This window comes from Anaeromyxobacter paludicola (genome assembly GCF_023169965.1).
Lineage (GTDB): Bacteria > Myxococcota > Myxococcia > Myxococcales > Anaeromyxobacteraceae > Anaeromyxobacter_B > Anaeromyxobacter_B paludicola.
In genome coordinates this window covers 57,672-114,313 of sequence record NZ_AP025592.1, presented here as the reverse complement: position 1 = coordinate 114,313, position 56,642 = coordinate 57,672, and the positions used below count along the sequence as shown (strand labels likewise).

The 56,642-nt window shown below is 74.1% G+C and carries 48 protein-coding genes and 1 tRNA gene (2 of these 49 cut by a window edge); 14 read left to right on the top strand and 35 right to left on the bottom strand.

The genetic code is table 11. From position 1 onward, the window contains the following. The 14 genes from AMPC_RS00530 to AMPC_RS00465 all read right to left on the bottom strand — a co-directional run. Positions 1-297, bottom strand: the start of a protein-coding gene (locus tag AMPC_RS00530; protein WP_248343570.1) for a hypothetical protein. It extends 4,995 nt beyond the left edge of the window; 297 of the gene's 5,292 nt are visible here — the first part of the coding sequence; the start codon lies at positions 295-297; its stop codon lies beyond the left edge, outside the window. Positions 298-300: 3 nt separating this feature from the next. Beyond that, entirely contained in the window at positions 301-2,187 is a 1,887-nt protein-coding gene (locus AMPC_RS00525) for a hypothetical protein (protein WP_248343569.1), read from the bottom strand. 121 nt (positions 2,188-2,308) lie between these two features. Then, a complete protein-coding gene (locus tag AMPC_RS00520) occupies positions 2,309-2,917 on the bottom strand; it encodes a hypothetical protein (RefSeq protein WP_248343568.1) in 609 nt (202 codons plus the stop codon). 10 nt (positions 2,918-2,927) lie between these two features. Beyond that, complete coding sequence (locus AMPC_RS00515; protein ID WP_248343567.1) at positions 2,928-3,203, bottom strand: hypothetical protein; 276 nt, start codon at positions 3,201-3,203, stop codon at positions 2,928-2,930. A 61-nt stretch (positions 3,204-3,264) separates the two neighbouring features. Further along, positions 3,265-3,540, bottom strand: coding sequence for a hypothetical protein (locus tag AMPC_RS00510; protein WP_248343566.1), 276 nt, complete (start codon positions 3,538-3,540; stop codon positions 3,265-3,267). A gap of 1 nt (position 3,541) precedes the next feature. Next, a complete protein-coding gene (locus tag AMPC_RS00505; RefSeq protein ID WP_248343565.1) occupies positions 3,542-4,246 on the bottom strand; it encodes a hypothetical protein in 705 nt (234 codons plus the stop codon). Positions 4,247-4,265: 19 nt separating this feature from the next. Further along, positions 4,266-4,739: a helix-turn-helix domain-containing protein gene (locus AMPC_RS00500; protein ID WP_248343564.1), complete on the bottom strand. Its 474-nt coding sequence runs from the start codon at positions 4,737-4,739 to the stop codon at positions 4,266-4,268. Further along, positions 4,697-5,017 carry a hypothetical protein gene (locus AMPC_RS00495; RefSeq protein WP_248343563.1) on the bottom strand — a complete coding sequence of 107 codons (321 nt, stop codon included), beginning with the start codon at positions 5,015-5,017 and terminating at the stop codon, positions 4,697-4,699. The genes AMPC_RS00500 and AMPC_RS00495 overlap by 43 nt, the downstream gene beginning before the upstream one ends. Before the next feature lie 11 nt (positions 5,018-5,028). Continuing rightward, positions 5,029-6,132: a hypothetical protein gene (locus AMPC_RS00490; protein WP_248343562.1), complete on the bottom strand. Its 1,104-nt coding sequence runs from the start codon at positions 6,130-6,132 to the stop codon at positions 5,029-5,031. 440 nt (positions 6,133-6,572) lie between these two features. Continuing rightward, positions 6,573-7,118: a hypothetical protein gene (locus AMPC_RS00485; protein ID WP_248343561.1), complete on the bottom strand. Its 546-nt coding sequence runs from the start codon at positions 7,116-7,118 to the stop codon at positions 6,573-6,575. 69 nt (positions 7,119-7,187) lie between these two features. Further along, entirely contained in the window at positions 7,188-8,942 is a 1,755-nt protein-coding gene (locus AMPC_RS00480; RefSeq protein WP_263009628.1) for a carboxypeptidase regulatory-like domain-containing protein, read from the bottom strand. Positions 8,943-9,010: 68 nt separating this feature from the next. Beyond that, positions 9,011-10,429 (bottom strand): aspartate ammonia-lyase, encoded by a 1,419-nt coding sequence (locus AMPC_RS00475; RefSeq protein WP_248343560.1) that lies wholly within the window; start codon positions 10,427-10,429, stop codon positions 9,011-9,013. A gap of 35 nt (positions 10,430-10,464) precedes the next feature. Continuing rightward, positions 10,465-11,862 carry a dihydrolipoamide acetyltransferase family protein gene (locus tag AMPC_RS00470; RefSeq protein ID WP_248343559.1) on the bottom strand — a complete coding sequence of 466 codons (1,398 nt, stop codon included), beginning with the start codon at positions 11,860-11,862 and terminating at the stop codon, positions 10,465-10,467. Beyond that, on the bottom strand, positions 11,862-12,845 hold the full coding sequence (locus AMPC_RS00465) for a pyruvate dehydrogenase complex E1 component subunit beta (RefSeq protein ID WP_248343558.1): 984 nt from the start codon (positions 12,843-12,845) through the stop codon (positions 11,862-11,864). The genes AMPC_RS00470 and AMPC_RS00465 overlap by 1 nt, the downstream gene beginning before the upstream one ends. 189 nt (positions 12,846-13,034) lie before the next feature. Here AMPC_RS00465 and AMPC_RS00460 point away from each other — a divergent pair, with 189 nt between their 5' ends. Further along, the gene (locus AMPC_RS00460) at positions 13,035-15,464 is read left to right on the top strand and encodes an OmcA/MtrC family decaheme c-type cytochrome (RefSeq protein WP_248343557.1); all 2,430 of its coding nucleotides are present in this window, start codon (positions 13,035-13,037) and stop codon (positions 15,462-15,464) included. A gap of 96 nt (positions 15,465-15,560) precedes the next feature. On the opposite strand, the gene pdhA is transcribed toward AMPC_RS00460, so the two are convergent. Both pdhA and AMPC_RS00450 read right to left on the bottom strand, forming a co-directional pair. After that, entirely contained in the window at positions 15,561-16,577 is a 1,017-nt protein-coding gene (pdhA, locus tag AMPC_RS00455) for a pyruvate dehydrogenase (acetyl-transferring) E1 component subunit alpha (protein WP_248343556.1), read from the bottom strand. A gap of 31 nt (positions 16,578-16,608) precedes the next feature. Next, positions 16,609-17,289: an NUDIX domain-containing protein gene (locus AMPC_RS00450; protein WP_248343555.1), complete on the bottom strand. Its 681-nt coding sequence runs from the start codon at positions 17,287-17,289 to the stop codon at positions 16,609-16,611. A 112-nt stretch (positions 17,290-17,401) separates the two neighbouring features. On the opposite strand from AMPC_RS00450, the gene AMPC_RS00445 reads away from it, so the two are divergent. Next, positions 17,402-17,866 (top strand): ferritin-like domain-containing protein, encoded by a 465-nt coding sequence (locus tag AMPC_RS00445; protein ID WP_248343554.1) that lies wholly within the window; start codon positions 17,402-17,404, stop codon positions 17,864-17,866. A gap of 169 nt (positions 17,867-18,035) precedes the next feature. Here AMPC_RS00445 and acnB read toward each other — a convergent pair whose 3' ends face one another. The 4 genes from acnB to AMPC_RS00425 form a co-directional block, all read right to left on the bottom strand. Continuing rightward, on the bottom strand, positions 18,036-20,585 hold the full coding sequence (acnB, locus tag AMPC_RS00440) for a bifunctional aconitate hydratase 2/2-methylisocitrate dehydratase (protein ID WP_248343553.1): 2,550 nt from the start codon (positions 20,583-20,585) through the stop codon (positions 18,036-18,038). 94 nt (positions 20,586-20,679) lie between these two features. Continuing rightward, a complete protein-coding gene (locus AMPC_RS00435) occupies positions 20,680-22,701 on the bottom strand; it encodes a molybdopterin oxidoreductase family protein (RefSeq protein ID WP_248343552.1) in 2,022 nt (673 codons plus the stop codon). A gap of 12 nt (positions 22,702-22,713) precedes the next feature. Next, entirely contained in the window at positions 22,714-23,373 is a 660-nt protein-coding gene (locus tag AMPC_RS00430) for a LysE family translocator (RefSeq protein WP_248343551.1), read from the bottom strand. An 8-nt stretch (positions 23,374-23,381) separates the two neighbouring features. Beyond that, positions 23,382-23,612, bottom strand: a complete 231-nt coding sequence (locus AMPC_RS00425; protein ID WP_248343550.1) for a DUF2905 domain-containing protein — start codon at positions 23,610-23,612, stop codon at positions 23,382-23,384. A 228-nt stretch (positions 23,613-23,840) separates the two neighbouring features. On the opposite strand from AMPC_RS00425, the gene AMPC_RS00420 reads away from it, so the two are divergent. The 5 genes from AMPC_RS00420 to AMPC_RS00400 all read left to right on the top strand — a co-directional run bounded on the left by AMPC_RS00420 (position 23,841) and on the right by AMPC_RS00400 (position 32,982). Next, complete coding sequence (locus tag AMPC_RS00420; protein WP_248343549.1) at positions 23,841-24,812, top strand: NAD-dependent epimerase/dehydratase family protein; 972 nt, start codon at positions 23,841-23,843, stop codon at positions 24,810-24,812. 105 nt (positions 24,813-24,917) lie between these two features. Continuing rightward, the gene (locus AMPC_RS00415) at positions 24,918-25,595 is read left to right on the top strand and encodes an HAD family hydrolase (RefSeq protein ID WP_248343548.1); all 678 of its coding nucleotides are present in this window, start codon (positions 24,918-24,920) and stop codon (positions 25,593-25,595) included. A gap of 3 nt (positions 25,596-25,598) precedes the next feature. Further along, positions 25,599-27,212, top strand: coding sequence for a lactate racemase domain-containing protein (locus AMPC_RS00410; protein WP_248343547.1), 1,614 nt, complete (start codon positions 25,599-25,601; stop codon positions 27,210-27,212). Then, on the top strand, positions 27,209-31,957 hold the full coding sequence (locus AMPC_RS00405; RefSeq protein ID WP_248343546.1) for an AMP-binding protein: 4,749 nt from the start codon (positions 27,209-27,211) through the stop codon (positions 31,955-31,957). The genes AMPC_RS00410 and AMPC_RS00405 overlap by 4 nt, the downstream gene beginning before the upstream one ends. Beyond that, the gene (locus AMPC_RS00400) at positions 31,954-32,982 is read left to right on the top strand and encodes an NAD-dependent epimerase/dehydratase family protein (protein ID WP_248343545.1); all 1,029 of its coding nucleotides are present in this window, start codon (positions 31,954-31,956) and stop codon (positions 32,980-32,982) included. Before AMPC_RS00405 ends, AMPC_RS00400 begins: the two co-directional genes overlap by 4 nt. Here the strand turns inward: AMPC_RS00400 and AMPC_RS00395 are convergent. The 7 genes from AMPC_RS00395 to AMPC_RS00365 all read right to left on the bottom strand — a co-directional run bounded on the left by AMPC_RS00395 (position 32,954) and on the right by AMPC_RS00365 (position 37,916). After that, entirely contained in the window at positions 32,954-33,268 is a 315-nt protein-coding gene (locus tag AMPC_RS00395; protein ID WP_248343544.1) for a hypothetical protein, read from the bottom strand. The two genes, AMPC_RS00400 and AMPC_RS00395, sit on opposite strands and share 29 nt — an antisense overlap. A gap of 175 nt (positions 33,269-33,443) precedes the next feature. Next, positions 33,444-34,073, bottom strand: coding sequence for a hypothetical protein (locus AMPC_RS00390; RefSeq protein ID WP_248343543.1), 630 nt, complete (start codon positions 34,071-34,073; stop codon positions 33,444-33,446). Positions 34,074-34,240: 167 nt separating this feature from the next. Further along, on the bottom strand, positions 34,241-34,939 hold the full coding sequence (locus AMPC_RS00385) for a hypothetical protein (protein ID WP_248343542.1): 699 nt from the start codon (positions 34,937-34,939) through the stop codon (positions 34,241-34,243). Positions 34,940-35,091: 152 nt separating this feature from the next. Then, positions 35,092-35,370 carry a hypothetical protein gene (locus tag AMPC_RS00380; RefSeq protein ID WP_248343541.1) on the bottom strand — a complete coding sequence of 93 codons (279 nt, stop codon included), beginning with the start codon at positions 35,368-35,370 and terminating at the stop codon, positions 35,092-35,094. Positions 35,371-35,548: 178 nt separating this feature from the next. After that, complete coding sequence (locus tag AMPC_RS20450) at positions 35,549-36,898, bottom strand: hypothetical protein (protein ID WP_263009627.1); 1,350 nt, start codon at positions 36,896-36,898, stop codon at positions 35,549-35,551. A 241-nt stretch (positions 36,899-37,139) separates the two neighbouring features. After that, a tRNA-Cys gene (locus AMPC_RS00370) sits at positions 37,140-37,214 on the bottom strand. A 45-nt stretch (positions 37,215-37,259) separates the two neighbouring features. After that, positions 37,260-37,916 (bottom strand): hypothetical protein, encoded by a 657-nt coding sequence (locus AMPC_RS00365; RefSeq protein WP_248343540.1) that lies wholly within the window; start codon positions 37,914-37,916, stop codon positions 37,260-37,262. A gap of 276 nt (positions 37,917-38,192) precedes the next feature. Here AMPC_RS00365 and AMPC_RS00360 point away from each other — a divergent pair, with 276 nt between their 5' ends. Both AMPC_RS00360 and AMPC_RS00355 read left to right on the top strand, forming a co-directional pair. Continuing rightward, positions 38,193-39,725, top strand: a complete 1,533-nt coding sequence (locus AMPC_RS00360) for an ArnT family glycosyltransferase (RefSeq protein ID WP_248343539.1) — start codon at positions 38,193-38,195, stop codon at positions 39,723-39,725. Between the two features lie 108 nt (positions 39,726-39,833). Next, positions 39,834-41,480 carry a hypothetical protein gene (locus AMPC_RS00355; protein WP_248343538.1) on the top strand — a complete coding sequence of 549 codons (1,647 nt, stop codon included), beginning with the start codon at positions 39,834-39,836 and terminating at the stop codon, positions 41,478-41,480. A gap of 59 nt (positions 41,481-41,539) precedes the next feature. Here the strand turns inward: AMPC_RS00355 and AMPC_RS00350 are convergent, their stop codons facing one another. Together AMPC_RS00350 and AMPC_RS00345 are read right to left on the bottom strand one after the other, a co-directional pair. Continuing rightward, positions 41,540-42,238 (bottom strand): glycine/sarcosine/betaine reductase selenoprotein B family protein, encoded by a 699-nt coding sequence (locus AMPC_RS00350; RefSeq protein ID WP_248343537.1) that lies wholly within the window; start codon positions 42,236-42,238, stop codon positions 41,540-41,542. Between the two features lie 24 nt (positions 42,239-42,262). Next, the gene (locus AMPC_RS00345; RefSeq protein WP_248343536.1) at positions 42,263-42,769 is read right to left on the bottom strand and encodes a peroxiredoxin; all 507 of its coding nucleotides are present in this window, start codon (positions 42,767-42,769) and stop codon (positions 42,263-42,265) included. Between the two features lie 123 nt (positions 42,770-42,892). On the opposite strand from AMPC_RS00345, the gene AMPC_RS00340 reads away from it, so the two are divergent. The 3 genes from AMPC_RS00340 (at position 42,893) to AMPC_RS00330 (ending at position 45,886) form a co-directional block, all read left to right on the top strand. Continuing rightward, on the top strand, positions 42,893-43,102 hold the full coding sequence (locus AMPC_RS00340; RefSeq protein ID WP_248343535.1) for a helix-turn-helix domain-containing protein: 210 nt from the start codon (positions 42,893-42,895) through the stop codon (positions 43,100-43,102). Between the two features lie 156 nt (positions 43,103-43,258). Further along, complete coding sequence (locus AMPC_RS00335) at positions 43,259-44,101, top strand: metallophosphoesterase (protein WP_248343534.1); 843 nt, start codon at positions 43,259-43,261, stop codon at positions 44,099-44,101. An 87-nt stretch (positions 44,102-44,188) separates the two neighbouring features. Further along, on the top strand, positions 44,189-45,886 hold the full coding sequence (locus AMPC_RS00330) for an aldehyde dehydrogenase family protein (protein WP_248343533.1): 1,698 nt from the start codon (positions 44,189-44,191) through the stop codon (positions 45,884-45,886). A 3-nt stretch (positions 45,887-45,889) separates the two neighbouring features. On the opposite strand, the gene AMPC_RS00325 is transcribed toward AMPC_RS00330, so the two are convergent. The 6 genes from AMPC_RS00325 to AMPC_RS00300 form a co-directional block, all read right to left on the bottom strand. Then, complete coding sequence (locus AMPC_RS00325; protein ID WP_248343532.1) at positions 45,890-46,183, bottom strand: hypothetical protein; 294 nt, start codon at positions 46,181-46,183, stop codon at positions 45,890-45,892. Beyond that, positions 46,176-46,622: a carboxymuconolactone decarboxylase family protein gene (locus AMPC_RS00320; protein ID WP_248343531.1), complete on the bottom strand. Its 447-nt coding sequence runs from the start codon at positions 46,620-46,622 to the stop codon at positions 46,176-46,178. The genes AMPC_RS00325 and AMPC_RS00320 overlap by 8 nt, the downstream gene beginning before the upstream one ends. Positions 46,623-46,829: 207 nt before the next feature. Beyond that, the gene (locus AMPC_RS00315) at positions 46,830-47,618 is read right to left on the bottom strand and encodes a HEAT repeat domain-containing protein (protein WP_248343530.1); all 789 of its coding nucleotides are present in this window, start codon (positions 47,616-47,618) and stop codon (positions 46,830-46,832) included. 1 nt (position 47,619) lies between these two features. Then, positions 47,620-51,360 carry an Ig-like domain-containing protein gene (locus tag AMPC_RS00310; RefSeq protein ID WP_248343529.1) on the bottom strand — a complete coding sequence of 1,247 codons (3,741 nt, stop codon included), beginning with the start codon at positions 51,358-51,360 and terminating at the stop codon, positions 47,620-47,622. 391 nt (positions 51,361-51,751) lie between these two features. Beyond that, the gene (locus AMPC_RS00305; RefSeq protein WP_248343528.1) at positions 51,752-53,809 is read right to left on the bottom strand and encodes a M13 family metallopeptidase; all 2,058 of its coding nucleotides are present in this window, start codon (positions 53,807-53,809) and stop codon (positions 51,752-51,754) included. Positions 53,810-53,864: 55 nt separating this feature from the next. Further along, positions 53,865-54,386, bottom strand: coding sequence for an acyl-CoA thioesterase (locus tag AMPC_RS00300; RefSeq protein WP_248343527.1), 522 nt, complete (start codon positions 54,384-54,386; stop codon positions 53,865-53,867). 103 nt (positions 54,387-54,489) lie between these two features. Here AMPC_RS00300 and thyX point away from each other — a divergent pair, with 103 nt between their 5' ends. Together thyX and sppA are read left to right on the top strand one after the other, a co-directional pair. Next, positions 54,490-55,308 carry an FAD-dependent thymidylate synthase gene (gene thyX / locus AMPC_RS00295; RefSeq protein WP_248343526.1) on the top strand — a complete coding sequence of 273 codons (819 nt, stop codon included), beginning with the start codon at positions 54,490-54,492 and terminating at the stop codon, positions 55,306-55,308. Positions 55,309-55,420: 112 nt separating this feature from the next. Further along, on the top strand, positions 55,421-56,642 hold the 5' portion of the coding sequence (gene sppA / locus AMPC_RS00290) for a signal peptide peptidase SppA (protein WP_248343525.1). 1,292 nt of this gene lie beyond the right edge of the window; 1,222 of the gene's 2,514 nt are visible here — the first part of the coding sequence; the start codon lies at positions 55,421-55,423; its stop codon lies beyond the right edge, outside the window.

Here is a 56,642-nt window from a genome sequence, read left to right as displayed (position 1 = left end):
CGCCACGTAGCTGATGGGATGCCCTGTGGCCGCGGCGAGCCGGAGCGCTTCCGCCCCTTGTTCCGGGCTTAGGTTGGTGTGCTGCGCCTGCCATCGCAGGAAGGAGGCCGCGCGCCCCTGGTCTTCGCGCTGATCGCGCGGAGTGTGCGACGGGAGCATCTGGAGGGGCGGCTGGCCGCCCGGCGCGCCGTCGGGGGCGCTGGCTCCGTCGTCGGGGATGAGGCCAGCGGGAAGGTCGCCCGAGCTCGGGTCCGGGCGCGGGGCGTCGGCGGGGATAAGGCCAGCTGGAAGTGCCATCGGCTATTCCTCTCTCCACCCAGTTGGCATCGCTGTGCCCGGCGGCAGCCAGGCGTGCTGCTTCCCGTCCGTGACGCGTTTCGCCCCAGGAACAGGCGGAGAGGGCGTGCCGCCACGGGCCGGGGCCGGCGTGCGCTGCGCCGTGCCGGCCTCAAGAGGTGACCCCGGCCCGTACTCGATGCCGAGGATGCGCTTGCGATCGAGCCTCTGGAGGATGCCGCCCTTGCCCGACAGGTGCTCCCGGATGTCCGCGTCCGTGGGCTTCCGGCCTTTCGCGATCTCGCTGTTCACCCACCGGCTCACCTCGTCGGTGGTCTGCCGCAGCGCCTCGCTCTGGGGCGCGGTCCAGCGCTTTGACGGTATCCTCTTTAGTCCGAAGGCGTCCTCGAACTCCTGCTGCGCGACGGTCTTCGGGTCGATGATCTGCTCGGGGGGCGGGGGCTTGGCGTTGCTGCCGAGCTCGTTCCGGATCTCGGGGAAGTCGCGCGACGAGATCGCCACCGCCGGGGCCCCTTCCTCGCCCGGGATCGCCACCGTCCCCATCGTCAGGCCGATGAGGTCCGCGGTGCTCATCGACCGAATCTTCGCCGCGTCCTCGGGACGGGCCAGGGCGCGGCGAAGTGCCAGCGCTCTCGCGTCCTGATCGGGCGTCGGCATCTGCGCCATCCGACGACTCCGCTCCGAGTTCTCGTTGTCCCACTTCACGAGCTGCTCCCAGACCTTCGCGGCCTCTTCCCCGTGGGCGGGGTCGGTGAGCCACGCTCTGGTGTCGCTGTCCACCGCCGCGAGCGAGAGCCGGGGCTTGCCGCCCGGGCCGGGTGCCATGAACTGCTGCATGGCCTTCGCGGCATAGTTGCCTACGACCTGCTTCGCTGACTCGTTCAGGTCTTTGATCCGCTCCTGCAGCTGCGCGCGCGTGAGCTTCCAGCGCTCCGGTGGGATGTTCCCCGCCTCGAAGTCTGCATCGAGAGCGGCGAAGGCCTTCGCGTCGTCGATCTGGAGGGGAGCGCCGTTGACGTCCCGGGCGGTGACGGCGTCGTTAGCGTACCGGAAGGCCGCGATCGCGCTGGCCTGGTCGTCCTGGATCGTGCGGAGGTTGTGGTCGTACTGCGCCGCCTCCGGGCCCAGCCACGGACGCGTCACGGCGAGCAGCGCCTGAGCTGAGCGAAGGGCCGCGGGGGTTTTGCTCGCGATGAGTGCGTTGAGCGTGGCCGAGGCCACCGCGGCCTTCCCCGCTCGCACCTGCTCGTCCTCCGCCTGGGTGCCGAGCCCGCGGTGCTGCGCATCGAGGCGCGTGGGGAGATCGAGGCTATCGATGTCCTTCAGCGCCGAGGCCACGGCCCCGGTCGGATCCGCGATGGCTCGCGCTGCGGCCCCCGCGACCGTCGCGCTCTCGAGCGACTTGAAGTCGTTAGCCTGCGCCACCTGGATCTGCTTCCCGGAGTGGAGCTCGATCTGCTGCTGCGCCTCCCGGACCAGGCCATCCGCGTGCTGTTGGAACAGCCGCCGCTGCTCGTCGTTCACGAGCCCAGCCGCTGCGTCGGCAATCGCCGACTGGATGCCCCTGTACGCGTCTTCGTGGCCCTCCAGCGCCCGATGTCCTTCCTTCCAGACGAACCCCACGGGCTGGCCAGATGCATCGGGGGCGGTCGAGTAGAGGACCTTGGAGACCCCCGCCCGCGCCTCTCCGAGCCTTGCCATCGTGTTCGAGATGTCGGCTTTCGCCTTCGCCTCGTGCGCGGCCTCGGCGAGTTGCTGAACTCCGCCCGCCACCTGCTGCAGGCCTGTGCCGACGGCCTCACCGAAGGCGCCGCGGGAGTCCACGTTGATCTGCGGGGCGCCCATCGGTCGGGTGCCGACCTCGGGCAGGGTCTGGCTCGGGATGGGCATGATACCCGTCCTTTCCTGGAGCTTCGTGGAGTCGTCCTGACCTCCGTTTGGTGAGGTTTTGTGAGGTTCCCCTGCTCGCGTGGTGGGGGCCGCTCAAAGTCAGGTTTTGTAAGGTTCTCCGCTACCCCTTGCCGTCGCGCAGGGCGCGGCCGACGCGCGCGAGAAGTCGAACGATTTCGGGGTTGCTCCCGTACATCGGCTGGTCGAGCACCTTCTGCAGCTCAGGCGTTCCGAATCGCTTGGTCACCTCGAGCGCGGCTGCGATCGACTCCTTCATCCGCTCGCCGCCGATCTCCTTGTCCGCCTGGATCTGCTGCGTCCAGCGTCCGACCTGGTCATCCCAGGCTTGCTGGTTAGCCGCGAGCGCACGCTGGTGGAGCTCCACCAGCCGCCCCGCCTTGTCCTTGTCGAGACCCAGCTCGCCGGCGACCTGGCGGAAGTCCGTGAACACCGGATCGTCCGCGCTGATGCCCTTGGGGGCGTCGAGCTCGAGGGGGTCCGCGGCGGCCGCCGTCTCCGCCTGCTCACCTCCTCCCGCCGCGGCCGCGCTGGTCGGCTCGGCGTCGGCAGGCTTGGCCATCCCCGGCGTGTTCGGGAACATTTCCGCTACGAGGACCTGGTCCGTCGCCGCCGGCGCGGAAGCGGCTCCGGCCGGCGCCCCAGGCGCCGGTTCCGCCATCATGCCCGGGGTGCGGTTGAACATCTCGGCGATGAATGCACGGTCGTCCATGGCGGCCGCCTCAGACCACGGAGCCGGTCGCGTCGACCCAGCCGCCCGCGAGGCTGCGCCAGATCGGCTTCCCGAGCGTTGTGTCGAAGATCATCATGCCGGGCGAGAGCTCCTTCGTCGGCCGGTTCGCGGTCGGGACGGCGAGGACCTCATCGAGCAGCGGGACGTGCCCCTGGGCCATGAGGCCTCCGGCGCCCGCAACCGGCGTTTCGATGGTGCTGTCAGCATTCGCGCCAGGCCGATTGAGCGCGCCGGAATTCGTGGGTACGGGGGTGCGGAACTTCATGTTGGGCTGCCTTTCTCCGTCGACTAGACGGCTTCGTTCAGATCGTTGAGACGGGGACGCGCTATCCCACTCGACCGGCCCACTCTCGGGCGCGCTCCCCGAGGGACACGGCGCTGCTGACGCTGTGAGAGCCGGAAATCAACCCGGCCTTCCAGAGCGCGACCTCGATGTCCTTCTCGGTCGGGAACGCGCCGTCCCACCTGCGGTCTCCGTCTCTCATCAGCTCGGCGCGAACTCCGCGCAGCCTGGAGACGGCCGCGCCGGCCGCCGAGATCGCCGCCTCGAGCTCCTCGGCGGCAGCGGTGTGCTCCTGTACCTTCGCCTCGTTCGTGTCCATGTCACTCCTCCGTCTGGGCGTGCCCGCCCTCTCGCGGCCCCAACGCTTCGACCGGCAACCGGCCGACCCCAACCACGAACCCGGCGTGGCCTGGGAGGGGCACCAGCTCGCCATCGCTGGGCCGCAACTCGGGAAGAGCCGGGGGCCACGCCACCGCCGGCGGTGCCTGCGGTAGCCGCTCGAAGGTCCTCCGGTTCCGGTTCTTCAGGATTGCGCCGAGCTGGCTCCAGAGATCGTCCAGGTCGACGCGGGCGAAGGGGCTCCCGCGCCGGCGGGCACCGTTGCTCTCCGCGGGGTCCAGCCTGTTCGCCTCGGCGATCATCTCCGTGTGAGCCTTCAGGCGCGCGATGAGTCGGGGCGCTACCGCCTCCTCGAGGATCTGCAGGAGGTCCGTGACGTCGGCGCTGATCCGCTCCTGGAGGTCCGCAACCCGCGCGCGCCTCAGCGCCTCGGAGGAGAGCCGCACATCCTCCTGGGCCGTCGAGAGGGAGGCGCGGGCTTCACCGAGCTGCTGCTCCAGCTTCCGCAGTCGCCGCCGCAGGTTCGCGTCCAGCAGCTGGTCCTTTGCCGTCACCTCCTCCAGGGAATCGAGCTTCGAGAGCTCATCCCGGGCCGTGACTGCCTCCCCCTCCAGCGATTCCGCCTCGCGCAGGCGCAGCGCGACGCGCTCACGCGCCGCATCCAGGTCCTTCTCCGCTTCCGCCATCCCCATTGTCGTCTCCGGTTCAGGCCGCCCCGGGCGGCCGCTCGCTGCCGAGGAGGCTCACCTGCGTACGACCCCGCGCGCTCGGCACCGGCGGGGGAGTGGCCATCAAGCTCTCGAGGCGGGCCAGGCGCTGCTCGAGGTCCGAACTTCCAGGGAGTCGCGAGAAAGCCGAGAAGATCGCCGAGGCGGCTTGAACTCTGACGGCGTCAGCGGACTTGCCGGACGCGTTCCCGGCCAGGTGCACCAGGGTGACCGCTGCCGTGAGCAGGCCGCGGCGCAGCTCGCCGACCGCCCGATCGACGATCTCCCCGCGCGCCCGCTCGAGTTCCACCCCGTACTTCGCCATCCAGCGCCGAACGCTTCGCGGGCTCACCTTCACCCGTGCTGCCGCCTCCTCCTGCGTGGCTCCGCCAACGAGCTCGGCCAGGAGCGCAGCGTGATACCGCGGCTTCAGGACATCTTCGGGCGGCTGCTCTCCAGCAAGCTTCGGCATTCAGCTTCCTCCTTCTGGCCATTCACCGGCCAAACGTGGACAACCGTGCTGGCGCCCCCCGAACGCATGCGGGCAAAACCAAAGGTTTCCACAGGTTCCCCGAGCGCTAGCCGTGGACGAGCTTCTGGTTCCGCTACCTGCGACAGCGGCTTCCATCCCATCGCCAGCGCCCAGTCACCGATCACCTGCTCGCCTTCCTGCAAAGCCGCCTCGTACTCCTCGTCGCTCTCGGCCTCGGCCCAACGACACGCCACGGCCATGAGCCGCTTGAAGAGCACACCGCTCTCGCTCAGGAGAGACCCGCTGCCGCCAGCGGCGGCGCCGTCACGTCCACCCGGACCGCTCGGCCCAGCGCCTCGGACGCCACGGCCGCGATCCCGGCCCGGTAGTTGTCGGCGACGAAGCTCGCGTGGTGCGCGTCTGGCGCGAGCACCACCAGGACGTCGCTGACGAGCGAACCCTGCAGCGGCAAGAGCCAGCGCTCGAAGGCGCCGATCCGCTCGGGATGCTCGAGCGCGAGCCGCAGCAACGCCTCGAGCACCCGCCGCCACTCAGGGCCCTGCGCGGCCGCGACGCGCTCGGACAGCGTCGGACCTGCAGGCGCGCCGGCGGCCGGGCGCCCCGGCTGCGCGTACCGGTCTCGCTGCCGCACGAAGAGCGCGAGGTCACCTCGTTCGAGGAACCACTGGTCCGCGAGGGCCCGGTCCATCCGCGCCATGAGCTCGTCGGCACCGAGCTGGCGCACCAGCCGCTTCAGGTTCGCCCCGTCCTCCTGGCGCAGTGGGCTGTGCTTCCCCCGGCCGGCGCGCTCCCACGCTGCGAACCAGTGCCGCACGACTTCCTGAAAGCCATCGGCCGAGCTGGGCTGCTTCTCGAGCTCGCTCCGCGCCAGCTTCAGCGCTGGCGCGACCGGCGCAGCCGCGGCGCCCACCGAGCGAAGCGAGGGATCTTCTTCTCCTCTCCTCTCTATCTCCTCTGTCCCGCGACCGTCGCGCGACCCTCGTTCGACCGTCGCGCGACTCGTCCCCCGTGTTTCCGCACGCTTCGCGCGCATCCGTTCACGGTCGCGCTCCAGCTTCCGCGTGTGTCCTTCCTGCCAGTCGCCCCATGCGTGCACGACGATCCGCTTCCGCTTCCTCTCGAGGAGCCCCACTGCCAGGAGGGCGTCGACCAGGGCACCACCCGCGCCGCCCCAGAGCGCCGCCCGCTCGAGCGCGCGGATCGCGTCCTCGGAGTCGGGCATCGAACCGTCCGCGTAGTGCCGAGCGAAGTGCCCCCAGACCGCAGGCAGGTGCAGCGGCGCCCTCGGGTCGTCGAGCCGATGTGCGAGCGCCAAGGCCTTCGGATCGTCCGTGAAGTCGGTTGCGACCTTCACCCAGGGGAGGCCGGCCATCACGCCACCCCGCCCACGAGAAGGCGCCCGGCCTGCTCGGCGGCGCGCCGGAGGATGCTCTCCACCTCGCCGCGGCCGGCCCGCTGGCGGGCGGCGCGCTCGGCGACGATGGCGCCCGCGGTTATGAAGAGGTCCGCGGTGGGCCGAGGGAGACCCGCAGCGTCGAGCCGCCTCGCGACGTCACCGGACGCATCCGGCGGCTGCGATGAGCCGCGTGAAGCGCTGTCGCTGTCCTCTTGAGCACCTCTGCGGGGCGATCCGAAGGCGGATTCAAATCCCGTAGGGGTCACTTCAGTGCCCCGCCGCTTGTGAGAGAGCGGCGGGGCTTTTTCTTTCCGGCGCCCCCTCCCCGGCCCTCCCCCGCTGCGCGGGAGAGGGAGGAGCCTCGAGGCAGGCGCGTCGAAGTCCCGCCGGGCGGGGGGACAGCGCTCGAGGTCGCCTCAGCGCCAGACGCCGTAGGTCTCGCCCCGGTGCCCCGGCTCCCGGAGCACGAGCCCCTCGCTCTTCCAGGCCGCCGCCGCCTTCGGTCCCACCCAGAAGCCCTTGGGGTCGCTCCGCCGGCAGGTCTTCCGGAGCCAGGCGTGCACCTCGTCGTGGATGCGCCGCAGCCCGAGCGGCTTGGAGCGGTTCTCCTTCGGGTCGCGGGTCATGTCGAGCTCCGCCCAGAGCCGGCCGCCCACGAGCTCACCCGCCTCGTTCCGGACGCACCGCTCGTAGTGGAACACCGGCGAGGGCACCTCCTCGATCTCGAGCATCCCCTTGTCCGGGCCGCGCTTCAGCGGGTGGGCGATGACGTCGCCGAACCGCTCGGCGGCGAGGTAGCAGGCGTCGCCCTCGAAGGCCTCGATGACCTTCTCGTCCACCTTCGGCGGCTGGTAGCCGGGCGGCACCAGCTCCGGGTAGAGGGTGAGGTCGTGGCGCGCGAGCAGGCGGAAGAGCGCGCGCTCGTCCTCCGGGAGCATGAAGAAGTCGAGCTTGGCGGCCATCTGTTCCTCGGAGGGTGGGCGCCGGGGCGGCGCGGGGGGAAGGGGCCGGCGGCGCCGGCGGGGAGGCGGCTAGAGCCCGCCGGGCTCGATGGGAGCGGCCGCGCCGGACGGGGGCACGGGCTCGAGCGGCTCGGGCAGCGGGCGCGGCGCGAGCGGCTCGGGGAGCCGCCGCGGCACCGGGAGCGGCAAGGCCCCCAGGTCCACCGTCGCGCCCGCGGAGACCGAGACCCGCCGCTCGACCGGCTGCGGCTCGATGAAGCCGGAGGGGGTGGCGCCGGGGCGGCGCACCGAGAGCAGGTAGTGGCCCGGCGGCAGCCGGACCTCGAAGCTCCCGTCCGGCTGGACCGGGACGGCGCGCCGGGGCCGGCTCACGCTCACGAGGGCGCCCGGCGACGGGTGGCCGCCGTCGGTGACGCGCCCGCGCACCAGCCCCTCGCCGGCCACGGCCTGCCGCGGCGGCGCCGCCAGGACCCAGCGCACGAAACGCACCTCGCTGGCGTCGGACTGCATCTGCACCACCGTGCCGTCCGGAGCCAGGCCGAACTCGCGGAACTCGAAGCGCCGGTCGCCGGGGGGCACCGCGCCCACGCCCGCGAGCTGCCCCTGCGCGGTGAGCGCGAGGAGCAGCACCTCCGCGGCGGGGGCGTTCTCGTCGGTCCCCTCGGCCCGGTCCACCGCGACCACCAGGAGGCCCCGGCGGTCCACCCCGACCAGCCGGATGCCGGTGAGCGGGACGCGGGAGTGGAGCTGGATGCTGCGGCGCACCCGGCCGTCCTGGCTCGTGAGCTTCACCGCGGCGAGCCAGCGGCTCACCCGGTCGGCCCGGGCGTAGAGCTCGTTACCGAGCGGGAGCCCCGGGAGCGGCCCCTCGGCCCGCATCCCGCCCCAGCCCAGCTCGACCCGCACCGCCTGCCCGTTCTGCATGAGGAAGAGCGGCCGCTGCCGCCCGCACAGGAGCTGATCCACGCCGCGGAAGGAGGCGTGCAGCGCGCCGGAGACCAGCACCCGGCCCCCGGCGTCGTACTGGGCGAGGGCGGGCGGCTCGCCCTCGTGGAACACGAAGACGTGCCCGTCGTCGGAGACCGACAGGTCCGCCTCCACCGCGTGCTCGGTGCCCTGGCTGCGCAGCGGGAACCCGCCGGCGGGGTGGCCGCGCGGGTCGTAGCGGGCGATCCGGCCGTTGAGCGCGTCGAGCACGTAGAGGAAGCCGGCCGGCCCGACGGCGAAGCTGGCCGGGCCGAGGGCGTCCTCGTCCTGGCGCGCCGGGTTGCCCTGCATCCCGAACTGGCCGGGGCCGCCGCCGGGGCCGCCCCGCACCCAGAGGTGCTCGGAGGCGGGCGGCGCGCGCCCGACGGCGCCGCCGGGCAGGTCGAGCGACGGCACCTCCGGCGCGACCGCCACCACCGGCTCCTCGGCCGGCGCCTGCCCTTCCGGCGAGCCGCAGGTCTGGGGCCGCTCCTCCGGCCAGACGCCCACCACGCCGAGCTCGCGGGTCTGGCCGGGCGCCACGTCCACGTCGTCCACCCGCTGGTCGGAGACGAGGTTCGGGCCGCTGAAGAGGAGCGAGTACCGGCCCGGCGCGACCGAGATCGAGAAGCGCCCCAGCGAGTCGGTGGTGGCGGTGGCGTCGCGGCCGATCACCGCCACGGTGGCCCCGGCGGCGACCGACTGGCAGCCCTTGTGGCGCAGCGTGCCGGTGACCGTCCCGGGCGTGCGCGGGCCGGGGCGGCCGGGCACGGGCCGCGCGGGCGCGGCGGCCGGCGCCCGGACGGGCGCAGCCAGGCCGAGCGCGGCGGCGAGGAGGAGGACGGCGGGGCGCAGCACGGCGCGCATCATAGCCGAAGGGGCCCTCGCGGCGCCGCCCCGCGCGGCGCGAGCCGCACGGGCCGAGGTCAGGCCCGACCCGGGACGGTGAGGCGGGCCGGGTCGAGCAGCCGGCGCGCCTCGGACGGCGCGAGGCCGCCCTTCTCCACCGCGACGTCGACGATCGACCGGCCGCTCCGGACCGACTCCTTCACGATCTCGGCCGCGGCGGCGTAGCCGAGCCGCGGGGCGAGGGCGGTGGCGAGGCTCACCGTCCGGTCGGCGTAGTGGCGCAGCCGCTCGGGGTCGGCCTCGAGCCCGCGGGCGCAGCGCCGGTCGAAGGCGGCCACGGCGTTCGCGAGGATGGTGAGCAGGTGGCAGAGATCGAAGGCCACGAGCGGCATCATCACGTTGAGCTCGAGCTGGCCGCCGGAGGTGGCGGCGGCGATGGCCGCGTCGAGGCCGATGGCCTGGTAGGAGACCATGGCCAGCATCTCCGCCATCGAGGGGTTCACCTTGCCCGGCATGATGGACGAGCCCGGCTGCACCGGCGGCAGCCGCAGCTCGCCGAGGCCGGTGTTGGGGCCGCTCCCGAGCAGCCGCACGTCGCCGCCGATCCGCAGCAGCTCGAGCGCCAGCACGCGCAGCGCGCCGGAGAGGGCCGCGAACGGCGCCAGCGACTGCATGGCGTAGAAGGTGTTCCCGGCGGGGACGAAGGGGACGCCGGTGAGCCGGTCGAGCTCCTTGCAGATGAGGGCGCGGTAGCGCCGGTCGGCGTTGAGGCCGGTGCCCACCGCCGTGCCGCCGATCCCGAGCGCGGCCAGCTCCGGGAGCGCGTCGGCCACGCGCCGGCCGGCGTGCCGCAGCGCCGCCGCCCAGCCCGAGACCTCCTGGCCGAGCCGCACCGGCGTGGCGTCCATGAGGTGGGTGCGGCCCGACTTCACGAGCCCGTCCCACTCCCCCGCCTTGCGCTCGAAGGTCGCGGCGAGATCCGACACCGCCTCCAGCACCCCCGGCGCGAGCTCCAGCGCCGCGAGCCGGATGGCGGTCGGGATCACGTCGTTCGTGGACTGGGCCATGTTGACGTGGTCGTTCGGATCCACGAGGGCCCGGTCGCCCCGGCGCCCGCCGAGGAGCTCGCAGGCGCGGTTCGCGAGCACCTCGTTCACGTTCATGTGGTGCGAGGTGCCGGCGCCGGCCTGGTACACGTCCACCACGAACTGGTCGCGCCACTGCCCGGCGAGCACCTCGCGCGCGGCCGCCTCGATCGCCCGCGCCTTGTCGCGCGGCAGGAGCCCGAGCTTCGCGTTGACGCGCGCCGCGGCGAGCTTCACCCGGACGGTCGCGTCCACGAAGGCGGGGTGGGGCCGCAGGCCGGAGATGGGAAAGTTCTCCACCGCCCGGGCGGTCTGGGCGCCGTAGAGCGCGGCGGCGGGGACCTCCATCGTCCCCATGGTGTCCTGCTCGATGCGGGTCCCGCCGCGGCGGGGCCTCGGGGTGCGTGCCATGGTCTGCCCTCCGGGCGCCTACCCTACCCCAGGCGTCACGGTGCGGCGACGAGCCGCAAGGGCGACTCGACCACCGCCTTGAAGGTCTGCAGGAAGCGCGCGCCGACCGCGCCGTCGATCACGCGGTGGTCGCCGGAGAGGCCGAAGCGGCAGCGCTCCATCGCCACGATCTCGCCGGTGGCCTCGTCCACCCAGGGGACCTTCTGGGCGGCGCCGACCGAGAGGATGGCGGCCTCGGGCGGGTTGATGATGGCGTAGAAGGCGTCGATCCCGAACATGCCCAGGTTGGACACGGTGAAGGACGCCCCCTGGTACTCCTCGGGCTTGAGCCGCCGGTCGCGGGCCCGCTTCGCGAGGTCGCGCGAGAGCCGGGCGATCTCGAGCACCGACTTCCTGTCGGCGTCGCGCAGCACCGGCGTGATGAGCCCCTCCTCCACCGCCACCGCCATGCCGACGTGCACCGCGCCGCGGCGGAGGATGGCGTCGCCGCCCCAGGCGGCGTTCACCTCGGGGTGGCGGGTGAGGGTCTCCGCGGCCGCCTTGAGCACGAGGTCGTTGAGCGACACCGGCCCCTCGCCCAGCTCCTCGAGCTGCTCCCGGAGCGAGACCAGGCGGCGCAGGTCGGCCGAGATCTCGAGGTAAAAGTGCGGGGCCCCCGGCTTGGCGACGCCCAGGTTGCGCGCGATCGCCTTGCGCATCGGGGAGAGCGGCAGGGACTCGTCGTGGAGGGCGCGCCGGGGCGGGAGCTCGCGGCGCTTCTTCGCGGGGGCGCCGGCCGCGGCCGCGGGGGCGGCGCGGGGGACCTGCTCGAGGTCGGCGAGGACCACGCGGCCGCCCGGGCCGGAGCCCTTGAGCCGCGAGAGGTCGAGGCCGCGCTCGCGGGCCGCCTTGCGGGCGGCGGGCGAGGCGGGGACGCGGCCGGTGAAGGTGCCGGGAGCGGGCTTCTCGGCGGCGGCCCCTCCCCGCCCCTCCGCACCCTGCGGGGAGGGAGCGCCCGTGGCGCGGCCGGCGCCGGCGGGAGCGGGAGCGCTCGGCGGCGGACGCGGGGGCGCGGGGACGGTCGCGGCCGGCGGCGTGGCCTGCGCCGGCGCCACGGGCTGGGTGCTCTCCTTCGAGATCTCGCCCCCGGCCTTGGCCTCCTTGGCCGCGTCGGGCTGCGGCGCAGGCGCGGCGGGCTGGTCCGGCACCTGCTCGCCGGCCTTGCCGATCCAGGCGATGGGCCGACCCACCGGCGCGGTCTCGCCGGCCTGCACCACCACCGCGAGCAGGACGCCGCCCTCGAAGGCCTCCACGTCGAGGGTGGCCTTCTCGGTCTCGACCTGGGCCACCACCTCGCCCGCCTTCACCTCGTCGCCCTGCTTCTTGAGCCACTCGGCGATCTTGCCCTCGGTCATCTCGTCCGAGAGCTTCGGCATGTTGATCGGCTTCGGCATCAGGGGCTCCGGTACAGCACGCGGCGGCACGCCTCGACCACCCGCTCCGGCGTGGGGAGCACCTCGTGCTCGAGCGGCTTGGCGTACGGCATGGGGACGTCGAGGCCGGTCACCCGCAGCACCGGCGCGTCGAGCTCGTCGAAGGCGTGGCGCTGGATCGAGTCGGCGATCTGGGCGCCGGAGCCCATCCACGGCCAGCCCTCCTCGACGATGACGCAGCGGTGCGTGCGGGCGACCGAGGCGAGCACCGCGTCGAGGTCGAAGGGACGCAGGGTGCGCGGATCGAGGACGCAGGCCTCGATCCCGTCCTGGGCGAGGAGCTCCGCCGCCTTCTGGGCCACGAACCGCATCTTCTGCCAGGCCACGATCGTCACGTCGCCGCCGTCGCGCACGAGGTCGGCCTTGCCGAAGGGGATGAGGAGCTCGCCCTCCTCCACCTCGCCCTTGGTGCCGTACAGCACCTCCGACTCCATGAAGATGACCGGGTCGTCGTCGCGGATGGCGGTCTTGAGGAGCCCCTTGGCGTCGCGCGGGGTGGCGGGGACGCAGACCTTGAGGCCGGGGACGTAGGCGTAGGTGTTCTCGAACACCTGCGAGTGCTGCGAGGCGAGCTGGTGGGCCGCCCCTTGCGGGCCGCGGAAGACGACGGGGCAGTGCAGCTGGCCCCCCGACATCGACCGGAGCTTGGCCGCGTTGTTCACGATCTGATCGTAGGCGAGGAGGGCGAAGTTCCAGGTCATGACCTCGACGATCGGTCGAAGCCCCCCCATGGCGGCGCCGACGCCGAGGCCGCAGAACCCGAGCTCGGCGATGGGGCTGTCCACCACCCGCCAAGGCCCGAATTCCTTCAGCAGCCCCTGGGAGATCTTGTAGGCGCCGTTGTACTGGCCCACCTCCTCGCCGAGGAGGAAGACCCGCTCGTCGCGCGCCATCTCCTCGCGCATCGCCTGGTTGAGCGCCTCGCGGTAGGAGAGGGTCGGCATGGGGGAGCCTTTTGGCCGAGGCTCGTGCCGGGCGCAAGCAAAACCGGAACCGGGCCCGGTCCTCGTCCCGCCGCCCGCCCGCCCGCCCCCCCCATCAAGTGCCAGCGGATCCTCACGTGGGGCATGGTCAGAGGGCCGGATTTCCGGCATCTAGGACCGCGCGTCACGACACCACGCCGGAGGAACCACGTGAAGCCATCCGCTCGTCTGGGAAGCACGGCCCTGCTGGTCGCCGCGATCGTTTTCACTGGTTGTTCAGGGAGCCGCGGCTCGGCCGGGCCGCAGGGCCCCGCCGGAACGCCCGGCCCCGCCGGTCCGGCGGGCGGGACCACCGGCGTCTCCACCGGCCTCAACATCAACATCACGAACGCGGCGATCACCGCCGACCGCCACCCGTACGCGATCTTCACGATCCTCGACAACAACAAGAATCCCCAGGCCGCGGCCGGCATCTCCTTCAACTGGACCATCGCCTACCTCGGCACCGACGCGACGAGCGGCATCGGCGCCTACCAGAGCTACATCCTGCAGACCGTCACCGGGAACGCGCCGGGCGGCGCCGCCGGCACCACCCAGCAGCCCACCTCGGAGTCGGGGACCGCCGGCACGCTCACCGACCTGGGCGGCGGGCAGTTCCAGTACACCTTCAAGCTGACCCTGCCGGCGACCTACAGCGCCACGGCGACCCACCGCATCGGCATGTGGGCCAGCCGGCCGCTCCCCGGGACCGGCACCGGCGCGAGCAACCCCACGCAGAACGACATCGCCAACGCGGTGCTCGACTTCGTCCCGGCCGGCGGCACGCCCCAGACGCGCGACCTCACGGCCTCGACCAACTGCAACGCCTGCCACGGCATCCTGCAGGTGCACGGCGGGTTCCGGCGCGACTACCGGCTCTGCATGACCTGCCACACCACGCAGCTCGCCGATCCGGACACGAACGACACCGGCAACCCGGCCAACCTGAACCCGCTCGACCTCGGCACGCTGGTGCACCGCATCCACCGCGGCAAGGCCCTGCCCACGCTCACCCGCGCGCTGGCGGCCGCCAACGCCGGCGACGCCACCGGGCAGGCTTGGGAGTACCACGTCATCGGGTTCCGCAACGGCGACAACGTCTACGGCAGCGTGATCGCGAACCCCAACACCGCCTCCACGACCAAGTTCGTCGCGACCGGCGTGCAGTACCCGCGCTTCAACGACCTGCGGAACTGCGCCGCCTGCCACGCCCAGGTGAAGGACCAGAGCGGCAAGGTGATCGCCGCCGCCCAGGCCGACCAGTGGCAGACCACGGTCAGCCGCCGGACCTGCGGCAGCTGCCACGACGACGTCTGGTTCGGCGACCCCTCGCAGCTCCCGAAGTTCCACAAGATGCACGGCAGCTCGACCGACCCGACCCAGGGGCTCCCGCAGGCCAACGACGCCGGGTGCGCCACCTGCCACCCGCGCACGCAGGGCTCCGGCAGCTACAGCCTCGCGGTGGCCGACGCGCACCAGCACCCCGAGGTGGCGATCGGCGTCGCGAACCCGTTCACCGTCAGCATCGTGAGCGCCAGCGGGACCCCGGGCGCCCCGGCGACCGTCACCTTCAAGATCCTCGACAAGAGCGGCAACCCGATCCCGCCCGATCCGACGCTGGGCCTGCAGTACAACGCGAGCTCCTTCCCCAACGGGCTCACCGGCCTCAACGTGGTCATGAACGGGCCGACCTCGCCCGACTACAGCTTCAACGGGACCAACGCCGCGACCCCGGTCACCTCGCCCTTCCGCAGCACCGAGGCGCTCAGCACCTGGACCGGCAAGTACAACGCCGCGACCGGCGCGTACACCTACACGTTCCCCGGCACCCAGGTGATCCCGGCCAACGCGACCGGCACCTGGGCGATCGCCATCGAGGGGCGCCGGGGCCGGACCGTGACCCACCCGACCTCGCACGGGGTCGAGAACTTCACCGAGGGGTTCGTGAACCCGGTCGCCTACTTCAGCGTGGACGGGAGCACCGTGACGCCGCGCCGGACCGTGGCCCCCATCCAGCAGTGCAACGCGTGCCACTTCCGCTTCGCCTTCCACGGCGGTCAGCGCCGCAACGTGGAGGAGTGCGTGATGTGCCACGCGCCGGACGCGAGCGACAAGCCGGCGCACAGCACGACCGCGGTGGACAACCTGCCGTACCGGACCATCGACCTCAAGCCGATGCTCCACAAGATCCACACCGGCGAGAACCTGGATCTGTCCCAGCCGTACTTCGTCTCGGGCACGTACTTCGGCGACAAGGCCTTCCCGGGCACCCGCGCCAACTGCGCCATCTGCCACCAGGCGAACACCTTCACGCTCGACGCCATGCCGTCGAACGCCAGCCCCACCCTGTACCAGCAGATCGCGGCGCCCGCGGCCGGCGTGTCCGGAGGGGACGCCAGCGCGCTCGGGATCGTGGGCCCCATGGGCTCCGCCTGCCTCGGCTGCCACGACCACTCCGACTCGGTGGCCCACGTGCAGGCGATGACCAACGGCTGGAACACCGCGAGCCCGGTCGAGAGCTGCACCGTCTGCCACCAGGAGAGCTCGCAGTTCTCGGTGACGTCGCTCCACGCGCCGTTCGCGAACGGCTTCCGCGAGTAGCGGCGCCGCCCGCCTGACGCACGTCGGCCCGGTCCGGGAGCCTCCCGGGCCGGGCCGAGCCTTCTCCGGAGGGCCGCCGGCCGGCCGCCCCGCGCCTCAGATCTCGCGGTGGATCGCCGGGTCGGACGGGGAGGCGTAGATGTCGGTCCAGATGACGCCCGGGTCCGGGCTCTTGCCCTGCTCCGCCGCCTGCAGCGCCGCCTGGACCACCTTGCCCACCTCGGCGTCGAGCGCCTCGAGCTCCGCCGGCGGCACCTCCAGCCCGGCGGCGCGCGCGTGCTCGGCGAGGACGTTGAGCGGGTCGCGCTTCTTCTGCTGCTCCACCTCGTCGCGGGTCCGGTAGGTGGCCGGGTCGGCCATGGAGTGGCCGCGGAAGCGGTAGGTGCGGGCCTCGATGAGCACCGGGCGCCCCTCGCGCGGCCGGCACTCGGCGGCGGCGCGGGAGATGGCGTCGCGCACGGCGAGCACGTCCATGCCGTCCACCAGCTCGCCCCGGACCGCGTTGGCCGAGCCGCGCTGCCAGACCTCGGTCACCGCCGAGCTCCGCTCGATGGAGGTGCCCATCCCGTAGCGGTTGTTCTCGCAGACGAAGATGCAGGGCAGCTTCCAGAGCGCCGCCATGTTGAGCGACTCGTGGAAGGCGCCGTTGTTCACCGCCGCCTCGCCGAACAGGCAGACCACCACGCCGTCCGACTGCCGGTAGCGCTCGGCGAAGGCGAGCCCCAGCGCGAGCGGGATCTGGCCGCCCACGATCCCGTAGCCGCCGAAGTTGTGGCGCGGGGCGTCGAACATGTGCATCGAGCCGCCCTTGCCCTTGGTGATCCCCTCCGCCTTGCCGTACAGCTCCGCCATGACGCGCTCGGGGGGCGAGCCCCAGGCGAGGGCGTGGCCGTGGTCGCGGTAACCGTTGATGAGGTAGTCGCGGGCCGGGTCGAGCGCGGCGTGGACGCCCACCGCCACCGCCTCCTGGCCGATGTACAGGTGGCAGAACCCGCCGATCTTCCCCTCGGTGTAGACGCGCCCGGCGGCCTCCTCGAAGCGGCGGAGGAGCAGCATCTGGCGGTAGAGGGCGAGCACCTCGGACCGGTCGAGCCCCGGCTTGTTCTCTGGCATGGGCTGCTTCTTACGGGCTCCGGGCCCGATGTCAACGCCGCGCCGCGAGCCGATCGCGCAGCCGCCGCAGCGCGAGCTCGGTCTTGGCGTCCTCGATCTCGCCCGCCTCGCAGGCGGCGACGGCCGCCTCGAGCGGGCGCCAGCGGAGCCGGGCCCCCTCCTCGAGCGGCGAGCCGTCGCCGTCGCCGGGCGCGTCCTGCTCCGCCGCCGCCTCCCCGCGCGGCACCTCGGCGCAGAGCAGGTGGATCTTCTCGGAGGCGATGCCCGGGAGCATGAAGAAGCCGGCCCCGAGCGGCTCGAAGGCCGCCGGCGGGAGCGAGAGCCCCGCCTCCTCCCGGACCTCGTCGGCGGCGCGCCGCCGGAGGGCGTCGAGCCCGACCTCCCCCGGCTCGATCACGCCGGCGATGAGCTCCTCGAGCAGGAGGTACTCGCCCTCCGGCAGGCAGGTGGCGCGCCCCCGCCGGAAGAGCGCCGCCGGCCGCAGCCCGGCGCGGGTCAGGACCTCCCAGCCGGCGGGGCCGCGGGCGTAGAGGCAGACCGCCACCGCGTCGAAGCTGGGCCGGTCGATGACGTCGATCGGGTACTCGGGCGAGGCGCTGCCGTCGGCGCGCCGGTTGCGGGCCCGGTACCGCTTCAGCCGGAGGAAGCCCTCGTCGCACCGGCTCCGCGCCGTGCGGTCCTCCACGATCTCGATGTCGGTCACGGTCGGCATGCAGCCAAGTAGGCCCGCCCGGGCCCGGCGCGCAAGCCCGGAGCGCGGGGGTGGTGCCGCGCTGCGGCGGGACCCAGCTTTGAGCGGACTTCGTCTCGAGGGGGGAACGGCGATGCAGGCACGCGAGATCACCGAGCAGCTCCGGGAGCTCATCCAGCTCGACGTGGACGCGGTCCACGCCTACGACCAGGCGCTCCGGGCGCTCGAGCCCACGCCCGCCGTCCAGGGGACTCTGGCGGAGTTCCGGCTCGACCACCAGCGCCACGTCCTGGAGCTCTCGCAGGCGCTCCTCCGCATGGGCGAGAACCCGCCGGCCTTCTCCTCCGACATGAAGGGGTTCGTCCTCGAGGGGGTCACCGCCCTGCGCGGCCTCACCGGCCCGGAGGGGGCGCTGAAGGCGATGCGCGGGAACGAGCAGCTCACCAACGCCGTCTACGCGACGGTGCTCGCGAAGCCGCTGCCCGCCGAGATCCTCGCCATCGTGCGCCGGGCCTACGCCGACGAGCAGCGGCACCTCGCCTACATCGAGAGCGCGCTCGACGGCCGGGTCTGGGAGGGCGGGGAGGCGCGGACGTAGCCGCGCGGCGCCGCAGCCCCCTCCCTCGTCCTCCCCCGCTCACGCGGGAGAGGGGATCCTCGAGGGCGCCCCGAGGAGCTCCCTCCGCTCCGGCCGAGGCGAAGGGATCCTCGAGGGCGCCAGGGGGAAGCTCCCTCCCCGCCGGGGCGGGGAGGGATGGCCAGGAGGACTACGCGACGATCCGCAGCCCCTTGTACTCGGGCAGCTCGTCGAACTGCAGGTACCGGTAGACCGACGCCTTCTTGGGCTCGATCTTCTCCTGGTACGCCGCGAGGTACTCGGCGACGGTCGGCAGGCGGCCCAGGTTGGCGGCGAGCGCGCCCAGCTCGGCGGAGCCGAGGAACACCTTCGCGCCCTTGCCCATGCGGTCGTCGAAGTTGCGGGTGCTGGTCGAGAAGACCGTGGCGCCGTCCGGCACGCGGGCCTGGTTGCCCATGCAGAGCGAGCAGCCGGCGGTCTCGATGCGGGCCCCGATGGCGCTGAAGATCGAGAAGAAGCTCTCGTCCTTGAGCTGCTGCTGGTCCATGCGGGTGGGCGGGCAGATCCAGGTGCGAACCGCGCCGTTGAACCCCTTGCCCTTCCAGATCTCGCCGGCCGCGCGGAAGTGGCCGATGTTGGTCATGCAGGAGCCGAGGAACACGTCGTGGATCGGGGTGTTCTGCACCTCCGACAGGACCTTCACGTCGTCCGGGTCGTTCGGGCAGGCGAGGATGGGCTCCGCGACCTGGGCGAGGTCGATCTCGATCACCGCCGCGTACTCCGCGTTCTCGTCGGCGCGGAGCAGCTCGGGCTTCGCGAGCCACGCCTCCACCGCCTCGATGCGGGCCGCCAGCGTCTTCGCGTCCTGGTAGCCGTCGGCGATCATCTTCCGCATGAGCGCCACGTTCGAGCGCAGGTAGGTCGCCACGCTGTCCACCGAGAGGTCGATGCAGGCGGCGGCGGCGCTGCGCTCCGCGGCGGCGTCGGTGAGCTCGAAGGCCTGCTCGACGGAGAGGTTCGGGAGCCCCTCCATCTCGAGGATCCGGCCGTTGAAGACGTTCTTCTTGTTCTTCTTCGGGACGGTGAGGAGCCCCTGCTTGATCGCCTCGAGCGGGATGGCGTTCACCACGTCGCGCAGGGTGATGCCGGGGCGGAGCTCGCCCTTGAAGCGGACCAGCACGCTCTCCGGCATGTCGAGCGGCATGAAGCCCGCGGCGCCGGCGAAGGCGACGAGGCCGGAGCCGGCCGGGAAGCTGATGCCGATGGGGAAGCGGGTGTGGCTGTCGCCGCCGGTGCCGACGGTGTCGGGGAGCAGGAGCCGGTTGAGCCAGCTGTGGATGACGCCGTCGCCCGGCTTGAGCGACACGCCGCCGCGGGCCACCACGAAGTCGGGCAGCGTCTTGTGCATCTTCACGTCGGCCGCCTTGGGGTAGGCGGCGGTGTGGCAGAAGCTCTGCATGAAGAGCGGCGCCTGGAACTTGAGGCAGGCGAGCTCCTTCAGCTCGTCGGCGGTCATGGGGCCGGTGGTGTCCTGGCTCCCGACCGTGGTCATCTTCGGCTCGCAGGCGGTGCCGGGGAGGATGCCCGCCACGCCGCAGGCGCGGCCGACCATCTTCTGCGCCAGCGAGTAGCCCTGGCCCGGCTTCGCCGCCGGGTTCACCGGCTTCACGAAGAGGTCGGTCGCGGGCAGGCCGAGCGCGGCGCGGGCCCTCTCGGTGAGCGAGCGGCCGATGAAGAGCGGGATGCGGCCGCCGGCCTTGAACTCGTCGCGCAGGGTGTTGGGGGCGAGCTCGAACTTCGAGAGCACCTCGCCGGCCTCGGTGCGGACCTCGCCCTTCGCGGTGTCGATCACCACCACGTCGCCGGTCTTGAGCTTCGTGACGTCGGTGCGGATGGGGAGCGCGCCCGAGTCCTGGGCGGTGTTGAAGAAGATGGGGGCGATGACGCCGCCGATGATGACGCCGCCGCGCCGCTTGTTCGGCACGAAGGGGATGTCGTCGCCGATGTGCCAGAGCACGCTGTTGCAGGCGCTCTTGCGCGAGGAGCCGGTGCCGACCACGTCGCCCACGAAGGCGACCTGGAAGCCCTCCTTGCGGAACTGGGCGATGGTGGCGAGGCCGGCCGGGAACTTGCTCTTGCCCATGGCGAGGGCGTGGAGCGGGATGTCGGGGCGGGTGGAGGCGTCGCCGGCGGGCGAGAAGTCGTCGGTGTTGATCTCGCCGTCCACCTTGAAGACCTTCACCTTCACCGTCGCGGGCACGCCCTCGCGGCGGGTGAACCACTCGGCGGCGGCCCAGCTCTCGAGCACCTTCTTCGCGGCGGCGACGGTCTTCGCGAGCTTCGCCACGTCGTCGAAGGCGTCGTAGACCTGCGTGGTGCCGGCGAGGGCCCTGGCCGCCTCGTCGGCGAGCGCGGGATCCTGCAGCGCGGAGACGAGCGGCTGGACGTTGTAGCCGCCGAGCATGGTCCCGAGGAGCCGGACCGCGTCCACGCGGGAGATCACCGGCGAGGACTTCCGGCCGGCGGCCACCTCGGCGAGGAACGCCGCCTTCACCTCGGCCGCGGGATCGACGCCGGGGGAGACGCGGTCGCGGAGCAGGCCGAGCAGGAAGGCCTCCTCGCCCTTCGGCGGGCTCTCCAGCAGGCGGCAGAGCTCCCGGGTCTGCTCGGGGTCGAGGGGCTTCGCGGGGATGCCCTGGGCGCTGCGCTCCGCTTCGTGCTTCCGGTACGCGTCGATCAAAGGAGTCCTCCTTGGGGGTGGGCCGCGGTCTTATACAACGAGTGCGGCCGCCCTGTCAGGGGGGCTTTCCCACTGCGCGTGCGGGCAATCGGGGCTAGCTCGGCGCGGCCTCGGCCCGCCGCACGTCCACGCGGTTGTCGTAGAACGTGGAGCCGCCGCCCTGGTCCGAGAGCCGCTGGGAGGTCAGGGCGTTGACCGTCCGGTCGCCCGGCGCGTGGGCGATCCACCAGACCCCCTCGGCGACCGCCAACCCATCCGGGATCTTCGCGCTGACGTGCAGCGTGAACCGGACCTCGCCGAGCCCGTTCCAGGCCACCACGGCGTCGCCCTCCGAGAGCCCGCGCGCCCGGGCCTCGGCGGGAGAGAGCTGCAGCCGCATGCCGCCGGCCTTGGCCCGCAGGTCCTCGCGATCCATGAAGGTCGAGTTGAGCGTGTACGGGTTGACGCCGGTCTGCAGCCGGAGCGGCAGGGCGCCGCCGTCCTCGTGCGTCGGGAGGTGATCGAGGAGCGGCCGCGCCTCCCGCGGGTTGAGGAGCTCCATCTTCCCGGACGGCGTGCGGAAGCGGCGGGCGTCGGCCGGGAGCCGCAGCGGCACCGCCCGCCCCGCCTCGAGCGCGGCGCGGTCGAGCCCCTCGCGCATCGGCGACGGGCGCGCCAGGAGCGCGTCGATGAGGTCGTCGGCGCTCCGCCGGAACACCTCGTCCTCGAACCCCATGGCCCGCGCGAGCAGCTGGAACAGCTCCCAGTTCGGCTTCGACTCCCCGACCGGCGGGATGGCGGGGCGCGCCCGCTGGACGGCGTAGTGGCCGTAGGAGCGGTAGAGGTCCGGGTGCTCGAGGGAGCTGGTCGCCGGGAGCACCAGGTCGGCGTAGCGCGCGGTGTCGGTGAGGAACCGCTCGTGGACCACGGTGAAGAGGTCCTCGCGCGCGAGGCCGGCGAGCACGGCGTTCTGGTCGGGCGCCACCGCCGCCGGGTTGGAGTGGTAGACGAAGAGCGCCTTGACCGGGTTCGGGAAGGAGGGCGCGAGCGCCTCGCCGAGCCGGTTCATGTTGACGATGCGCGGGGCCGGCGAGGGCATGAGGTCGGGGCGCGTCACCACGGACACGTCGAACGCCTCGCTCCCCGACGAGCCGGCGTAGCAGCCCCCGCCGTCGCGCCCGAACGAGCCGGCGAGCGCGGAGAGGCCGAGGATGCAGCGGACGTTCATCGCGCCGTTTCCGTAGCGCGAGAGGCCGTTGCCGAGCCGGATGAAGGGGGCCCTCGCGGCGGCGAAGGCGCGCGCGAGCGCCTCGATCCGCTCCGGCGCGAGCCCGGTCACCTCGGCCACGCGGGCCGGCGGGAAGCGCGGCAGGACCTCCGCGCGCAGCGCCTCGTGGCCCTGGACGTGCGCCTCCACGAAGGCCCGGTCGGTGAGCCCGTCGCGATCGAGGACGTGCATGAGCCCGAGCGCCAGGGCGCCGTCCGAGCCGGGCCGGACCAACACCTGCTCGTCGGCGAGCGCCGCGGTCGGCGTCTCGTAGGTGTCGATGGCCCAGACCCGGGCGCCGCGGGCGCGCGCCTGCTTCACGCGCTGCACGAAGTGGAGGTTGGTGGCGACGGCGTTGAGCCCCCACATGACGATGAGGTCGCTCTTCGCCGCCTCGTCGGGATCGAGCCCGAGGGTGGCGCCCATCACCGACTTCCAGCCGGCCTCCTTGCCGGAGGCGCAGATGGTCCGGTCGAGGCGGGAGGCGCCGAGCCTGTGGAAGAAGGCGTGCCCGGCGTTGCGCTGCACGAGCCCCATGGTGCCGGCGTACGAGTAGGGCAGGATGGCCTCCGCCCCGTGTCGCGCGGCCACCTCGCGGAGCCGCTCGGCGATGCGGGCGACGGCCGCCTCCCAGGAGATGGGCCGGAAGGCGCCCTCCCCCTTCGCGCCCACCCGCTCGAGCGGGGTGGTCAGGCGCTGCGGCGAGTGCACCTGCCGCTGGTAGTCGTTCATCTTGGGGCAGAGGGTGCCCCTGGAGTACGGGTGCTCCGGATCGCCCTTCACCGCGACGGCGCGGCCGGCCTCGACCTCCACCAGCAGGCCGCAGCAGTCGGGGCAGTCGTAGGGGCAGGCGGAGCGGGCGAGGGTCATGGGGGACGCATCCTAGCGGAGGCGGGCGGTGGGGCGAACCCCCTCGGCGCGCGCTCCGGCGAGGAGCGTCCCCAGGCCGAGCGCGACGTAGACGCCGCCCGAGAGCAGGCGGGCGCCGCGCCGGGCCGCGGGGCTGCGGCCGATCCGATCGCCGACCGCGCCGGCGAGGAGCGCGTAGGTGCAGTCGCTCGCGACGGCGAGGGCCACGAACCACGCGCCGAGCAGGAGGAGCTGCAGCGGCACGCGGCCGCGCGACGGGTCGGCGAACTGCGGCAGGAAGGCCAGGAAGAAGATGGCGGTCTTGGGGTTGAGGAGGTTCACGAGGAAGCCTTGCGCGAAGAGGCGGCGCGCCGGCGCGGGAACGGGCTCCCCCTCCGCCGCGGCCGGCCGCGAGAGCCAGACCCGCAGCCCGAGGTAGACGAGGTACGCCGCCCCGCCCCAGCGCACGAGCCCGAACGCGACCGCCGAGGAGGCGAGCAGCGCCGACAGCCCGAGCACCGCCGCGGCCACGTGGACCAGCCCCCCGCTCGCGATCCCCATGGCGGAGATGAGCCCCGCCCGCCGCCCCTGCTGCAGGCTGCGCGCGACGATGAAGGTGACGGCCGGGCCGGGCACCACGATGAGGGCGCCGGCGGCGAGCGTGAAGAGGAGGAAGGCGGAGGAGGAGAGCATGGGGAGGGTCAGCGACGCCCGCAGAGCCAGAGGAGCGCGGAGAGCGCCAGGCTCAGGAGCAGCGAGGTGGCGAGCGGGAAGTAGAAGCGGAAGTTGCCCCGCTCCACGGAGAGGTCGCCGGGGAGCCGGCCGATCCGGAGGCCCGGGAAGCGCTCCGCCGCGAGGAGCAGCAGGCCGAGCGCCACCAGCAGCGCGCCCGCGCCGAGGAGGAGCCGCCCGAGGGAGCCGAGTCCGGTCACGACGGGAACTGTAGCAGCGCCGGCGCCGGATGGCCCGCGCCGCCCGGCCGGACGGAGCGTGGCGAGCCGCTCACGGGTCCACGCTGACGGCGTCGGCGCGCAGCCGCACCGGCGCGGCCGCCCCTCGCCGTCCACCTTCAGCTCGACGAGCGCGCTCCCCTCCAAGCGGCGCGGGGGAGCCCCGCGCTCACCGTTGACCCCGCCGGGTGGCCGTGCTTCTCCTCTCGCATGCGCGCCCTCGTCACCGGCGCCGGGGGCTTCCTCGGCCAGCACCTCGCGCGAGCGCTGGTCGCGAGCGGGCACGAGGTCCGGGCCATGGTGCGGCCCGGCGGGAGCCGGGGCGAGCTGGGCGGCGGCGTGGAGGTGGTGGCGGGAGACGCCACCCGGCCCGACGACCTCGCCCGCGCGGTGCGCGGCTGCCCGCTCGTCTTCCACCTCGCGGGAGTGCGGCGCGCGGCGGTCCGGGAGGAGTTCCTCCGGGTGAACGCCGAGGGAACCCGGCTCGCGCTCGAGGCCTGCCTCGCCGAGGGGGCGGCGGCGCAGCGGTTCGTGCTCGCGGGCTCGCTCGCCGCGGCGGGGCCGTCGCGCGAGGGGAAGCGCGAGGAGGACCCGCTCCAGCCGGCGGAGTGGTACGGCGAGTCGAAGGCGGAGGCGGAGCGGATCGCCCTCTCCTACGCCGGGCGGCTGCCGGTGGCGGTGGCGCGCCCGCCGCGGATCATCGGCCCGGGGGACCGCGAGAACCTCCTCTTCTTCCGGATCGTGGCGCGGGGGCTCCTCCTCGAGCTCTCCGGCCCGCCCCGCCCCCTCTCCTGGATCGACGTGCGCGACTGCGCGCGCGGGTTCCTGGCGCTGGCGGAGCGGCCCGAGGCCCCGGGCCGGGCGTTCTTCCTCGCCTCGGCGGAGCGGACCGACCTCTCCGGGCTGCAGCAGGCGGTCGCGGAGGCGCTCGGGATCCGGCCCCGCCGGGTGCGGCTCCCGGCCGGCGCCCTCCGCGCCGCCGCCCTCGTCGCCGACCTCCTCACGCGCGCCACCGGCCGGCGGCTCCCGCTCAACCGGAAGCTGGCGCGTCAGCTCCTGGCGCCCGGGTGGACCTGCGAGGTCTCGCGCGCCCGCGACCTGCTCGGGTTCGAGGCGCGCATCCCGCTCGCCGACTCGGTCCGGGACTCCTGCGAGGCCTACCGCGCCGCCGGCTGGGTGTGAGCGTCGCCGCGCGCGCGGGCCGGGCGCGCCGCACGCCGGTCCGCGTCACCCCCGCCCTCCTTACGCCTTTACAAGGGCCCGCCTGCTCGGTAACAGACCGGGAACATGGCGGATTCGCGCAAGGCTGCCTTCTTCGACGTGGACGGGACGCTGGTCGCGACCAACATCGTCCACGCCTTCGCCTTCTACGCCATGAACCAGGGCACGATCTTCGGCACCGCCTGGCGGACCGCCAGGACGGCGCTGTCGGTCCCGGCGCTCTGGCTCCTCGACAAGGCCAACCGGAAGGTCTTCAACGAGGTCTTCTACCGGTTCTACGAGGGGCAGACCGAGGACCGGCTGCGCGAGCTCTCCCGCGAGCTCTTCCGCGAGGTGCTCCGGCCCGCCATCCACAAGGGCACGCCGCACCTGCTCGACGAGGCGCGCCGCGCCGGCTGCCGCATCGTGCTCGTCACCGGCGCGCTCGACTTCACGGTGGAGGAGCTGGCGCGCCACCTCGGCGCCGACGATCTCATCGCCAACCGGATGCACTTCGTCGAGGGGGTCGCGACGGGGCGGGTGGTCCCGCCGATCGTCGAGGGCGCCCACAAGGCGGTGGTCATCCGCGACTACTGCGTCCGGCAGGGGATCGCCCTCGACCGGAGCCACGCCTACTCCGACAGCTTCTCCGACTACCCCATGCTGGCGGTGGTCGGCCACCCGGCGGCGGTGAACCCGGACCTCCGCCTGCGCAACGTCGCCCGCGCCTACGAGTGGCCCATCCTCGAGACCGTCGAGGCCTGACCCATGCGAACCCCGAGCAAGCTCGCCCGGCTCTACGAGGCGACCGAGTCGATCGTCACCATCGAGAAGGACTCGGCGCCGCGCCTCCTCTTCTCCGGCGAGGACCTGCTCCTCGAGGACCTGCCGGTGGGGACCAAGGTCATCTACCCGCGGCCGCCCATCGAGGGGCTCACCAACGTGAAGGCCGCCATCCGCTGGGCGCTCAACCACCCGGAGGGCACCGACCCGCTCCACGCGAAGCTGCGGCCGGGCATGAAGGTGACGATCGCGCTCGACGACATCTCGCTGCCGCTCCCGCCCATGCGCACCCCCGACGTGCGCCAGCAGGTGCTCGAGGTGATCCTGCCGCTCCTCGCCGACTCGGGCGTGGACGACGTGCACCTCGTCATCGCCATCTGCCTGCACCGGCGGATGACCGAGGCCGAGATGCGGCGCATGGTGGGCGACGCGATCTTCGAGGAGTTCTACCCGGACCGCTACTACCACCACGACGCCGAGGATCCGGACGGGCTCGTCACCCTCGGCGAGACGCGCCACGGCGAGAAGGTGGTGATCAACCGGCGCGCCGCCGAGTCCGACCTCCTCATCTACGTGAACCTGAACCTCGTCCCCATGGACGGCGGCCACAAGTCGGTCGGCACCGGGCTCACGAGCTACGAGGGCGTGAAGGCGCACCACGATCCCGGCACCATCAAGAAGTGCCACTCGTACATGGACCCGGCCCGCTCCGAGATGCACCGCAGCGTGGACCGGATCGGCCGCGTGATCGACGAGCACCTCGACGTGTTCCACGTCGAGACCACCATCAACAACCGGATGTTCGACGGTCCGATGGAGTTCCTCCAGAAGCGCGAGGACGACTTCACCGACCTCGACCGGCTCAAGCTCGCCGGGCTCCGCGCCACCCTGAAGCGGCTGCCGCGCGTGGCGAAGCGCAAGCTCTTCCAGGCCATCCCGGCGGCCTACGACGTCATCGCCGTGCACGCCGGGAAGACCGAGCCCACCCACGCGAAGATCCTCGAGAAGAGCTTCGAGCAGTACCTCGTGGACGTGGACTTCCAGGCCGACATCGCGGTGATGGGGATCCCGTTCATCTCGCCGTACAACGTGAACTCGATCCTGAACCCGCTGCTCGTGCAGGTGATGGCCTGCGGGTACTTCTTCAACTTCTACCGGGGGCGGCCGCTCGTGAAGAAGGGCGGGACGCTCATCGTCACCCACCCCTGCTCCGACGAGTTCGACCCCGAGCACCACCCGTCGTACATCGAGTTCTTCCACCGGCTCCTGCCGGAGACGCGCGACTCGGACGTGCTCCAGGCGAAGTACGAGGAGGAGTTCGCGCGGAACCCGAGCTACGTCCACATGTACCGGACCGGCCACGCCTACCACGGCGCCCACCCGTTCTTCATGTGGTACTGGGGCGAGAACGGGCGGCAGCACCTCGGCCGGATCATCGCCGTCGGCGCCGACAACGAGCACGTGCCGCGGCTGCTCGGCTGGGACAGCGCCGCCACGCTCTCGGAGGCGATCGACATGGCCCGCTCGGAGCACGGGCGCGGCGCGCAGATCGCGATGCTCCACCACCCGCCCATCGTGATGACCCAGAACCTGGGATGAGCGACCACCGCCACCTTCACGGGCAGGGCCTCCGCCCCCCCTCCCCGGCCCTCCCCCGCTCCGAGGGAGAGGGTGGGACGGCCCGCCATCCCCTCTCCCCCCGCGGGGGAGACGGACGGGAAGCGGGGGCTGCTCCCCTCGACGTCGGCGCGGCCCTGCGCGGCCGCTCGCTGCTCCTCACCGGCGCCACCGGCTTCGTCGGCAAGGTGACGCTGTCGATGCTCCTGCACCGCTACCCGGAGGTGGGGCGGATCTTCGTGCTGGTGCGCCCCGGCACCGGCGGCAGCGCCGAGACGCGCTTCTTCGGCAAGGTGGCGCCGAGCCGCCCCTTCGACCCGCTGCGCGAGGCGCACGGCGCCGGGTTCGAGCGGCTCCTGCGCGACAAGTGCGTGCCGCTCGCCGGCGACGTGACCGCGCCGCTCCTCGGCCTCTCCGAGGCCGACCTCGCCCGGCTCGAGGGGCTCGGCGCCGTGATCCACTGCGCCGGGCTGGTGGACTTCAACCCCTCGCTCGACCTCGCGCTCAAGGTGAACGTCCGCGGGGCGGGCCACGCGGCCGAGCTCTGCCGCCGGACCGGCGCGGCGCTCCTGCACGTCTCGACCTGCTACGTCGCCGGGAACCGCGACGGCGTGGTGTTCGAGGACGAGCCGGTGCAGGGCTACTTCCCGCGCCGCGAGGGCGTGGCCGCCCGGCCCAAGGCGCCGCCGCTCGCGGCGGCCGACTTCGAGCTCCAGGCGGAGCTCGCCGACTGCGAGCGGCGCATCGCCCGCGTGCGCGACGAGGCGGAGGATCGGGTGAACCTCTCGGCCTTCCGCGCCGCCGCCGCCGAGCGGCTCCGGGCGGAGGGGCGCGACCCGGCCGACGAGAAGGCGCTCCGGCTCGCGGTGGGGCGCGAGAAGCGGCTCTGGATCTCGCAGCGGCTCGTGGACCTCGGCATGGACCGGGCGCGCCACTGGGGCTGGCCGAACACCTACACCTTCACGAAGTCGCTCGGCGAGCAAGAGGTCGCGGCGGCCGGCGTCCGCGCCGCCATCGTCCGCCCGTCGATCGTGGAGAGCGCGCTCCGCTACCCGTTCCCCGGCTGGAACGAGGGGTTCACCACCAGCGCGCCGCTCGCCTTCGTGGGGCTCGAGGGGCACCGCACCTTCCCGGCGGCGGAGAAGCTCATCCTCGACGTGGTGCCGGTGGACCTGGTCGCCGCCGGGATCATCGCCGTCGCCGCGGACCTCCTCGCCGCGGCGCCTCACGCCAGCTCCCCCGCGTGCCTCCTCCCCTCTCCCGCGCCGGCGGGGGAGGTTCAGGGAGGGGGCTCACCCCCGCTCCAGGTCTTCCACCTCGCCACCGGCGACGTGAACCCGCTCTGGATGCGCCGGTGCGTGGACCTGACCGGCCTCTACCGGCGCCGCTTCTACAAGGAGCGCGAGGAGGGCCACCGGGCCTGGAACGAGCTCCTCTCCCGCTTCGAGCCCTACCCGGCGAGCCGCGGCCACTACGAGGCCTTCAGCGCGCCGGCGCTGCGGCGGCTCGCGCGGAAGGCGAGCGCGCTCGTCCGCGAGGGCGCGCCGCGCTGGGGCGCCCCGCGGCTCTCGGCGCTCGCGGGCCGGGTCGCCGACGGCCTCGACGAGGTCGAGGCGCAGCTGGCGCGGACCGAGGCGCTCTGGGAGCTCTACCTGCCCTTCGTCTGGGAGAACCGGTACGTCTTCCGCTGCGCCGGCATCCGCGCGCTCCGGGCCCGGCTCCCGGAGGCCGACCGGGCGCGCCTCCCGTGGGACCCGGAGCAGCTCGACTGGCGGACCTACTGGCTCGACGTCCACATGAAGGGGCTCGAGGAGTGGGTCTTCCCCGGGCTCGAGGAGGAGTCGCGGAAGAAGGTCCACGCGGTGAAGCAGCCGCGCGACCTGCTCGAGCTGCTCGACGCCGCCTGCGACGCCTGGCCCCGGCGCGTGGCGCTGCGCATGTCCGGCGCCGAGAAGGAGCGCTTCACCTTCGGGGAGCTGCGCGCCTTCGCCGAGCAAACCGCCCGCCACCTCGCCGCGCAGGGGGTGGCGAAGGGCGACCGGGTGCTCCTCGCCTGCGAGAACCGGCCGGAGTGGGCCGCCGCCTGGTTCGGGATCGTCCGCGCCGGCGCGGTGGCGGTGCCGGTGGACGCGGCGCTCACCCGGGCCGAGCTCGAGACCCTGGCCCAGGCCGCCTCGGCCCGGCTGGCGCTCCTCTCGGAGGAGGTCTCGGCCCGGCTCGACGCCCCGGCGGCCCTGGGCCCGGCCCGCGCCGTCCCGCTCGCCGCCGCGCTCGGCGGCGCCGACCACCCGCTCCCGCCCCGCGCCGTCTCCCCCGACGACGCCGCCTCGCTCATCTTCACGAGCGGCACCACCGGCGCGCCCAAGGGCGTCCTCCTCAGCCACCGGAACTTCACCGCCCTCGTGACCCGGCTCGCCGGGATCTTCGACGTGGGCCCCGGCGACGGCCTGCTCTCGGTGCTGCCGCTCCACCACACCTTCGAGTTCGCCTGCGGGCTCCTCACCCCGCTCTCGCGCGGCGCCGAGGTGGAGTACCTCGACGAGCTCACCGCCGACACGCTCGGCGACGCGCTCGCGAGCGGCCGCGTGACGGCGATGATCGGCGTCCCGGCGCTCTGGTCGATGCTGCACCGGCGCATCACCCAGGAGCTCACGGCCCGGCCCGGGCTGGCGGCGGAGGCGGCGCGCGGGCTCATGAAGGCCAACGCGGCGCTCCGCGACGAGCTCGGCGTGAACCTCGGCAAGCTCCTCTTCTGGCCGGTGCACCACCGGCTGGGCGGGCGGCTGCGGATCCTGGTCTCCGGCGGCTCGGCGCTGCAGCCCGAGGTGCAGCGGGCCTTCCACGAGCTCGGGTTCGACCTCTACGAGGGCTACGGGCTGACCGAGGCGGCGCCGGTGCTGGCGGTCTCGCGGCCGGAGGACGGCGCCCGGGCCGGCAGCGTGGGCCGCCCGCTCCCCGGAGTGGAGCTCCGCATCGACGCGCCCGACGCGGACGGCGTGGGCGAGGTGCTGGCGCGCGGGCCGAACGTGATGCTCGGCTACTTCCGGCGCGGCGCCGACGAGCCCGAGGTGGACCGGGCGCTCACCGCCGAGGTGCTCGAGGACGGCTGGCTGCGGACCGGCGACCTGGGCCGGCTCGAGCCGGACGGTCGGCTCACGCTGGTCGGCCGCAAGAAGGACGTCATCATCGACGCCGACGGGAAGAACGTCCACCCGGACGAGGTGGAGGAGCTGTACCGCGCCGACGGGCTGCTCAAGGAGCTCTCGGTGGTGGGGCTGCCCGACGGCGGGGGCGAGAAGGTGGCCCTGCTCGCCGTGCCCGAGTACGAGGGGCGCGACCGCGACGAGGTCCGCCGGCGGGTGGAGGCGCACCTGCGGCAGGTCTCGGCCCGGCTGCCCTTCCCGAAGCGGGTGAAGGTGTGGCACCTCGTGGACGAGCCGCTCCCGCGCACCTCCACCCGCAAGGTGAAGCGCCGCGAGGTGCAGGCCATCCTGCGGCGGCTCGAGGCGGCGGCGCAGAAGGGCCGGCGGGTCCGCGAGCAGCCGGGGCGCGGCGACGGCTGGCTCCTCGAGCTCTTGGCCGAGGTGTCGCGGCGGCCCCGCGGCGAGGTCACGCCGGCGGCGCGGCTCGCCGGCGACCTGGGCTTCGACTCGCTCATGCACACCGAGCTCGCGGCCGCGCTCGAGGAGGCCGGGGTGCCGGCCGGGATCGCCGAGCAGGCCGCGCAGGCCGAGACCGTCGGCGACCTCTCGCGGCTCGTCGCCGGCGCGGCGGCCGGCCGGCGGGAGGCGCGGGGCGACGAGCCCGCGCCGGAGCGGGAGGGCGCGCCGGCGGAGCTCCCGGTGCCCCCGCTCGTCGCGGCGCTCGGGCGCAAGCTCCTCGCCGTGGGGCAGCAGGCGCTCTACCGCGACGCCTACCGTCTGAAGGTCACCGGCGCGGCCTACGTGCCCTGCGACCGGAACTTCATCGTGGTGGCGAACCACGCGAGCCACCTCGACATGGGGCTCGTGAAGGTGGCCCTGGGCGACGCGGGCGCCAAGCTCGCCGCCCTGGCGGCGAAGGACTACTTCTTCGACACCCGCTGGAAGCGGGCCTACTTCGAGAACTTCACCCACCTCATCCCGATGGAGCGGGCCGGCTCGGTGCGCCGCAGCCTGCGCGCCGCCGAGGAGGCGCTGCGCCGCGGGCTCCACCTGCTCGTCTTCCCCGAGGGGACGCGCTCCCGCGACGGCCGGATGGCGCCGTTCAAGGCCACGGCGGGATGGCTCGCGCTCACCTGCGGGGTGGACGTGCTGCCGCTCTACATCCACGGCACGCACGAGGCGCTCCCGCCCGGGAGCGTCCTGCCGCGGCGCGCCCAGCTCGAGGTGCGCATCGGGCAGCCGATCCCGGTGGCGGAGCTGCGCCGGCGGACCGCCGCGCTGCCGAAGGGCGACGCCTACAAGGCGGCGACGCAGGTGCTGGAGGAGGCGGTGCGGCGGCTGGGAGGGCTCCCGCCCGCTGAGGCCTCCGAGGTCCGCCCCCTCCCCGCCCCTCCCCCGCCCGCGGGGGAGGGAGAAGCCTCGGGTCCCCTCTTCTCAGACCAGGCCAGCTCCAAGCGGTCTCCCCTCTCCGCAGCCAAGGCCGAGCCCCAGCTGTCTCCCCTCTCCCCCCGCGGGGGAGAGGGCCAGGGAGAGGGGGCCCGCCCCGCCGCGCCGCTCTCCGCCGCCCCGGAGGACCTGCCGTGAAGCTGCTCGTGACCGGCGCCACCGGTTTCCTGGGCTCGCACCTGCTGCCCTTGCTCGCCGAGGCGGGGCACGCGCTCCGGATCCTCGCTCGCGGCCCGGCGCCGGGGCCGGCCGCGCTCGGCGCGGAGGTGGCGACCGCGGGGCTCACGGATCGCGACGCGCTCCGGCGCGCGCTCGAGGGCGTGGACGCGGTGTACCACCTCGCCGGCCAGGTGGAGTTCGACCCCGACGACCCCGCCGCGCTCTACGACCTGCACGTCCAGGGCACGCGGGTCCTGCTCGAGGAGGCCGCCGCGGCCGGCGTGGGCCGGGTGATCCTCGCCTCGTCCTCGGGGACCATCGGCCTCTCGCGCGAGGCGCGGGTGGCGACCGAGGACGACGACTACCCGCTCGCCGTCGCAGCGCCCTGGCCCTACTACCTCTCCAAGATCTTCCAGGAGAAGGCGGCGCTCCGGATCCACCGCGACACCGGGCTGCCGCTCGTGGTGCTGAACCCCTCGCTCCTGCTCGGCCCCGGCGACGAGCGGCTCGGCTCGACGGTCGTGGTCTGGAAGTTCCTCCAGCGGCGCGTGCCGGCCATCCCCGGCGGCGGCCTCTCCCTCGTGGACGTCCGCGACGCGGCCCGGGCCTTCGCCGCCGCGCTCGAGCGCGGCCGCCCCGGCGAGCGTTACCTGCTCGGCGGGCACAACCTCACCTTCGCCGACCTCTTCGGCCGGCTCGAGCGGCTCTCCGGCGTCTCCTCGCCGCGGCTGCGGCTCCCGCCCGGCGTGAACGTGGCCGGCGCCCGCCTCGCGGAGCGGTTCCACGCCTGGCGCGGCAGCGAGTCCGCGCTCGACGCGCCCTCCGTCGAGATGGGCGAGCGCTTCTTCTACGTGGACTCGGCGAAGGCCGCGCGCGAGCTCGGCTTCGCCCCCCGCGACCTCCAGGAGACGCTCTTCGACACGGTCCGCTTCCTCGAGGCGCGCTTCGGGCGTCCCGCCGGGCCGTCCTGGGCGGCTACATCACCCCGCCCGCCACGTCCCTGAGCTTGCGCACCCGCGCCACCCCGCACTGCGCCCCGCAGGCGGCGCAGATCTCGTAGGTCATCTCCTTCACCACCAGCACGTCCGGATGCTTCTCGGCGGGCGCCAGCTCCGCCCCGCAGTCCGGGCAGGAGAGTGCGGCCACCCGCTCCGCCCGGCGCAGCACCTGCGAGCGGCGGCGCTCCGGCGGGCAGCGCCGGCACTCCACGCCGTAGAGGTAGCCGGTCTCCTCGCGCGGGGGGACCGCGTCGAGATCGGCGCCGCAGTACTGGCAGAGCTCGGTGGCCACTCGCCACTCCTAGCGCGTCGGCGGAGGCCGCGCCCGACCGGCGGGCGCGCGGCGAACGCGGCCGCGGGCAGGAGCCCCTGCTGCCCAGAACGAGCGAGCCCGGAGCCGGCCGCGGCTCCGGGCCCGACCTCGGGCCAGCGCCCCGAGGGCGCTGGCCGCGAGGGAGCTGCGCGGGCTAGTGGCCCCAGTTCTGCCCGTGGCAGCTGGAGCAGGCGGTCTGCGTGCCGGCGACGCCGCGATCCACCACGCTCTTCACGCCGGGATCGCTGCTCAGGTGGCAGAAGAAGCAGACGGCCGAGTTCATGGTGGAGCCCCCGTTCCAGCCGGCGACCACCTTCCAGTGGATCGCGGCGACCGGGTCGTGGTGGCACTGGCCGCAGCTGTCGTACGTGATCTTGTGGGTGTCCGTCTGGTGCGCCGAGGCCGCCGCGGCTCCGGTGGCCGAGTGGCACACGGTGCAGTCCGAGATCAGGAAGCGGCCCCCGGACTTGTGGCAGGAGGAGCACGAGAAGCCCGCGATCGCATGGTGCACGGCCGCCGCGCCGGTCGCCGTCGCCATGCTCGTGTGGCACTGCAGGCAGTCGGCCAGGGTGAGGGGGACGACTCCGGTCTGGGTGGTGCCGCCGGTCCCGCCCCAGCTGCCGCCGGAGGAGCCACCCCAGGTGCTGGTCGAGCCCGAGGAGCCCCAGCTGCTGGTCGAGCCCGAAGAGCCCCAGGCATGGGCGAGGACCGGGATCATGACGATCAGCGCGGCCAGGGTGAGCTGCGAGAAACGGAACTTGGAGTTCGTGCGGAAGCTCGACATGGGCCCCTCTGTCAGGTGAAAGCGGGGCTGACATGCGGCGCCACTGTGCGCCTTTGCCCACCCCGACCGACAAGATGCCACGAGGCGCTGCGAGCTTGGGGGAAAAAGTCACGGGCCTGGTAACGTGAGGTGAACGTCGGCGGCGGGTTTTTCGCGCCGCCCAGGGCTCATCCACTCGTCGACAGGAGCGCGAGACCTGCCGCGGCCGCGGCGAAGAGGCTCCCGACGATCCGGCCGAGGCGCGACCAGCGCGACGGCTCGCGGGTTACGATCCGCGCGCACGGCGCCATTCGCGCCCGTGGATCCCAAGGGGCCGACCCCGAGCCCTCCTCCGCCCCCGCGCCCTCGGCGGACGCGGTGGGCGCGGCCGGGTCGCGCGCGTCGGAAGGCGCATCCGGCGCCTCTGGGAGCGGCGGCGCGAGGCGCTGCACGAGGGCCGGCGCGACGCGCTGCAGGACGGGCGGAGCGCTCGGCCGCGGCGGCGGCTCGCGCCGCGCCTCCCGCTCGGCCAGGAGCGACTCGCCCGCGTCCACCACCGGCGTGGCGTCGTCGCCGTCCCAGGTGACGAGGAGGTCGGCCCCGGCGGCCTCGACCGCCGGCGCCTCGTCGCGGAGCGGGTCCGGGATCGCTGCCACGATCCGCAGCCCGGCCGCGCGGGCCTCCTGGAGCTCCTCGAGGAGGGCGCGCCACGGCTCGCCACCGTGCTCGAACACGAAGAGGCCGCCGCTCGCGTTGGCGAGGATGAAGGCGCGCTCGGTCTCCCCCGCGATCCCGACCACCACCCGGTGCCGCTGCCGGAACGCCGTGGCCACCGCACGCACGAACGGCCGCGATCCGGCCACCACGATGCCCCCCGTGTACGCCACGGTACGGGAAGGTATCCGAAGGCGCGGTCGGCCGGCAGCCCTTGAAGACGGGAAACCCCTTCAAGTACCCACGCTTGGGTGCACATTCATCCGGTCACCCTCACGGCCCACCGCCTTCGGGCGACCGGGCTCACCCGCTCGGGCGAACGCGTTCAGGCCACGCGGCTCACCCGCGATCCAGCGCCCCGCCAGCAGAAGCCGCAGCGGGGCGCGCCGTCAGCGGGCTCCTGACCGCCGCCGGCCCGGAACGCCGCCGCGTCCGCCTCGAGGGTCCGGATGAGCTCGCGCGCCATCTGGAGGATGAGCTGGGCGTTGGCCCGCTCCACCTCGTCCTCGGCCGCGGCCGCGACCTGCTCCAGCTCGGGGAGGGCCTGCCGCAGGGACGCGCCGAGCAGCTGCTCCACGCAGGCCATCGCCGCCGCGGGGGACATGGGACGGGCCTCCCTGGCCGGCCTGTCCTCCCCACCGCGACTCGACGATCCCATCCCGACCTCCCGGCCGCCCATCTCTGGAGCCGCCTCGAGAAGGCTACTCCTTCGGGGAGCGGCGTGGGAGCCCGGAACCGGGTGGGACGGCCCTCCAGGGGGCCGTCCCACCGGCGGCGCCGCCTCAGAACTTGGTCAGGGTGCTCGCCCCGGAGTTGACGACCCACATGCTGGCTCCGTCGAAGGCGACCGCCTCCGGCTGGCAGCCCGCCGGGCCGACCGCGTACTTCCCCGCGATGGCGCCGTCGAGCGTCAGGCGGAAGGCCTTGGCGCAGGGGCGGCAGCTCGCCCACATGGCCGTGCCGTCGAAAGCGATCCCGAACGGAGAGATCCCCATCGTGAAGCTCTTCACGAGCGAACCGTCGGCCGCCTTCAGGATGCTGATGGTACCGGTGCCGTCAGGCGTCCCGCCGATGGCCGTGTCGCTCCCCTGGTTCGTGACCCACATGTTCGTCCCGTCGAAGGCGAGCCGCTCCGGACGCTGGCCCACCGGGTAGGTCGCGACCAGCGTCCGGTCGCGCGCGATCTTGCTGACGCTGCCGGCGCCGTAGCTCGCCACCCAGACGTACGTGCCGTCGAAGGCGAGGCCGTGCGGGTTGGCCGGCACGTCCACCTGGCCGAGCACCGTCCCGTCCACCTTGAGCTGCCAGACGCGCGCGCAGCCGTTGCAGGAGACCCAGATGTACGCGCCGTCGAACAGGACGTCGTACGGGTCGATGCCGCAGCCGAACCGGCCCAGCTCCAGGCCGTCGGCCGCGCGCACCTTCGAGACGGCGCCCTGCTGGCCCGCGATCCAGACGTTCAGGCCGTCGAAGGTGATCCCGCGCGGCTGGGGGACCACCGCGAAGGTGCCGAGGAGCGCGCCGTCGCTCGCGCGGTACTTGGAGACGGAGTCGGTGGCGTTGCTCGTGACCCAGAGGTTGGCGCCGTCGAACGCGATGCCGGCCGGCCGGGTGCCGGTGGAGAAGGTGTTCGCGGCGGTCTCGTTCACCGCGTACCAGCGCAGCGCGGCCACGCGCGCCGGGTCGAGGCCGGTGCCCGGCGGCCCCTGCGGCCCCGGATCGCCCTTCGGCCCCTGCGCGCCGGTCGCGCCCGTCGCTCCCTGGGGACCGACGGGGCCCGCGAGCCCCTGCGGTCCCTGTGGCCCCGGCAGTCCCTGCGGGCCGGCCGGGCCTGGGGCGCCCGTGTCGCCCTTCGGCCCGGGATCGCCCGGGACCCCCGGCGTTCCGGCGGCGCCCGCCGGCCCTGCGGCGCCCGCCGGCCCGGCCGCGCCGGCCTGCCCCGGCGCGCCGTTGCAGGCGTACACGAGGCCCGTGGTGAGCGTGATCTCGGTGCCGCCCGACGGGCAGTGCGGATCCCCCGGCGCGAGGACCGTCGTCCCCACCACCTCCTGCGCCACCACGCCCTGCGCCGGACTCGACTTGCTGCACGCCGCGACGAGCAGCAGCGCCGCGCCGCATGCCATCCGCTTCATGGTCTTCCCCCTCCCCGGCGGGCGCCCTGGAGGCGCGCCGGTCACCACAGGCGCACGCCGCGACCCCGTCCCCCGTGGACGGGCCCACGGCCGTTGCTCGCTGGAGGCTGCCCCGAGCCGCTCGACGACGCGCGCGCCGCCACACGTTACGTGAACGGTTCCGTCAGCTGGCTCGGGATGGCGGGGTCGGGCTTTCGGACTCACCCGGGCGGTCGCACAGGGCGACCGCGGGGAGGAAAGTTGGAGGCACCGGGCGGATTCGAACCGCCGAATACGGATTTTGCAGACCCGGGCCTTACCACTTGGCGACGGTGCCCCATTCCTGACGGAGGAGGGTTCTATCGGCAGTGGCCGGGGGCTGTCAACGCGCGAGCGCGCCCCCGGGCCCGGTGGCCGGCGCGCGCGTGCTGGAGGCCGAGCCTGCGGGAGCGGCCGGCCCGGACGGGAGCGGCGCTCCGGGACAGCCCGGCTGGACCTCCGCCCGCGCCACCCGCACGCCCCGCTCCGTCAGGGCGCGCAGCATCGAGGGGAGCTCGGCGCGCGCGGCGGTCGCGCGCGACGGCGCGGCGCGGACCGCCACCTCCACGCCGGCCGGCGAGTGCGCGAGCCTCACCTCGAGCGCGCCTCCGAGCGACAGGCTCAGCTCGGGCGACTCCCGCTCGCGCCGGTGCAGCGCCAGGACGAGCCGCTCGGCCGCGAGCGTGGAGCCCGCGGAGCGCGCCGCCGGCGGCGACGAGGAAGGCGCCGCCGCCGACACCATCGCGCCTCCGGGTCCGGCTCCGGCCGACGGCGCGGGCGCGCCGGCGAGCCGACCGGGGTCCTCGCCGGGCGGCGCCGGCGACGGCTCGGCCACGCGGCCGGGCTCCCCGCGCCCCCGCTCCGCCTCGGCCCCGAGGTCCATGGCGCTCCGCCGGTCGCGCAGCACGTCCGCGCCGCGCTCGGCCCCCTCCCGCCGCTCGGTCGCGAGCCGCGCCGCGCCGCGGGCGGGCCCCGGCCCGACGCCAGCGCGCCCGCCCACGGCCGCGCCCTTCGCCGCCCGCGACAGCCAGAGAGAGAAGGGGCGCGCCGGGACCTCACGGGCCGTTGCCAGACGAGCTCCGCGCTGCGTCGCGCCGGCGACCCCTTCCCTCTCCGTCATGCGGGGCCGGGAGTGCAGCCGGCGTGCCGGGCCGGGAAGACGTGCGGCGCAGCACCCGTGGCGCGCGCACGGCCCGGCGCTCCGGCCGCGGCGCGGCCCCGGGGTCCGCGTCCCAGCCGCCCCAAGGGCGCGGCGATGCACTAGACTCCGGGCCCCTTGCGCCGCCTCGCCATCCTCATCTTCCTCGGGCTCCTGTACCTCCCCGCGCTCGGCGCGTCCGAGTCCGGCACCCACCCCGACGAGTCCTACTACCTCGCGATCAGCGCCGAGATGGACCGCGAGGGCGCGTGGCTCACGCCCACCATGGACGGCGCGCCGTTCTGGTACAAGCCGCCGCTCCTCTACTGGGCGGAGCGGCTCACCTACGGCGCCTTCGGCCGCGACTTCTTCGCGGCGCGGCTGCCGGCGGCGCTCTGCGCGGTGGCGCTCGCCCTGGCGACCGGGGCGCTGGCGCGGCGGCTCTACGGCGAGCGGGCGGCGCTCCCCGCCACGCTCCTCACCGCGACCACCTTCGGCTTCCTCAAGTTCGGCCGCATGGCCATGATGGACGCGCCCATGGCGCTGGCGCTCGCCGTCGCGGCCCTCGGCGCCTGGCGGGCCTCGGAGGAGGAGCGGCCGCGCCAGCTCCTCCTCTGCGGGCTCGGGGCGGCGATGGCGACCCTGCTCAAGGGGCCGGTGGGCGCGGTCCTGGTGCTGCTCGTGGCCGGCGGGTTCCTCGCCCTGCGGCGCCCGCGCCTCCTCGCCTCGCGCCACACGCTGCTCGCCTTTCTGCTCGGCGCGGCGGTGGCGCTGCCCTGGTACGTCCTCTCCCTCCTGCGCCACGGCCACCGCTTCTGGCAGTTCTTCGTGGTCGAGCAGAACGTCGATCGGTTCCGCCACGCCTGGACCTGGAGCGGCGAGGCGACCCTCCTCGTCGGCTTCCTCGTCTACCTCCTGCCCTGGACCTTCCTCTTCCTCGGCGCGCTGCCGGCCCCGCGGCGGCTGCGGGAGCCGGCGGTGCTGCTCCCGGCGCTCTGGGTGGCGGCCGTGCTGCTCCTCTTCACGGTGCCGTCGCTCAAGTGGCCGCACTACGGGCTCGCCTGCTCCCCCGCCGCGATCCTGCTCGCCTGCCGCGCGCCGCCGCCGCGCTGGGCGCGGGTCGCCACCGGGATCGTCCTCGCCGGAATGGGCGTGGTGCTGCTCCTCGCGCTCCGCTTCCCGCTCCCGGCGGCGGGCCGCCTCGGCGCGGTGCTCGCGGCGGCGGGGCTCCTCGCCGGCGCGGCCGCGGCGCTCCGCGGGAGCGTCTCCCTCGGCGCCGCGCTCGGCGGGCTCGGGCTCGCCGCGGTGGCCGGGCTGGTGGTGCCGGCGGTGAACCCGCCCGCGCTTCCCCCGGGCGCGCGCGACGCCCTCGACGGACGGGAGGTCTGGTTCTACGGCCCGCCGCCGCCGGGCGTCTTTACCCTCGCGCTCGGCCGGCCGGTGCACAAGGCGTGGGGCGCGCAGGCCGCGGCCGACGTCCTCTCGGCGGGCGGGGTGGTGATCGCGACGGAGCCGCACCTCCGCGAGATCCCGTTCCGCGGCGAGGCGCGCGAGCTCCTGCGCTGGCGACACCTCCCGGGCTACCTGCCGGCGGGCGCCGTCCTGGCCGCCTGGCGAGCGGGCGATCCCACGCCGCTCTTCGAGCCCATGGTGGCCGTGACCCGCCGCTAGCTCGACCCAAGCCCGGGCTTTCCGCCCGCTGTCCGTGCCCGCAGCTTTCCACTCGCCGGCCGGGCGCCCGTCCCCAGCGAGGGTCGCCCCGCCGCGGCGGAGGCGACGATGGCGGGACGGCGGGGAGCTCTCGTGGCGGTGCTGGCGGCGCTCTCCCTCGCCTGCGGCAAGAGCGCGTCCGGGACGCCGGCGGGCGGCGGCGTTCAGGAGAACCAGGACGACGGCGGCACCTCGCCCGCGGCGGACGGCGGCGCGACCGGGGACGGTGGCGGAGACGGCGGCGCGGATGCCGGCGCGCCCGACGGCGGCGCCCCCGACGCCGGCCCGGCGGACGGCGGCGGCGCGGACGGCGGCGGCGCGGACGGCGGGACCGACGGCGGGACCGACGGCGGCGTCACGCTCACGCCCGCCCCCAGCCAGGGCGGCTGGACGGTCTACGGCGCGGCGCAGGGGCTCTCGAGCGACGTCCACGACGCGTCCGCCGACGAGGGGGGGAACGTCTACGTGGCGGGCTACGACGCGCTCTACGTGAAGCGGCCCGGCGAGCCCTACTTCCACCGCGTCGATCCCGACGCCGCCGGGCTCACCAAGAGCTGCTCGACCACCCTCGACCCGACGAACCCGCTCGACTGCCCGAACGCGATCCCGACCTCGCAGCCCGACGCGCTCTGCCCGGTGATCTCGGTGGCCGGCGCGGCGGCGGGACAGGCGGCGGTCGGCTACCAGGGGCGCGGCACCGACGGGGACGCCGACCTCACCTGGTGCCTCGACTCCGGCGGCGTGGACCTCGTCGCCTTCGACGGCGCGAGCGTCACGCGCACGCGCCACGTGCTCATCGCCTCGCCGCCGGGCACGGTCTGCGAGACGCGCGGCTACGGCCCGGGCACGCCCAACCCCTGCCCGACCTGGGACTTCACCTGGACCGAGGGGCGGCGGAAGCTGCGGCAGGTCTACCGGGTGGTGGTGAACCACCTCAAGGGCACGCCGCAGTACGGCGACGTCTGGATGGGCGGGACCCACGCCACCTTCTCCGTGCTCCTCGCCAACGCGGCCTTGCGCGGCTGGCGCGATCCGGCGAACCAGTGGCCCGACTCGATGGGCGTCTGGGAGCACGACCACCCGGCCATCGCCTCCAACTCCGGGCTCTTCCTCACCGGCGAGGCGTGGGCCATCGCCATCGACCCGACCACCGGCGATCCCTGGGCCTCGAACGGCTACCGCACCGCCTCCAAGGCCGGGTACGGCGCCATGCCGAACGGCGGCTGGTGGCAGCCGATGTGGCCCGCCTACAACGGGACCAACCAGCAGCTCTCGTACTGGGACGTCTGGCCGGACGGGACCCTCGACGCCATCGACCCGGCCGCCATGGACGCGACGAGCGCGATGTGCTTCTTCGCCGACGGCACCCTCTGGCAGGGCTCCTCGATCCACGGCCTCGTGCGGCGGGCGCCGGACGGGACGGCGACCTACCTCGACCTGCCGGGCGGGCTCGGGAACAGCGTGGGCGGGCTCGGCTGCGACGACTCCGACGGCTCGCTCTGGGTGGGGTTCGCCTGGGGCGGCATCGGCCGCCTGAAGAACGGCGCCTGGACCGGCACGCCGGCGGGGCTCTCGCCCATCCTGGCGCAGCCGGTGCGCAGCGTGCAGATCGACCGCTGGTCGAAGCCGCGCGTGGTCTGGTTCAGCCACCTCGCGACGAAGGACAAGACCGGCAAGGTCACGCCGGGCGGGCTCACGAGCTACGGCGGGCCGTGAGCGGCGCGCCGCGGGGCTCCCCCTCCCTCGCCCTCCCCCGCGCGCGGGGAGGGAACGCTTCACGGCGCCCCGTAGTCCTTCTCGATGACCTCTCCCGGCCTGGGCTCGGCGGTGAGGAGCGCCAGCGCGTCGGAGAGGATCCACTGCTGCAGGGCCGGGTCGTTCGGCTTGCCGAGCGAGTGGCCGGGCACGAAGCCCTTCGGGTAGAGCGCCCGCGGCGGGCGCGCCTGCCGGCTCTCCTCCGGCTCGACGGTGATGAGCACCGTCGGGATGCCGATCATCTCGATCACGCGCTGCACGGTGACCACCGTGCGGTGGCAGAGGCGTCAGCCGCCGGTGAGGAGCACGGCGTCGGGCCGGGCCCGGTCCACCTCGCGGACGAGCCGGGGGATGGTGGTCTCGCGCAGCTCGCGCAGGGCGGTGGAGAAGCCGAGCGAGAAGTGGCGGTCGGTGAGCCCGCCGATCCGCTTCTCGGCGCAGAGCGCCCGCAGCCGGTCGATGGGGAAGATGCAGTTGAGGTCCTGGTCGGCGCAGGCGTGGTCGTAGTGCGCGTCGTCGTAGGCGAGGTCGGCGGCGCTGGCCTGCCCGTCGATCACCCGGTAGGTCGCGTCGCCCTCGACGTCGAACGGCGGGTCGGACCGCATCCGCACGCCGGCCGTGGAGACGATGCAGACGCTCGCCTCCTCGAGCCGGGTGCGGAGCGGCGTATAGGGGACGCAGTAGCGCGACAGCTCCAGCGGCTTGTCCTCGTTCGGCATGTCCCCTCCGGCGCCGGTGCGGCGCTACTTCAGCTTGTCGAGCGCCGCCATGATCTTGTCGGTGGGCGGCTGCTCGGAGATGTCGTGGATGTCGATGTAGGCGATCTTCCCCTTCTTATCGACGACGAAGATGGCCCGCTCGCAGAGCCCGCTGTCCCCCCGGAGCACGCCGTACTTCATGCTGACCGCGCCGTGCGGCCAGTGATCCGAGAGCATGGGATAGGAGAAGCTGCCGAGCGATTTCGCCCACGCCTCGCTGCTGTGGACCTGATCCGTGCTGATGCCCAGGACCTGGGCGTCACGCCGCTCGAACTCGGAGAGATCCTCCTCGTACGAGGGCATCTGCACGCTTCAGACGGGCGTGAACGCGGCCGGGATGAACGCCAGGACCACGTTCTTCTTGCCGCGGTAGTCCGAGAGCCGGACCGGCTTCTTGGCCCCTCCTTTACCGGCGGTGTCGCCGGTGGCTGGGAGCTCGAAGTCGGGCGCCTCGTCGCCGACCTCCAGCTTGTAGACGGGCTTGTTGGCCATGTTGCTCCTTTCGACACCGGGGAGTCCGGGGTGTGCTCCGTCACTTAGGGTCACCGTTCACCCACCGCCAGCCCCTAAAAGGACGCGGCGCGCGGCGGGGCGGCGGCTAGATGGCTCGACTGCATGGACCTGCTCACGCGTTTCGCCGGTAACGTTCGCCGCCTGCGCGCCAAGAAGAAGTTTTCGCAGAAGGCCCTCGCCGACAAGATCGGGATCTCGGTCTCGTACGTCTCGATGCTGGAGCGCGGCCAGCGCTCGCCGCCGCTCGAGACCATCGAGAAGATGGCCAAGGCGCTCGGCGTCACGGCGGCCTCGCTGCTCGGCGGCCGCTAGCGAAGGCGCCCGCCGGCGGCCCCGGCGCGCCGGAGCCCTCCTTGGCAGGACCCGGCTCCTCTGCGACACTGGCGGTCCCCCCTCCGCACCACCCCGGATGCCGGGCGGGCGAGGGCCGGAATCCTTCCCGCGCGCCGCAGGTTCTCACTCGTCCAGATGGCTCTCGATCGCCGCGCATTCCTGAAGGGGCTCGCCGCCACCGTCGCGGCGGGCGCCGCCCTGCCCGGGCTGGCGGAGGCCGCCACCCGCGCCGGCGAGGACCCGCCGCTCCAGGGCGAGCGGCGCACCTTCACCGTGGCCGGCCTCCACCCGGCGCACGACGGGCTGCGGGTGGCGCAGCTCTCCGACCTCCACGTCGGCCCGCGCACGCCGCCCGAGCGCATCCGCGCCGCCATCGAGGCCGCCAACGCCTTCCGGCCCGACCTCGTGGTCCTGACCGGCGACTACGTCTGCAACCAGCGGCGCGAGGCCGGCGAGGTGCGCGAGGCGCTCGCCGGGCTCGAGGCGCCCACCGTCGCCGTGCTCGGGAACCACGACTACTGGACCGATCCGCGCGCGGTGGCGCGCTCGCTGGTGCGGCTCGGCTACGACGTCCTCGAGAACGAGAACACCACCCTCACCCTCCGCGGCGAGCCGTTCACGGTGGTCGGCGTCGGCGACCTCTTCACCGGGAACGCCCGCCCCTTCGCCGCCCTGCGCGGAGCGCGCCGGGGCGGCTCGCGGATCGTGCTGGCGCACGGCCCGAAGACGGCCGACCTGCTCAAGCTCTCCGGGGAGCCGCTGCTCTGCCTCTCGGGTCACACGCACGGCGGGCAGATCAACATCCCCGGCGTGACCCGGGTGCTCCTGAGCGCGCTCGCGCACGAGCCCTACGACCGCGGCCTGTTCCACGTCGGCCCGGTGCAGCTCTACGTGAACCGCGGCGTGGGCAACGCCGCGGTCCGGGTGCGGGTGAACGCCGCCCCCGAGGTGACGCTCGCCACCCTCCGGGCGGCGTAGGTCCGCCGCGCGGGCGGGCGGGGGACTCCAGACTGACTCCGGGCAGCGTGGCGGCCGGGGGGCCGCCGTGTTAGCGCATGGTGCACGATGACCGCCGCGCCCGACCCCGCCGCCCCGTCCACCGCCGCCCTCGAGGCGGCGCTCGCGCGCGTCCGCGCCGGCGCCCCCGCGCTCGCCCGACTCCCGCTGGCCGACAAGGCGAGGCTCGCCCGGCGGCTGCGCGAGGGGATGGCGCGCGTGGCCGGCCCGAGCGCCCTCGCCGCGAGCCGCGCCAAGGGCACCCCTCCCGGCTCGCCGCTCGAGGGGGAGGAGTGGATCTCCGGCCCCTTCGTCACCCTGCGGCTGCTGCGCCAGGTGGAGGAGTCGCTCGAGGCGCTCGCCCGCGGCGGCTCGACCCCGCTCGGCCCGGGCCGCCGCCTCGAGGACGGACGCTGGGAGGTGGACGTCTTCCCGGAGACCTGGCGCGACCGGCTGCTCTTCCCCGGCCTGCGCGCCGCGGTCCGGCTGCTGCCGGGCGCCACGCCGGAGCAGCGGGCGCGCTTCCACCGGGCGCCGGATCACGGGGGGAAGGTCTGCCTCATCCTCGGCGCCGGGAACATCAACTCCATCCCGACCACCGACGTGGTCACGAAGATGTTCAACGAGGGCAAGGCCTGCCTCCTCAAGCTCTCCCCGGTGAACGCCTACCTCGAGCCGTTCATCCAGGAGGGCTTCGCCGAGGCGATCCGGGCCGGCTTCCTCGCGGTGGTGCAGGGCGGCGCGGCGGAGGGCTCGTTCCTGGCGCACCACCCCGAGGTGGACGAGCTGCACGTCACCGGCTCCGACCGCACCCACGACCTGCTCGTCTGGGGGCCGCCCGGGCCGGACCGGATCGATCGGCTGGCGCGCGGGGAGCCGCTCCTCCGCAAGGAGATCACGAGCGAGCTCGGCAACGTCTCGCCGGTGATCGTGGTGCCGGGGCCGTACAGCGATCGCGAGCTCGCGTGGCAGGCCGAGAGCATCGCCGGGATGGTGACGCACAACGCCTCCTTCAACTGCAACGCGGCCAAGCTGCTCGTCACCCCGCGCGGCTGGAGCCGGCGCGACGAGCTCCTCGATCGCGTGTACGGGTTCCTCGAGGCCACGCCGGCGCGGGCGGCCTGGTACCCGGGCGCGGAGCAGCGGTACGAGCACCTCGCGGCCGGCCGCGCCCGGGCGCGCCGCACCCCCGGAGCCCCGGGCGCGCTCCCGTGGACGCTGATCCCCGGGCTCGACGCCGAGGACCGCGGCGAGCGCGCCTTCCGCACCGAGCCCTTCTGCGCCATCCTCTCGGAGACGCCGCTCGGCTCGGACGACCCGATCCGCTTCCTCGAGGCCGCCACCCGCTTCTGCAACGAGCGGCTCTGGGGCACGCTCAACGCCGGGCTGGTGGTCCACCCCGCGGTCGAGGCGGATCCCGAGGCCTCGCGGGCCCTCGAGGCGGCCATCGACCGGCTCCGCTACGGCACCGTGACCGTGAACGTCTGGCCGGGGTTCTCCTTCGCGCTCGGCTCGACGCCCTGGGGGGCCTACCCGGGCGCGCCGCTCGACGACATCCAGAGCGGCCGCGGGTTCGTGCACGACAGCCGCATGCTCGAAGGCGTCGAGAAGTGCGTGGTGCGCGCGCCGCTGCGCGGGCTCGTGAAGCCGCCCTACTTCCCGAGCCACCGCACCCTGGGCCGGCTCGGGCCGCGCCTCGCGGCGCTCGAGGCCGCCCGCGGCTGGGCGGCCCTGCCCGGCGTGGTCGCGGCGGGCGTGCGCGGCTGAGGGTCAGCCCGGCGCGGCGCCGGGGTCGCCGAAGGCCGCCCCGAGCTCCCCGCGCTCCAGCGGGAGGAGCGCCTCCGCCCGCCGGGCCAGCTCCGCGTCCGGGAGGTCGCCCTCGAGCTCGGCGAGCCCGAGGGCGATGGGGAGCCGGAGGTCGTTCCAGGGCGCGCCCTGCAGCTGCAGCCGGAGCGCGGCGCGGGCCATCGCCGCCTGCCAGCGCCGGGTGGTGCGCAGCCGCCCCTCGCGGCGCTCCAGGATCCCCTCCGCCTCGAGCGCCGCGAGGGCCGCCGCGTCAGGCATGCCCCGCGACCTGGGTCGCCTGGGTCGCCTGCGTGGCGCTCGCCGCGCCGGCGTGCAACCTCGCGTAGGCCACCATCTCGAGCGTCTCGCGCCGGAAGGTGTCGTAGTCCACCTGCTGGGCGTTCAAGAAGGTGCTCGCGGCCATGGTGTGCGCCGCCATCATGCTCGCCTCGGCGATCTCCTCGTCGGTCGCGCCGAACAGCCGCGCCGCCTCGGTGTGGAAGAGCGCGCAGTACCGGCAGCGCGTCGCGCCGGAGACCCCGAGCCCGATGAGCTCCTTGTACTTGTTCGGGATGCGCGTCTCGGCGAGCTGGAAGTCGCGCATCGTCGCCCAGAAGCCCGCCGCCGCCGACTCCGGGAGCTCGTCCACCCACCCCGGCACCTGCCCGAACAGCTGCGTGAGCTCTTCCCGCATCTTCGCCACGTCGCTCGCCGCCATGGTCTCGCCTCCGCCTCCGCGCCGCTGTCGGAGGTGCGGCTGACTTGGTCACGCCGGCGCCGCCGGCAAGGGCGGCGGCGCGTGAGCGGGCGTTGACGCCCCGATCGCTCGGGAACTTGGGAGCCTGGGGCCGGCGGGGAAGAAGCGCGGCCCCGCCCCGGACCGCGGCGAGCGGGCGGGACAGGGACGCGGACGCCGAGGCCTCGGTCAGCGCGCGCCGAGGGCGAGCAGCAGGAACGCCCGCTCGTTGCGCGAGAGCTCCCGCTGGGCGTGGGCCGCCAGGGCCGCCCGGGCCTGCGGCGTGCCGATGTGGCCGAGCGCCTGGATCATGGGGATCCGGAGCTGCTCGCCGTCCAGGCTCCCGTCGGACGCCGCCGCCTCGAGCGCGGCCGACAGGGCCGCCGCCTGGCCCTCGCCCCCGACGCGGGCGAGCCCGAGCGCGGACTCCTGGCGGACCCGGAGCGGCTGCCCGGGATCGGCCGCGAGCTTCACGAGCTCGTCCGCCCTCCCGGGATCGCCCGTCCGGCCGAGCGCCTGGGCGGCGTTGGCCCGGGTGATCGCGGGCGCGTCCGACTCGGCGATGCGCGCGAGCTCGTCCGCGGCCTTCGCGCTCTTCATCTGGCCGAGCGCGGCGGCGGCCCGTGCGCCGTAGCGCGGGTCGGTGGAGGCCACCTCGGCGAGGAAGCGCGCCCCGTCGGCCCCGCCCACCTTCGAGACCTGGATGAGCGCCTCCTCCCGGGCGGCGCCGTCGCCAGCCCCGCGCCACACGGCCTCGAGGCGCGGGACCGCGTCGGGCGCCTTGGCGATGGCGCGCACCAGCTCGCGGCGCGTGGGGAAGTCCTGCTCCGTCCGCAGCCGCTCGGCGGCGGCCGCGGGCGGGAGCGCGGACGGCGGCACCGGGGCGGAGCGCCCCGGCCACCATCGGGTGGCGAGGATCAGGGCTGCGGCGCCCAGGAGGACGGCGCAGCCTGCGGCGAGGCGTCGTGCGCGCGTCATGCTAGCGGTTCACGTTGGTGACGGCGCTGCCGATGAGCTGCCCGCCCGCGTAGACCTCGAGCTTCACCGGCCCGGCCGGGACCGCCGTCCCGGCGGCAGCCGCCTTCGCGGTGAGCAGGTTGATGAGCGACTGCCGGTCGAACTTGACGGTCAGGTCGGGCACGCCGTTCGAGTTGTAGTCGCCGACGGAGGCCGAGACCGCGTTGACGATGGCCGAGACGCCGCTCGGACCGCCGAGCTTCAGCGATGCCCGCTGCGGGACCAGCAGGGACACGTTCTTCCCTTCGACGTAGAGCGTCACCACGCTGCTCCCGCCGGTGCGCAGGTTGAGGGTGGTGGGGTTGAGCACCTCGGTCCAGTTCCTGACGTGCACCGTCCGCTTCTCGGTGGTCGTCAGCCCGGCCAGGTCGGTGGCCGTGCAGGAGACGGTCAGGTCGCCGTCGAGGAGCCTCAGCGTGTCCACCGTGACGTCGAGCTTCGCCTGCGTGGTGGTCGGGACCAGGGGCGCGTCTCCGAGCTGGCAGGTCACGTCCTGGAAGTAGGAGACCTGGGAGGCGTCCACGCTGACCGCGAGCGGGCCGGCGACGTAGGCGCCGTCCACGGGCGCGACCAGGAAGCCCTTGGGCGCGTTGTTGACGGCGATGATGGTCACCTGCTTCGTGGTCTGGTTGCCGGCGCGATCGGTCGCCGTCGCGGTGATGGTGAACGGGCCGTCGTTCCCGAGCGTGTTGGTGACGAAGTCGAGCGAGCACTCCGCGCTCTCGCAGGTGCGGGTCGAGCTCCCCGCCTGGATCGTGACGCTCGCGACTCCGCTCGTCGGGTCGTCGGCGCTGGCCGTGATGGCGATGCCGTCGTGCACGTAGGCCGGGAGGCTGCCGAGGCCCAGGCCGGGAGGCGTGTTGTCCACCACGAGCGGGAGCGAGATCGAGCGGGTGTTCCCGACGCCGTCCGCGACCTGGGCGCTCGCGGTGTACGCGCCGTCCGGGAGCGTGGTGGTGTCGAGCGAGGAGATGGCCGGGAAGCTCGGCTTCGCGACGCGGGTGCCGTCCGGCCAGGCGACGGAGGCGACGCCGGTCCAGTCGTCGCTGGCGTTCAGCGCCAGCTCGACCGTCCCGCGCACGAACGCTCCGGGCGCGGGGGACGCGAACGAGCCGGTCGGCGGCGTGTGGTCGTAGATGACCGTCCAGCTCAGGGTGGTCGCGCGGCCCACCTCGTCCGTCACCGTCACCGAGAGACCGTTCGGCCCGTCGGCCAGCGCGAGCGCGGCGGCGGAGAGCGCGCCCGCGGAGGAGCGCGCGTTCGTGAACCTCTGCCCGTCGGAGAAGACCACCGTGGTGGCGGTGAGATCGTCCACGTGGAGGATCACCGGCAAGGTGTCGCGGGCGGTCGCCCAGGGGATGGGCGTCAGGTCGTCCACGGTCACGACGGGCGCGGTGAAGTCGAGGAGCACCGCGACGCTCTGGGTGGCGGTGTTGCCGGCGGCGTCGGTGGCGAGGAAGGAGAGGGTGTTCCAGCCCTCGCTGCCCTGCAGGTCGATGGTGCCGCTGACCTTCCCGGTCGCGTCCGGCGTGAACTGCTGCCCGCCGGCGCTCACCACCACCGGGGTCGCGTCCGAGACCTGGAGCTCGAACGGGATCCCGAGGGAGCTGCCGAACGCCTTCCCGGCCGCGGGAGCGACGGCGACCAGCGACGGAGGAACGGTGTCGAGGACGGTGCTGGCGGTGAGCGGGGAGCTCGCGTTCCCGGCGATGTCGGCCGCGGCGAAGACGAGGGCGTTGGTCCCCTCGGCGAACGTGAGCGACACGCTGAACGAGCCGTCCGGCTGGAGCGCCACCGGGATCTCCGCCCCGTTCAACGTCAGCTTGACCCAGTCGAGCTTGCTCCGATCCTTCACCGAGCCGGACACCGTGCGCGCGGCCTGGTTGGTGTACGGCGGGAGGGTGTCGAGCGTCAGCGCCGGCGGGGTCACGTCGGCGACGCAGGCCATCTTCTGCGCGGCCGGGTCGAGATCGCACTCGTACCTGGGCGAGCAGTCCGCGTCCCCGCCGCAGGTGGTGAGGCAGGCGGTGGCGCCGCAGACGTAGGCGTCGCAGCTCACGGTCACCACGGTCCCGCAGCTGCCGTTGCCGTCACACGTCGCGGCCGCCGTCTGCACGCCGGCGCCGCAGCTCGCCTCCCGGCAGGCGGTGGACGCGCTCGGGTAGGTGCAGGCGGCGCGGCTCGTCCCGTCGCAGGCGCCGCCGCAGGCGGTGCCGTCGGAGGCGCAGGCGGGGCGGCCGTTCTGCGGCGCGCCCGTCACCGCGACGCAGGTGCCGGCGCTCCCGGCGACGTTGCAGGCCTCGCACTGGCCGGCGCACGCGGTGTTGCAGCAGACGCCGTCCACGCAGGAGCCGCTCGCGCAGTCGCTGGCGGCGCCGCAGGCCGCGCCGTCGGGCTTGCCGTAGGTGGCCACGGTGACGCTCGAGACGACCGGGCCCTGGCCGACCTTCCCCGTCAAGGTGAGCTTCAGCTCCAGGTAGCGACCGGCGACGCCGGAGCCCTGGAACGACGTCCCGTTCGACACGGTGACCCAGGGAGCGCCGGCGAGCCCGGCGGCCGCGTCGGCGGCCCGGACCTGCGCGGTCACGCCGGTCGTCGGGCCGACCCAGCTCACGGTGCCCCAGATCGCCCCGGCCGCCCCCGCGTCCTGCACGACGTCCCAGCTGCCCTTCGCGACCCAGGCGCGGAGCTGGGCGCCGGTGAAGTCGGAGGAGGTGCCGTAGTAGCCGGTGAGCGGGGTCACCTGCGCCGCGCCCGCCACGAGCTTCGCGTAGCCGCCCTGGCCCGCCACGAACAGGCTCCCGTCGGCGGCCTGGTCGATCCCGTAGCCGGCGACCGGGGCCGTCCCGATGGTCTGCTGCAGCGCTCCCGTCGCGGAGAAGCGGTAGGCGGAGCTGCCGCCGGTCGCCCAGAGGCTTCCGGCGGCGTCCACCGCGACCGCCGTGAGCGGCGCGACGGCCGACTTCACGACGCAGGTCTTCGCGGAGAGGTCGATCGACAGCAGGCCCTGCTGGCCGCTCGCCCAGAGGCGCCCCGCCCCGTCGAGCGCGAGGCCGCTCAGGGGCTGCAGACAGCTCGCCGTGGCGGTCTTCGCGCTTCCGGAGATCTGCCGGACGTTGCTCCCCTCGGCGATGAAGAGCTCGCCGTCGCGGGCCAGCAGGGCGGCCGGGAGCGCGAGGTTTCCGACGGTCCCGTTGAGCACCACCTGCCCGGACGCGGAGACCTTGTAGAACGCGACGTTCTTGCCGGCCCCGGGAGCGGCGACCCAGACCGAGCCGTCGGAGTCCACCGCGATCGCCGGGGCGAGCGTCCCCGGCGTGGACACCGGGATGGTCTTCTGGCTCGCGCCGAAGCGCGTCACCGCGCCCACTCCGGTGTTCACCACCCAGGCCTGTCCGTCCATGTCCACGGCGACGGCGGCGGGCATCCACTTGGTCCGGTCCGCTCCGCAGGCCGGGCAGTCGGCCGGGATCACGCTGTCGAAGCTCGTGCTCGCCCCGGTCGCGGTGTCCACGCGCAGGACCGCGCCGCTGCCCTTGCCAGCGATCCAGGCGTAGCCCGGCGTCGAGGTCGGGACCGAGAGCGCCAGGTTGCCGCTCCCGTCCACCTTCACGTTCGACGACGTCCCCGCCCCGAAGCTCGCGCCCGCGTAGGTGACGCTGGCGCCGGAGACGACCGCGCCCGCGACCGCCGGGAGCGCCATCGCGACGAGGGCCGCCGCGATCGGGCGGCGAAGGCTGGCGAGGCGACACGCGCCCGCAGGCGCAGCGATGCGACCGGTGCTCTCCATGGAATCCCCCGTTCCCGCGTTGACGAAGGGTGCGGATCGAGCCGCGACCACATCGGCGCCGTGGACGCTACATGAGGGACTCTCGTGGTGACAACGCCTCCGGAAGGGCGTCAAAGCCTACTTTGCACACAGTCCGTCTTCACTTCGAGACAACGTCGCCGAAACACGGGCGTTTCTCGCGGCGAGGCCTCGAGCGGCCGCGCTCCGCCATCCTGCGCGGGATCAAGTCACGAGCGCGGTCCGCCCCGCGATCACGGGATGGACCGCGGCCACGGGGCGGCTCGCGACGGCCGGACGGCCGGCGTCACCAGACCTCGCACCGCTCGGCCCGCACCATCTTCGCGCCGGCCGGGCAGCTCCAGGCCTTCTGGAACTCGGGGAGGTTGGAGAGCGGGCCGTTCACCCGGAACCGCGGCGGCGAGTGCGGGTCCACCGTGACGAGCATCCGCACGTAAGGGTCGCGCGACTTCTGGCACCAGGACTGGGCGAAGCCGAGGAAGAACTGCTGGTCCGGGGTGAAGCCGCTCGCGTCGGGCGCGTCGCCCCGCTGACCGAGGGCCCGCCGGTGCGCGGCGTACGACAGCTTCGCGCCGCCGAGGTCGGCGATGTTCTCGCCGAGCGTGAGGTGGCCGTTGAGGTGCACGCCCGGGAGCGGCTCGTAGGCCTCGTACTGCTTCGCCACGCACTCGGCGCGACGGTCGAACTCCTTGTCCACCGTGGGCGACCACCAGTCGCGCAGGTTGCCCTCGGCGTCGTAGCGGCGCCCCTCGTCGTCGAAGCCGTGGGTGAGCTCGTGCCCGACCACCACGCCGATGGCGCCGTAGTTCACGGCCGCGGGCGCCCCCAGGGTGAAGAACGGCGGCCGCAGGATGCCGGCCGGGAAGACCATCTCGTTGAGCGCCGGCTCGTAGTAGGCGTTCACGGTGGGCGGGCTCATGTACCACTCGCCCCGGTCGAGCGGCTTGCCCACCTTGTCGAGCTCCCGGTTCACCTCGAACGCCTCCGCCGCGAGGGCGTTGTCGAGCCAGCGGCCGCGCCGCACCTCGAGCCTGGCGTAGTCGCGCCACTTGTCGGGATAGCCGACCTTGTTGAAGACCTTGCCCAGCTTGGCGTTCGCCTGGGCGCGGGTCGGCGGGTCCATCCAGGCGAGACCGGCGAGGTCCTGGCCCATCGACTGCTCGATCTCCGAGACCAGCCGGGTGGTGGCGGCCTTCCCCTCGGGGCCGAAGTGGCGGCGCACGTACGCCTCGCCGAGCGCCTCGCCGAGCGCGCCGTCGGTGAGCGACACGCACCGCTTCCAGCGCGCCTCGAGCTCCTTGGCGCCGGTGAACGCCGCCGAGGAGAAGGCGAACCGCTCGTCCACGAAGGCCTTGGGCAGCGCGCGGTACCCGGTCGCCTTGGCGAGCAGGTTCCACTCGAGGTAGGTGCGCCACCGCGCCGGGGACGCCTGCTTCACGAGCCGCCCCACCTCCTCGACGTTGCGCGGCGTGGTCACGTTGATCGCGGTGACGCCGGGGTGGCCGACGCCGGCGAGGTAGCGCCGCCAGTCCACCTGCGGGGCGAGCTTCTCGAGGCCGGGCAGGTCCACGCGGTTGTAGACCCGCTTCGGATCGCGCAGCTCGGTCCGGGTGTAGTGGGAGCCGGCGAGGGCGGTCTCGAGCGCGAGCACCTCGCCCGCGGCCTTCTCCGCCTCGGTGGGCGCCCGGCCGGCGAGGGCGAACATGCGGGCCACGTGCGCCCGGTACTGCTTCAGGATCTCCTGCGACCTGGGATCCGTGGAGAGGTAGTAGTCGCGGTCGGGCAGGCCGAGGCCGCCCTGCGACACCACCGCGATCACCTGGCTCGCGTCCCTGGCGTCCTGCTGCGAGCCGAGCTGGAAGGCCGCGAAGACCCCCGCGCGGTGGAGGCGCGCCAGCTCGCGCAGGAGCGACTCCGGGTCCTTCACGGCGCCGAGCCTGGCCCACTCCGCCTTGAGCTCCGCGAGCCCGTGCGCCTCGACCGCCGGCTCGTCCATGCAGCTCGCGTAGTAGGCCCCCACCTTGTCGGCGAAGCGGTCCTCCGGCGCGGCGCGGCCGGCGGCCTCGTCGTCGGCGATGGCCCGGAGCTCCTTCAGGTTGCGCTCCCGCAGCTCGAAGAAGCCGCGGCTCCAGCTCGGCTTGTCGGCCGGGATCTCGGTCTTCGCGATCCAGCCGCCGCAGGCGTAGGCGTAGAAGTCGTCGCAGGGGCTCACGCCGCGATCGACGATCGAGGGGTCGATCCCGAGCGGCGCGGCCTCCGCCGGCTTCGCGGGGGCGGGCGCGCCGGTGCGGCACGCGGTGAGGAGCGCCGCGCAGAGGGCGGCGGCGCCGAGGCGATTCTTCATGTGGCTCTCCTGCCCGCCTGGCGGGCCTGGGTGGACGAAGGCTGCGACGCGGGGCTCAACGAGGCGCCGCCCCCGGGACGGCGCGGGCCCGCCGGGACGCCAGCCGGGCCGCCCGCCGCTCCTGGGCGTCGGCCTGGCGGCGGAGCTCGTCCTCGGTGACGGCGAGGAGCATCGGCGCGCGCTGCGGCTTCCCGTCGGCGCCGAGCGAGACGAAGGTGAGGAAGGCGTCGAGGCAGGGCCGGCGCTCGCCGGTGGTGGTCTCCTCGGCCTCGACCTCCACCTCGATCTCCATCGAGGAGCCGAAGACGGCGTTCACCCGGGCCCGCAGGATGACCACGTCGCCCACGTGGATGGGGGAGAGGAAGGAGAGCTGGTCGATGGAGGCGGTGACGCAGGGCGTCCGCGTGTGGCGCTGCGCCGCGACGCCGGCCGCGAGGTCCACCCAGCTCACCACCTTGCCGCCGAAGGCCGTGCCGAGCCGGTTGGCGTCGCTCGGCATCACGAGCTCGGTCATCTCGACGCACGAGCTGGAGGCGAGCTTGGCCGCGGGCCCCGGGCCTGGATCGGGAGGGGTCATGGCCGGTCTGTCTAGCACGGCGGGGCCTCGCCCGCCCGCCCGGGTTTCGCGGCGCGCGGGGCGCCTACCCGCGAGGCCCGCCCCGCGGTATGAAGGGAGCCCCATGGCCCTCGAAGTCACGCTCATCGACTACGCCCGCGACCCCCTCACCAAGCTCTACGGCGCCTACCGCACCTGCTACACGCCGAAGACGCCCAACGAGGTCTGGGCCGAGATCGGCGCCGGCAAGATCACGCCCGAGCAGATCCGCGGCTTCATCCAGGAGCGGCTCAAGACCGGCCACGCCTCGCCGCTCGAGCAGGTGGTCTTCTGGTTCGGCATCTCCGGCGTGTCCCGCTCGCTCAGCCACCAGTTCGTGCGCCACCGGATCGGCATCAGCTTCGAGCAGCAGAGCCAGCGCTACGTGAAGTACAAGGAGGAGCGGCTCGACTACGTGACGCCGAAGAGCTTCGAGAAGACGCCCGGCATGGCCGAGGAGTACGAGAAGCTCATGGCCGAGGTGACGCGGGTCTACCAGCTCGCGCTCGCGAAGGGCGTGCCGGCCGAGGACGCCCGCTTCGTCCTCCCCAACGCGACCCCCACCAACTTCCAGGTGATGGTCAACTTCGCCGAGCTCCTGCACATCGCCGATCTGAGGCTCTGCTGGCGGGCGCAGTGGGAGATCCGGCACATGGTCGCGCTCATGCGCCGCGCCGTCGTGAAGGCGGTCCCGGAGATCGGCGTCTACCTGCAGCCCAAGTGCGGCGACAAGCGGACCGGCTACTGCGACGAGCCCTACCAGGACTGGGAGCGGTGCCCGATGGGCAAGCAGCGCCCGCACAAGGAGCAGATCTTCGCGCTGTTCCGCGAGTACAAGGCGGGGAACCTCGTGCCGCTCACCGAGGACGACCTGCGCCGCGTCGAGGACGACGGCCAGGAGTAGCGACCGCCACCCCGCTCCGGCGCCGGCCCGGCCGCCGCCCGGGAGGTCCAGCCCGCCACCGTCCCCTGCCAGGGGCCAGGTCGCCTGCCCGCCGCTGGGCTAGAATCCCGGCATGACACGGTTCGTGAAGCCGCTCGCGCTCCTCGCCGCGCTCGGCCTGCCGGCGCTCGCCGCCGCCCAGGCCATGACCCTCGTCGAGCGCGCCCGCGGGACGCCGGTGGGGCTCGCGGTGACGCCGGAGGGGGCGGCCAGCGCCGAGGAGCCCTCGGGGCTCGCCGTGAACCCGGCCGCGCCCGGCTTCGTCGGCGGCTTCGCGCTCCAGTACTTCCACGAGCAGGGGAGCGCCCGCGGCTACCTCGGCGACGGCTTCTACACCACGCTCCCGCTCGGCCCCTTCGCGCCCTCGCTCTCCATGGAGTGGGTGCGCCCCGGCGACGGCGGCGGCTCCCGCTACCGCAAGACCGGGCTCGGCCTCGCCTTCTCCCCCACCCCGCTCTTCTCGTTCGGGCTCGCCTGGAACCACTTCTCGTCGCCCGACCCGGCGCGCGACGCGCTGCGGAGCCTCGACGTGGGGCTCACGGTGCGCCCGGCCCGCTGGCTCTCCCTCGGCGCCTCCGCGCTCGACCTGCAGGCGCGCGAGTCGGGCCGGCCGCTGCCGGTCCGCTACGACCTCGGCGCCGCCACGCGGCTCTGGAACGACACCCTCACGCTCTCCGGCGACCTCCTCGCGAGCGACCTCGGGCGGGACGCCTTCCACGTCACCCACGGCGCGCTCGGGGTCCGCGCCGACTTCCCCCGCGGCTACGGCCTGCAGGCGCAGGTGCTGCTGCCGCTGCGCGACGCGCCGGGCGTGGAGGGCGCCGTGGTGGCGCAGCTCGCCGTGACCGCCTCGACCGCGCACCTCGGCCTGAGCTCGTCGGTGTCCGGCGCCACCGAGGAGGCCGGCCGCGGCTGGACCGTGGGCGCCCGCGTCAGCGCCGAGCGGTACCGGGGGCTCTCGACGGTCCAGCACAGCGTGCCGGTGGTGTCGCTCTCGCAGGCGCTCGCGCAGCCCCGCTCGCTCATCCTGCCGCTCGCCCGGCGCGACCCGTACGGCCAGCTCCTGGCCCGGCTCGACGCCGTCCGCGACGACGAGACGCCGGGGCTGCTCGTCCGGATCGACGACGTGCCGCTCGGGGCCGCCCGCGTCGAGGAGCTGCGGCACAAGCTCGAGCAGGTGCGGGCGAGGAAGCCGGTGGTGGCCTACGTGACCGGGGGCGGGAACCGCGGCTACTGGCTCGCCACCGCGGCGAGCGCCATCTGGGCGCCGCCCTCGGCGCCGCTGCAGGTGAACG

Bases quoted from the DNA above. Each gene is read 5' to 3' on its own strand.
- AMPC_RS00525 (WP_248343569.1), bottom strand. From the start codon at position 2,187: ATGCCCATCCCGAGCCAGACCCTGCCCGAGGTCGGCACCCGACCGATG.
- AMPC_RS00520 (WP_248343568.1), bottom strand. From the start codon at position 2,917: ATGGACGACCGTGCATTCATCGCCGAGATGTTCAACCGCACCCCGGGC.
- AMPC_RS00515 (WP_248343567.1), bottom strand. From the start codon at position 3,203: ATGAAGTTCCGCACCCCCGTACCCACGAATTCCGGCGCGCTCAATCGG.
- AMPC_RS00510 (WP_248343566.1), bottom strand. From the start codon at position 3,540: ATGGACACGAACGAGGCGAAGGTACAGGAGCACACCGCTGCCGCCGAG.
- AMPC_RS00505 (WP_248343565.1), bottom strand. From the start codon at position 4,246: ATGGCGGAAGCGGAGAAGGACCTGGATGCGGCGCGTGAGCGCGTCGCG.
- AMPC_RS00500 (WP_248343564.1), bottom strand. From the start codon at position 4,739: ATGCCGAAGCTTGCTGGAGAGCAGCCGCCCGAAGATGTCCTGAAGCCG.
- AMPC_RS00490 (WP_248343562.1), bottom strand. From the start codon at position 6,132: ATGGCCGGCCTCCCCTGGGTGAAGGTCGCAACCGACTTCACGGACGAT.
- AMPC_RS00485 (WP_248343561.1), bottom strand. From the start codon at position 7,118: ATGGCCGCCAAGCTCGACTTCTTCATGCTCCCGGAGGACGAGCGCGCG.
- AMPC_RS00475 (WP_248343560.1), bottom strand. From the start codon at position 10,429: ATGGCACGCACCCCGAGGCCCCGCCGCGGCGGGACCCGCATCGAGCAG.
- AMPC_RS00470 (WP_248343559.1), bottom strand. From the start codon at position 11,862: ATGCCGAAGCCGATCAACATGCCGAAGCTCTCGGACGAGATGACCGAG.
- AMPC_RS00465 (WP_248343558.1), bottom strand. From the start codon at position 12,845: ATGCCGACCCTCTCCTACCGCGAGGCGCTCAACCAGGCGATGCGCGAG.
- pdhA (WP_248343556.1), bottom strand. From the start codon at position 16,577: ATGCCAGAGAACAAGCCGGGGCTCGACCGGTCCGAGGTGCTCGCCCTC.
- AMPC_RS00450 (WP_248343555.1), bottom strand. From the start codon at position 17,289: ATGCCGACCGTGACCGACATCGAGATCGTGGAGGACCGCACGGCGCGG.
- AMPC_RS00445 (WP_248343554.1), top strand. From the start codon at position 17,402: ATGCAGGCACGCGAGATCACCGAGCAGCTCCGGGAGCTCATCCAGCTC.
- AMPC_RS00435 (WP_248343552.1), bottom strand. From the start codon at position 22,701: ATGACCCTCGCCCGCTCCGCCTGCCCCTACGACTGCCCCGACTGCTGC.
- AMPC_RS00430 (WP_248343551.1), bottom strand. From the start codon at position 23,373: ATGCTCTCCTCCTCCGCCTTCCTCCTCTTCACGCTCGCCGCCGGCGCC.
- AMPC_RS00420 (WP_248343549.1), top strand. From the start codon at position 23,841: ATGCGCGCCCTCGTCACCGGCGCCGGGGGCTTCCTCGGCCAGCACCTC.
- AMPC_RS00415 (WP_248343548.1), top strand. From the start codon at position 24,918: ATGGCGGATTCGCGCAAGGCTGCCTTCTTCGACGTGGACGGGACGCTG.
- AMPC_RS00410 (WP_248343547.1), top strand. From the start codon at position 25,599: ATGCGAACCCCGAGCAAGCTCGCCCGGCTCTACGAGGCGACCGAGTCG.
- AMPC_RS00405 (WP_248343546.1), top strand. From the start codon at position 27,209: ATGAGCGACCACCGCCACCTTCACGGGCAGGGCCTCCGCCCCCCCTCC.
- AMPC_RS00390 (WP_248343543.1), bottom strand. From the start codon at position 34,073: ATGTCGAGCTTCCGCACGAACTCCAAGTTCCGTTTCTCGCAGCTCACC.
- AMPC_RS00380 (WP_248343541.1), bottom strand. From the start codon at position 35,370: ATGTCCCCCGCGGCGGCGATGGCCTGCGTGGAGCAGCTGCTCGGCGCG.
- AMPC_RS20450 (WP_263009627.1), bottom strand. From the start codon at position 36,898: ATGAAGCGGATGGCATGCGGCGCGGCGCTGCTGCTCGTCGCGGCGTGC.
- AMPC_RS00355 (WP_248343538.1), top strand. From the start codon at position 39,834: ATGGCGGGACGGCGGGGAGCTCTCGTGGCGGTGCTGGCGGCGCTCTCC.
- AMPC_RS00340 (WP_248343535.1), top strand. From the start codon at position 42,893: ATGGACCTGCTCACGCGTTTCGCCGGTAACGTTCGCCGCCTGCGCGCC.
- AMPC_RS00335 (WP_248343534.1), top strand. From the start codon at position 43,259: ATGGCTCTCGATCGCCGCGCATTCCTGAAGGGGCTCGCCGCCACCGTC.
- AMPC_RS00330 (WP_248343533.1), top strand. From the start codon at position 44,189: ATGACCGCCGCGCCCGACCCCGCCGCCCCGTCCACCGCCGCCCTCGAG.
- AMPC_RS00325 (WP_248343532.1), bottom strand. From the start codon at position 46,183: ATGCCTGACGCGGCGGCCCTCGCGGCGCTCGAGGCGGAGGGGATCCTG.
- AMPC_RS00320 (WP_248343531.1), bottom strand. From the start codon at position 46,622: ATGGCGGCGAGCGACGTGGCGAAGATGCGGGAAGAGCTCACGCAGCTG.
- AMPC_RS00315 (WP_248343530.1), bottom strand. From the start codon at position 47,618: ATGACGCGCGCACGACGCCTCGCCGCAGGCTGCGCCGTCCTCCTGGGC.
- AMPC_RS00310 (WP_248343529.1), bottom strand. From the start codon at position 51,360: ATGGCGCTCCCGGCGGTCGCGGGCGCGGTCGTCTCCGGCGCCAGCGTC.
- AMPC_RS00305 (WP_248343528.1), bottom strand. From the start codon at position 53,809: ATGAAGAATCGCCTCGGCGCCGCCGCCCTCTGCGCGGCGCTCCTCACC.
- AMPC_RS00300 (WP_248343527.1), bottom strand. From the start codon at position 54,386: ATGACCCCTCCCGATCCAGGCCCGGGGCCCGCGGCCAAGCTCGCCTCC.
- thyX (WP_248343526.1), top strand. From the start codon at position 54,490: ATGGCCCTCGAAGTCACGCTCATCGACTACGCCCGCGACCCCCTCACC.